Raw genomic sequence first — 57,671 nt, forward strand, 5'->3', positions numbered from 1 at the left:
CCGCGAAAACCCCCGCCGCGAGTGAGATTTGTGCGCCGACCAGCACTCGGCTAAAGATATCGCGCCCGAGAGAGTCCACGCCAAACCAGTGCATCATCGACGGACCATCGTTCAGTCGATCGTAATCGAAGTAGTTTTCCGCATCGAACGGCGTGATCCAGGGTGCCAGAATCGCCACTACGATCAGCAGCAGCACAAACAGTCCGGCGGTCATTGCCACCGGCTGACGACGAAATCGACGCCAGAACTCCAGCCACGGCGTGCGGATATGGTCCGGTTTTAACCCCGGCATAGCCTTTAAAATGGCCTGACGACGCCAGTTAAACAATCGCATGTTACTTGTACCTGATAGCCGGGTTAATGGCGGCGTAGAGCACATCCACCACTAAGTTGATAAGAATAAATTCCAGTGAAAATAGCAGCACCTCTGCCTGAATCACCGGATAGTCGCGCATGTCGACGGAATCGACCAGCAAACGACCCAGCCCCGGCCAGTTAAAGACCTTCTCCACCACAATCGAACCGCCAAGCAGGAAGCCAAACTGCAGGCCCATCATCGTGACAACCGGAATCATCGAATTGCGCAGGCCATGCTTGAGGATCACCCACTTTTCGCTCACGCCTTTGGCGCGCGCGGTGCGCATATAGTCTTCACTCAGCACATCGACGAACGAGGCGCGCGTAAAGCGCGCCATCACGGCGGCCACCGCTGCGCCTAAGGTGAGCGACGGCAGAATGTAGTGCTTCCACGTATCCGCTCCCACCGTCGGCAGCCAGCCCAGTTCGACGGAGAAGATCTGCATCAGCAGCATCCCCAGCGCAAACGCCGGGAAAGAGATCCCAGTGACGGCCAATGCCATGCCGAGCTTATCCGGCCAGCGGTTGCGCCAGACGGCGGCGATAATCCCTGCGGCAAGACCAAAAATCATCGCCCAGATCATACTGGCAAGAGTGAGCCAGAACGTCGGCATAAAGCGGCTGGCAATCTCCTCAGAAACCGGACGTCGCGACACCATTGAGATGCCGAAATCGCCCTGCAACACGTTGGTGATGTAGTGCCAGAACTGCACGTACAGCGGCCGATCGAGACCCAGCTGCTGGCGCACCATATCGATCACCGTCCCATCCGCCTCCGGCCCGGCGATGAGTCGCGCCGGATCGCCGGGCAGCATATGGACGAACAGAAACACCAGCACCGCCACAATCAGCAGCGTTGGGATCAGCCCCAGCAGGCGTTTAAAAACATAATTCAGCATGCCTTTCCCTCTCATCCCGCAGACTCTCGCCTGCGGGAATGAGTTCTGTTATTTCAAATCCGCGTCTTCAAAACTGAAGCCCGTATCCGGCATGATGTAGAACCCGGTCAGCGCCTTGTTGTGGGCGGAAACCAGTTTTTCCACCACCAGCGGCACCCACGGCGACTCTTTCCACAGAATATCCTGAGCATCCTTGTACAGACGCGCTTTCTCGTCGGTTTTGGTGGTTTTCAGGGCATCCGTCAGATCTTTATCCACCTGCGGATTGCTGTAGAACGCGGTGTTGAACTGCGTCGGCGGCCAGTTCTGCGAGGCAAACAGCGGCGAGAGCGCCCAGTCTGCTTCACCCGTTGATGCCGTCCAGCCGGTGTAGAACATGCGCACACCGCTCTCTTTCTGCCCTTTGCCTTCCACTTCCGCCGCACGCTGGCCCGCGTCCATCGCTGTCAGCTGCGCTTTGATGCCCACCTGCGCCAGCTGCTGCTGGGTGAACTGCAGCACTTTCTGCGCGGTGCTGTGATTATGAGATGACCACAGCGTGGTGCTAAAGCCGTTCGGGAAACCGGCCTCTTTCAGCAGCTCGCGCGCTTTCGCCGGATCGTAAGGCCAGGGTTTGTAGCTCTGGGCGTAGGCAATCGACGGCGGCACAATGCCCGTCGCCGGGGTCGCATAGCCCGCAAAAGCCACTTTCACCAGCGCCTGACGGTTAATGGCGTAGTTGATCGCCTCGCGCACTTTTGGATTATCAAACGGCTTTTGCGTCACGTTCATGCTGATGTAGCGCTGCATGATCGACGGGCTGGCCACCAGCTCCAGCTTGCTGTTTTTCTCAAGGATTGCCGCCTGCTCGTAAGGGATCGGGAAAGCAAACTGCGCTTCGCCGGTTTGCAGCATCGCCGCACGGGTGTTGTTGTCGACAACCGGACGCCAGGTAATAGAGTCCAGTTTCGGCAGGCCCTTGTGCCAGTACCCGGCGAATTTCTTCACCTTCACGAAATCGGTCTGATTCCAGGTCACCAGCTCGTACGGCCCGGTGCCGACCGGATGGAAACCAATCTCTTTACCGTATTTCTTCAGCGCTTCCGGGGAGATCATCGCCGTCGCCGGGTGCGCCAGAATATTGATAAACGCCGAGAACGGCTCTTTGAGGGTGATTTTCACCGTCGTCGAATCAACGGCCTCGGTGCTGGCGATGTTTTTGTAGAGGTTATAGCGCTTGAGACTGTTTTCTTTATTGCTGGCGCGATCGAGGTTCACCTTCACGGCTTCAGCGTTGAAATCAGTTCCATCCTGGAACTTCACGCCGCTGCGCAGTTTGATGGTGTAGACCAGCCCGTCATCGGAGACGGTATAGCTTTCGGCCAGCACGTTCTTTAGCTTCATCTCTTTATCAAGGCCAAACAGCCCCTGATAGAACGACTTCGCCACCGCCTGCGACAGCGTATCGTTGGCGTCATACGGGTCCAGCGTGGTGAAGTTGGACGCCACGGCGACCACCACATCTTTAGCCGCAAATGCAGGCGTTGCCGCCAGCGCGGCCGTCACGCTCGCGGCTAACAGCCATGAACGAGCAACAAATTTTGTCATTGTATTCTCCTGTTGTTCCCTGTCTGTCAAAAGCTATAAGCGTGAAAAGGCGTTGTGTTGATGCGGCGGCGCCACGAAATGTCCGGGGCCCACTTCGCGCAGAACCACACGCTCCGTCGCCTCGCCGCGTTTACGAATATTGCCCGGCATCTCATCCTGCAACAGCACGCGGTGGCCGTGCCGGTGCGCCGGATCGGCCACCGGAACGGCGGCCATCAGTTTGCGGGTGTACGGGTGCTGCGGGTTTTCAAACACCGCGCGACGCGGGCCAATCTCCACGATTTGTCCCATGTACATCACCGCCACGCGATGGCTGATGCGCTCTACCACCGCCATATCGTGTGAGATAAACAAAAAGGCGATGCCCAGCTCGCGCTGGAGATCGAGCAGTAAGTTGATGATTTGTGCACGGATGGAGACATCCAGCGCCGAGACGGATTCGTCGGCAATCACCACCTTCGGATTCAACGCCAGCGCGCGGGCAATGCAGATGCGCTGACGCTGTCCGCCGGAAAACTCGTGCGGGTAACGCCAGGCATGTTCCGGCTTTAATCCCACGCGTTCCAGAAGCCAGGCAACGCGCCGCTGCCCCTCTTCGCCTTTCAGCAGGCCATGCACCCGCAACGGCTCCATGATCGAGTAACCGACCGTCTGGCGCGGATCGAGGGAGGCATAGGGGTCCTGGAAGATAAACTGAATATCCCGGCGCAGGTGCTGTAGCTTGCTGGCAGGCAACGTGTCGATGCGCTCACCGTTAAAGGTAATGCTGCCCTCCTGGGAGTCGACCAGACGCAGCAGCGCCCGTCCGGTGGTGGATTTCCCGCAGCCCGATTCGCCCACCAGCGCCAGGGTTTCGCCCGGCCATAGGTCGAAACTGACGTTTTCCACCGCGTGCACTTCGCGCTTCACGCGGTTAAGCAGCCCGCCGCGCAGCGGGAAACGGGTCACCAGATCGCGCACCTGCAGAATCGGCTCGCCCGGTACCACCGTGTCTTGTTCGGTCTCTTCGCTTTGCGCCACGCCCGGCGAAAGCAGCGGGAAACGACGTGGCAAATCGCTGCCGTTCATCGCCCCGAGACGCGGAACCGCCGCCAGCAGCGCTTTGGTGTAAGGGTGTTCCGGCGCGTGGAAGATCTGCTCCACGCTGCCCGTTTCAACGGCCTCGCCCTGGTACATCACCAGCACCCGATCGGCGATATCCGCCACCACGCCCATATCGTGGGTGATAAAAATCACCCCCATCTCCATCTCCTGTTGCAGCACTTTGATGAGCTGCAGGATCTGCGCCTGAATGGTCACATCCAGCGCGGTCGTCGGTTCATCGGCGATCAGCACCGCCGGACGGCACGACAGCGCCATAGCGATCATCACCCGCTGGCGCATGCCGCCGGAGAGCTGATGCGGGTAGCGCCCGAGAATGGTTTGCGCTTCCGGAATACGCACCAGATCCAGCATGCGTTTGGCCTCTGCCAGCGCCTGCTCGCGGGATAATCCCTGGTGCAGGCGGATAGATTCGGCAATCTGCTCGCCCACCGGAAACACCGGATTCAGCGAGGTCATCGGCTCCTGGAAAATCATCGCCATGTCCGCGCCGCGCACGCTCTGCATTTGCGACTGGCTCAGCTCGGTGAGATCGATGACCTGCTGGTTGCGACGGCGTAAAAGCAGGCTGTCACAGTTGATCATCCCGCCGGCCTGCTCCAGCAAACGCATCAGCGACAGGGCCGTGACGGATTTACCGGAACCGGATTCACCGACAATCGCCAGCGTTTCGCCTCGCTTGAGAGAGAACGAAAGCTGTTTTACCGCCGGGACAAGCCGCCGCTCTTCCTGAAACGCGATGTTCAGGTTGTGGACGGCCAGAACTTCCCGGCTATCCAGATCGTTACTGTGCGGCACGCAGGCTCCCCTTATTCACGATAAATTCCCGTCGAGGGTGCATCGCCCGCATAACCCCAGGCGCGATACATCCCTTCACTGTTAAACGGCAACGCGACGTTGCCTTCACGATCCACGGCAATCAGCCCGCCGCTGCCGCCGAGCGCCGGGAGTTTTTCCATCACCACGCGCTCGCAGGCCTCGGCCAGACTTAAGTTTCCGTAATCCATCAAGGCGGCAATGTCATACGCCGCGAGCGTGCGGATAAACACTTCGCCCGTGCCGGTGCAGGACACGGCCACATTGGCGTTATTGGCGTAACATCCCGCGCCCGGCAGAGGGCTGTCCCCGACCCGGCCCGGTAATTTGTTGGTCATTCCGCCGGTAGAGGTGGCCGCCGCGAGATTGCCCGCTTTGTCCAGCGCCACCGCTCCGACGGTACCCATTTTGGTGCGCTCCTCGAGCGGTGCCGCGTGATCGAGCTGGGTGATCCCGGCGCTGCGGGCGTCCAGTAATTGCTGATAACGCTCGGGCGTCGAGAAGGTCTCAGCAGGCACCCGTTCCATGCCGTTTTCTGCGGCAAACTGCTCCGCGCCAGCTCCCGTCATCAGGACGTGCGGGCTTTGCTCCATCACCAGACGCGCCGCCAGAATCGGGTTACGCAGATGGCTGACACCCGCCACCGCACCGGCTTTCAGGCTATTGCCGTCCATCACGCAGGCGTCCAGTTCGTGGGTTTCGTCGCGAGTAAATACCGACCCAATGCCCGCGTTAAACAGCGGGCACTCTTCCAGCAAACGTACCGCCTCGGTGACGACATCAAGCGCGCTCTCGCCCGCCTCCAGCATCCGCTGGCCCGTTTCAACAATGGCAGAAAGCGCGTCAACGTAGCGTTTTTCCTGCTCCGGACTCAGCTTCGCACGGGTAATTGCCCCTGCGCCGCCGTGAATTGCGATCACCGCATTAACCATTTCCATCACCCATCAGCACAGAGGCGCCGCTTTTTCTATAAATATCATTATCGTTGTCAGATCTTCAGACGAATTTTGAATATAGAAAGACGCAAGGGTGATGTAAAGACTACACCCTCTGTGTCATACAGTTAGGGGCACTTTTCTGTCATAATGCCCGCTTTCGCTGTTATCCCGCAGGAGTAAACCATGGATTTTACCGCCGGACTGATGCCGCTTGAAACGGCACTCACGCAGATGCTCGCCCCCGTCACCCCGTTGAAAGAGCACGAAACGCTGCCTTTGCTGCGCGGCTTTGGGCGTGTGCTGGCGCGCGACGTTGTCTCTCCGCTCAATGTGCCGGGGTTTGATAACTCGGCGATGGACGGTTACGCGGTGCGCCTTGCGGATATTCAGGCGGGAAATGCCTTACCGGTCGCCGGAAAAGCCTTCGCCGGTCAGCCGTTCGCGGGTGAGTGGCCACAGGGGACCTGCATTCGCATCATGACCGGTGCGCCAGTGCCTGACGGGTGCGACGCGGTGGTGATGCAGGAAGAGACCGAACAGACCGACGCGGGCGTGCGTTTTACCGCCAGCGTTAAAGCGAATCAGAACATCCGCCGCGCCGGGGAAGATATCGCCCAGGGCGCAACGGTGTTCGCGGCCGGAACCAAACTGACAGTCGCAGAGCTGCCGGTGCTGGCCTCTCTCGGCATTGCGGAGATCGACGTGGTGCGCAAAGTGCGCGTCGCGCTTTTCTCGACGGGCGACGAACTGCAGCTGCCGGGCCAGCCTTTGCAGGCGGGCCAAATCTACGACACCAACCGTCTGGCCGTGCATCTTATGCTGGAACAGCTGGGCTGCGAGGTGATCAACCTCGGTATCATTCCGGACAATCCGCAAAAACTGCGCGCGGCCTTTATCGAAGCGGATAACGCAGCCGACGTGGTGATAAGCTCCGGCGGCGTCTCCGTCGGCGAAGCGGATTACACCAAAACCATTCTCGATGAGCTGGGCGAAATCAGCTTCTGGAAACTGGCGATCAAACCGGGCAAGCCGTTTGCCTTTGGCACGCTGGCTAACAGCTGGTTCTGCGGTCTGCCGGGCAATCCGGTCTCGGCGGCACTGACCTTTTATCAGCTGGTGCAGCCGCTGCTGGCGAAACTCTCCGGCGATAACGCCTCAGGCTTGCCTCTTCGCCAGCGCGTGCGAGCGGCGACGCGACTGAAAAAATCCCCGGGGCGTCTGGATTTCCAGCGCGGCATTCTGACGCGTAACGCCGACGGCGAGCTGGAAGTGAGCACCACCGGGCATCAGGGCTCGCATATCTTTAGCTCATTCAGCCAGGGTAACTGCTTCATCGTGCTGGAGCGTGAGCGCGGCAACGTCGAAGCCGGTGAATGGGTTGAGGTCGAAGCCTTTAACCATCTGTTCGGAGGCTAAAATGGCGGTGGAGCTGAACGATCAGGAGATGCTGCGCTATAACCGTCAGATCGTCCTGCGCGGGTTTGATTTCGACGGGCAGGAAGCGCTAAAAGCAGCAAACGTGCTGGTCGTCGGCCTGGGCGGGCTGGGCTGTGCCGCCGCGCAATATCTGGCGGCAGCGGGCGTTGGCAGGATGACGCTGCTGGATTTCGATACGGTATCGGTGTCGAACTTGCAGCGTCAGACTTTGCACAGCGATGCGACCGTTGGCGAGCCGAAAGTGATCTCGGCGCGCGATGCCCTGGCGCGGATCAACCCGAATGTTCACTTTACCCTCATTGATGCGATGCTGGACGATGCGGCACTGTCCGCCCACATCGCGCAGCACGATATTGTGCTTGATTGCACCGACAACGTGGCGGTGCGCAATCAGCTCAACGCGGGTTGTTTTGCCCATAAAACACCGCTGATCTCCGGGGCGGCGATCCGCATGGAAGGGCAGATCAGCGTCTTTACCTATGCGGATGGCGAGCCGTGCTATCGCTGTTTAAGCCGACTGTTTGGCGAGAACGCCCTCACCTGCGTGGAAGCGGGCGTCATGGCGCCGCTGGTGGGGGTGATCGGTTCATTGCAGGCGATGGAAGCGATTAAAGTGCTGACCCATTACGGCACACCTGCCGCCGGAAAAATCCTGATGTACGACGCGATGACCTGTCAGTTTCGTGAGATGAAATTGATGCGTAATCCAGGCTGCGAGGTGTGCGGGGGATAACGCTGACCGGGTGAGGCGACGCCAGCACCCGGTTTACTGGGTCAAATCGACGTGCGCCCAAATGCAGTCTGCCAGTCCTGCTCAAATTTCACCACCGCCGCATCCACCGCCGGAGAGCTAATAAACTGCTGCGCCACGTCCAGCGGCAGGGTGATAGATTCACACCCGGCCAGCAGGCAGTCCAGCGCCTGACGCGGTGTTTTGAAGCTGGCGGCCAGCACTTTAGCGTGCGGCGCGTGCAGCGTCAGCAGCTGCTGGAGTTCCACCACGGTCTGAATTCCGTCGCCGCCCTGAGCATCAAGGCGATTCACATAGGGTGCGACATAATCCGCGCCTGCTAACGCCGACAGCATCCCTTGCGCCGCGCCATACACCGCCGTCCCAAGCGTTGGGATCCCTTCCGCTTTCAGCATTTTGATTGCCGCCAGCCCTTCTGCCGTGACCGGCACTTTCACCACCAGATCGTTAATGATGGCGCGCAGTTTACGTGCGTCTTCCACCATGCCCTCTGCGGTCGTCGCCATCACCTGGGCAAACAGACGCCCTTTTCCGCCGAGCGCGTCATGCAGCTCCGGCAGGAGCACCTCCAGCGGCTTTTTACCTGCTGCGACGATGCTAGGGTTGGTCGTTACACCGGCTAACGGGAAAACGCGTGCCAGTTTCTTGACTGCGGCTACGTCAGATGTGTCGAGATAAAATTCCATGATGTCACCCTCAAAATTAACCTGCCGTAACACTACCACGTAAAAACCTTCCTCAGAGTTGACGCACATCAAAATAACTTTCATTCGAAAGTTATTTAATCTTCATACGCAACAAGAGGCGAAAATATGATCTTCAATATTCAGCGTTACTCCACCCACGACGGCCCAGGTATTCGTACCGTGGTGTTCCTGAAAGGCTGCTCCCTCGGCTGTCGCTGGTGTCAGAACCCGGAGAGCCGCTCCCGCACGCGGGATGTGCTGTTTGATGCCCGCCTGTGCCTCGAAGGCTGCGACCTGTGTCAGCAGGCTGCGCCAGGGATTATCGACCGTGCGCTGAACGGAGTGATCATCCATCGCGAAAAACTCAATGACGCCCATCTCGACGCCCTCACCGACTGCTGCCCGACCCAGGCGCTGACGGTCTGTGGGGAAGAGAAACAGGTGGCCGATATTGTGGCAACCGTCCTGCGCGATAAACCTTTTTACGATCGCAGCGGCGGGGGTATTACCCTCTCCGGCGGCGAACCCTTTATGAGCCCGGAGCTGGCCCATTCTCTGTTTAAAGCCAGCCACGATCAGGGCATTCACACGGCGGTCGAAACCTGTCTGCATGTGCCATGGCACTATATCGAACCGTCGTTACCCTATGTCGATCTGTTCCTCGCCGACCTTAAGCATGTCGATGGCGAGGTATTTAAACAGTGGACTGACGGCTCGGCAAAACGGGTGCTGGAGAATTTAAAACGCCTGGCTGCTGCCGGAAAACAGCTGACCATTCGCGTCCCGCTGATTCAGGGCTTTAACGCCGATGAAGCGTCGATTAAAGCCATCACCCGTTTTGCCGCCGACGAACTGAACGTCCGCGATATCCACTTTTTGCCGTACCACACCCTTGGCATGAACAAATATACCCTGCTCGGCCAACCCTATTCTGCCCCTGACAAACCGCTCGATAACCCTGAGTTACTGGAGTTTGCCCAACAGTTTGCGGCCCAGAATGGGTTAACTGCGACCCTACGAGGATAAAGATATGACACAGCTGAATCTGAACACCCTGACAGACCGCATTAAGGCGCACAAAACCGCTCTGGTGCATATCGTGAAACCGCCGGTCTGTACCGAGCGCGCGCAGCATTACACCGAAATGTACCAGCAGCACATGGACAAACCGATCCCGGTGCGTCGCGCGCTGGCGCTGGCGCATCATCTGGCAAAACGCACCATCTGGATCAAACACGACGAGCTGATTATCGGCAACCAGGCAAGCGAAGTGCGCGCCGCGCCAATCTTCCCGGAATACACCGTTTCGTGGATTGAAAAAGAGATCGACGATCTGGCCGACCGTCCGGGCGCTGGCTTTGCGGTGAGCGAAGAGAACAAGCGCGTGCTGCACGATGTCTGCCCATGGTGGCGCGGCCAGACGGTACAGGATCGCTGCTACGGTATGTTTACCGACGAGCAAAAAGGGCTGCTGGAAACCGGCATCATCAAAGCCGAAGGCAACATGACCTCCGGCGATGCGCACCTGGCGGTGAACTTCCCGCTGCTGCTGGAGAAAGGCCTCGACGGCATGCGCGCAAAAGTCGCGGAGCGCCGTACCCGCATCAACCTGACCGTGCTGGAGGATTTGCACGGCGATCAGTTCCTGAAAGCGATTGATATCGTACTGGAAGCCGTCACGCTGCACATTCAGCGCTTTGCCGATCTGGCGCGTGAGATGGCGAAAAATGAGATCCGCGAAAGCCGCCGCGACGAGCTGCTGGCAATGGCGGAAAACTGCGATGTCATTACCCACCAGCCGCCAAAAACCTTCTGGCAGGCGCTACAGCTGTGCTATTTCATCCAGTTGATCCTGCAAATTGAGTCCAACGGCCACTCGGTCTCCTTCGCGCGTATGGACCAGTATCTCTATCCGTACTACCGCCGCGACGTGGAGCTGAATCAGTCTCTCGACCGCGAACATGCGATTGAGCTGCTGCACAGCTGCTGGCTGAAGCTGCTGGAAGTGAACAAAATCCGTTCCGGCTCACACTCTAAAGCCTCGGCGGGTAGCCCGCTGTATCAGAACGTCACCATTGGCGGTCAGAAACTGGTGAACGGCGAGCCGATGGACGCGGTGAACCCCCTCTCCTACGCGATTATGGAATCCTGCGGTCGCCTGCGCTCCACCCAGCCAAACCTGAGCGTGCGTTATCACGCGGGCATGAGCAACGATTTCCTCGACGCCTGCGTGCAAGTGATCCGCTGCGGCTTCGGGATGCCCGCGTTTAACAACGACGAAATCGTCATCTCCGAGTTCATTAAACTCGGCGTGGAAAAAGAGGACGCCTACGATTACGCGGCAATCGGCTGCATCGAAACCGCCGTCGGCGGCAAGTGGGGCTATCGCTGTACCGGCATGAGTTTTATCAACTTCGCGCGCGTGATGCTGGCGGCGATGGAAGGTGGCCGCGACGCCACCAGCGGCAAGGTGTTCCTGCCGCAGGAGAAAGCGCTGTCTGCGGGCAATTTCGACAACTTCGACGAGGTGATGGCCGCCTGGGATAACCAGATCCGCTACTACACCCGCAAATCGATTGAAATTGAGTACGTGGTCGACACCATGCTGGAAGAGAACGTGCACGATATTCTCTGCTCGGCGCTGGTAGACGACTGCATCGAACGCGCGAAAAGCATCAAGCAAGGCGGCGCGAAATATGACTGGGTATCAGGTTTGCAGGTGGGTATCGCCAACCTCGGCAACAGCCTCGCCGCAGTGAAGAAACTGGTGTTCGAGCAGGGAGCGATTGGTCAGCAACAGCTGGCGAAGGCGCTGGCGGAGGACTACGAAGGGCTGACGCATGAGCAGCTGCGCCAGCGTTTGATCAACGGCGCGCCGAAATACGGTAACGACGATGACAGCGTGGATCTGCTGCTGGCCCGTGCGTATGAGACCTATATCGAAGAGCTGAAGCAGTATCACAATCCGCGCTACGGTCGTGGTCCGATTGGCGGGAATTACTACGCCGGTACGTCGTCCATCTCCGCGAACGTGCCGTTTGGCGCCGCAACCATGGCAACGCCGGATGGCCGTAAGGCGCATACTCCGCTGGCGGAAGGGGCCAGCCCGGCATCCGGTACCGACCACCTCGGGCCGACGGCGGTGATCGGTTCCGTCGGCAAACTGCCAACGGAGGCGATTCTGGGCGGCGTGCTGTTGAACCAGAAGCTGAACCCGGCGACGCTGGAGAACGATTCCGATCGTCAGAAGCTGATGATTCTGCTGCGGACCTTCTTCGAGGTGCATAAGGGGTGGCATATTCAGTACAACATCGTGTCACGCGAAACGCTGCTGGAAGCGAAGAAACACCCTGACCAGTACCGTGACCTGGTGGTGCGCGTCGCGGGCTATTCCGCCTTCTTCACCGCCCTGTCCCCGGATGCGCAGGACGACATTATTGCGCGTACCGAGCATACGCTGTAATTTCCACCCGCAACCCCTCTCCCTTTCGGGAGAGGCTGAGCACACCAACAACAGCAACCCTTGGGTTGCTGTTTTGCGTTTACTTTCATTCGAAATAAATTTGTGGTTCGGGTCACATTGTTATTAGAATGTTGCTGGTCGCAGTAATATTCTGGAGAGCAATGTATGACCGTAAAAGTTATCGTCACCGATATGGACGGAACTTTCCTTGATGATGCCAAGCAGTACGATCGTGACCGCTTTATGGCGCAATTTCAGCAGCTTCAGGCCCGTGACATCGAGTTCGTGGTCGCCAGCGGAAACCAGTATTACCAGCTCATCTCCTTCTTTCCGGAACTGAAAGAACAGATCTCCTTCGTGGCGGAAAACGGCGCGCTGGTCTTCGATCATGGCGAACAGATTTTCCACGGCGAACTGACGCGTCACGAATCGCAAATCGTGATTGGCGAATTACTGAAAGACAAACAGCTTAACTTCGTCGCCTGCGGGCTGGAGAGCGCCTACGTCAGCCAAAACGCGCCGGACGAGTTTGTCGCCCTGATGTCAAAACACTACCACCGCTTACAGCGCATTAGCGATTACCATGAGATCGACGACGTGCTGTTCAAGTTCTCCCTGAACCTGCCGGACAGCGACATCCCTGGTCTTATCGACAAACTGCACGTCTCGTTAGACGGCATCATGAAACCAGTCACCAGCGGCTTTGGCTTCGTCGATTTGATCATTCCCGGCCTGCATAAAGCGAACGGGATTAGCCGCCTGCTGAAACGCTGGTCGGTCTCTCCGCAGGAGTGTGTGGCCATTGGCGACAGCGGCAACGACGCGGAAATGCTGAAGCTGGTGAAATACTCCTTTGCCATGGGCAATGCGGCGGAAAGCATCAAAACGATCAGCACCTTCAGCACCGATGACAATAACCACCAGGGCGCGCTGAACGTTATTCAGGCCGTACTCGACAAAACCGCTCCGTTTTAACCTCTGATTCCTCCCCTGCCGGGGCAACGCTCCGGCACCTCACTGTTTTTTCATCCTGTGCTGCCCGTCAAGTTTTTAAACTTGCATTAACTTATTTTTAACTTAAAGTATCACTTGTAGATACTTTTACTTTCGAATGAAAGATAGCGAGGCAGTTATGACCTTCTCCAGTGAAATTTTGCCTGCGGACCACAAAGCCGCCATTCGCCAGTTAAAACGCGAATTACGTGCCCAGATCGGCGACGTTCAGGCCGTTTTTGACCGGCTCAGCGATAAGATTGCGACACGCGTGGCGGAAATTAACGCCATGAAGAATAACGGTGAAACCGTCTGGCCTGTGATTCCGTTCAAGGACGTAAAGAACGGAACGATTACCACGGCCCAACGTGAAGCGGTAAAACGCCGCGGCTGTGCGGTGATCAAAGGTCACTTCCCGCGCGAGCAGGCGCTGGCGTGGGATAACGCGATGCTCGACTATCTCGATCTCAACCAGTTTGACGACGTGTACAAAGGGCCGGGTGATAACTTCTTCGGCACCTTAACCGCGTCACGTCCGGAAATTTTCCCGATCTACTGGTCGCAGGCGCAGATGCAGGCGCGTCAGAGTGAAGAGATGGCGCAGGTACAGTCGTTCCTGAACCGTTTGTGGACTTTTGAGAGCAACGGCAAGCAGTGGTTTAACCCGGACGTCAACGTGATCTACCCGGATCGCATTCGCCGTCGCCCACCGGGAACCACCTCTAAAGGGCTGGGGGCGCATACGGATTCCGGTGCGCTGGAACGCTGGCTGCTGCCGGCCTATCAGCAGGTGTTTGCCCGCGTGTTTGACGGCAATGTCGATCAGTACGATCCGTGGAATGCGGCGCACCGCACCGAAGTGGAAGAGTACACCGTGGATAACACCACCAAATGCTCGGTGTTCCGTACGTTCCAGGGCTGGACTGCCCTGTCGGATATGATCCCGAATCAGGGTCTGCTGCACGTGGTGCCGATCCCGGAAGCGATGGCCTACATTCTGCTACGTCCACTGCTGGATGATGTGCCGGAAGACGAACTCTGCGGCGTCGCGCCGGGTCGCGTTCTGCCGATTTCCGAGAAGTGGCATCCGCTGCTCATCGACGCGTTAACCAGCATTCCGGCACTGGATGCGGGGGATTCCGTGTGGTGGCACTGCGATGTGATCCACTCGGTCGCACCGGTAGATAATCAGCAGGGCTGGGGTAACGTGATGTACATTCCTGCCGCGCCGATGTGCGAGAAAAACCTCGCCTATGCGAAGAAGGTGAAAGCGGCACTGGAAACCGGCGCTTCTCCGGGCGATTTCCCGCGCGAAGATTACGAAAAAAACTGGCAGGACCGCTTTACCCTGAACGATCTCAACATCCACGGTAAACGCGCCCTCGGCATGGCCTAAGCGTCGTACAGCCCTTCCCGCTCCACGGCGGTGCGTCTTTTCCCCTGACGTATCCGCCGTACCGACTCCCGCACCGCCAGCGTGCCGTTCAGTAATAAAGTTCCAACCGGCGCATCCGGGCGCATGAGCCTCTGCTGGAGCATATGCACCGCTTCGGTTCCCAGCTCGTCGCGCGGGACATGCACCGCCGTTAAGGGCACATCCTGAATCGCGGCCAGATTAAAACCGTCAATGCTCATCACCGACACATCCTGCGGGACGCGCAGGCCGTGCTTCTGTAGCGCGCGAATGGTGCCCTCCGCCATAAAATCTCCGCCGACCAAAAAAGCGGTGGGCAGCGCTTTTTCCGGCATCTGACTTAGCCACTCGCTCACCTGCTGCTCGGTCTCTTTGGCACTGAAACTCGGGACCACCAGCAGATCGCGTTTGTCATTGAATTTCAGATTATGCCCCTGCCATCCGTCGCGGATCCCCGCCAGGCGCAGCTCCATGGTGTAGCGCCGCAGGCACAGGACGTTCATCACTTCCCGGTGCCCCATCTCGAACAGGTACTCCGCCGCGCGCTCGCCAATAGCGCGATGATCGGGAGCCACGGCGGGCAACCGCATCCGCTGATCGCGGCAGTTAATCAGCATGCAGGGCTTGCCGATATCGACGGCCAGATCGTGAATATGCGGATCGTCGATACCGAGCAAGACCGCCGCCTGGGTATCCGCTTCATTCATACGCGCCAGGAAAAGCTGCGCGTCGCTGTCGTTCTCCTCCAGCGCGCAGTAGCGGAGCCTGACTTCATGTGATGCCAGCCCTTTGCTCACGCTCTGGATCACGCGGTAGTAAAAGATGTCGGACCGCTCGTCAAACGCGCGCTGCGGAGCAAAGACCACCAGACTGTTAAGCAGCAGTCGCCCGGCCGCCATGCCGTCCATCACCCCCAGCTCCCGCGCGCAGGCCAGCACTTTAGTGCGTGCTTTTTCGCTGGTATTGGACTTCCCCGCCAGCACGCGTGAAACGGTGCTAATAGAGAGCTGGGTACGGGCGGCAATTTCCGCGATTTTGAGTCTTTTATCCATTTTGTGATCTCGCTCCATTTGCCAAATGAAAAAATTTTCATAGCGTGAGATTGCGGTAACAGCAGGCTTAAAAGGCATCATGCCAAAATAAGCTGCGCAGTTATGAGAAAGCTTGCACAAAATCCGCTATTTCCCGCTCATTTTCTCCCTTAAGGTGAACTTGTCACACCACTTCCATACTAGTTGTATAGCAACTTGAAGTCATAAAACTGATAACGATCAAAGGCATAAAACCGGTGTGACACCCGATACGTTCATCCCCCTACCGTCCGTCTTGTGGAGAGAAAAATGAGTCAGGACATCAATACCCCTGTCGTGGCAAGCAAAGCCCGCCGCGTCATCAAGAATCTGCGCTGGTACGTGCTGGTGCTGTTTTTACTGGGCGTTACCGTTAACTACATCACCCGTAACTCGTTAGGCATCCTCGCGCCGGAGCTGAAAGAGAGCATGGGGATCACCACCGAGCAGTACTCGTGGATCGTAGGTGCTTTCCAGATTGCCTATACCCTCTTCCAGCCCCTGTGCGGCTGGCTGATCGACGTGATTGGCCTGAAGATTGGCTTTATGGTGTGCGCCGGGATTTGGGCGCTGATGTGTATTTTCCACGCCGGTGCCAGCAGCTGGCTGCATCTGGCAGTGCTGCGCTTCTTTATGGGTGCGTCCGAAGCGGCCGCGACACCGGCGAACGCCAAGACCATCGGCGAATGGTTCCCGAAATCAGAGCGTCCGGTGGCCGCCGGTTGGGCTGGCGTTGGCTTCTCCATCGGCGCGATGCTGGCTCCGCCTATCATCTACTTCGCCCATGCCTCTTTTGGCTGGCAGGGTGCGTTTATGTTTACCGGTGTACTGGCGCTGCTGTGGGTGATTCTGTGGTGGGCGTTCTACCATAACCCGGAACAGCACCCGAATCTGGGCAAGGACGAGCTGGCGTTTATCAAGCAGGATAACGAACCGCCTGCCGTGAAGATGCCGTTCCTGACGGCGCTGAAAACCGTCTCCAAAAACAAACGTTTTTACGGCATCGCCATTCCGGCGTTTATGGCGGAACCGGCCTGGGCCGTGCTGAGCTTCTGGGTACCGCTGTACCTGGCGAAAGAGCACGGTATGGATCTGAAACAGATTGCGATGTTCGCCTGGCTGCCGTTCCTGGCTGCCGATCTGGGCAGCGTGGCCAGCGGCTACCTCACCCGCCTGTATACCCGCTGGTTCGGCTGCACTCGCGTGAACTCGGTCGTTGCCAGCTCCGTCACCGGTGCCTTCCTGATGATCTCCCTGGCCGCCGTGGCGATCACTCGCGACCCGTACGTCACCATCGTGCTGATTTCGATTGGCGGTTTTGGCCACCAGATTATCTCCTGCATGTTAAGCGCCCTGGTGGTGGAGTCGTTCGACAAAGGCCAGATGGCCACCGTCAACGGCATGCGCGGCTCGGCGGCGTGGATCGCAAGCTTCTTGTTCTCTCTGTTAATTGGTGTCACCGCCGACAAAATCGGCTTCAACCCGCTCTTCATTGCCATGGGCTTCTTTGACCTGATTGGCGCATTTTTCCTGGTAGCATTTATTGCTGAACGTCGCGCCAAGCGCGCCTGATAGTGGATGTATTGCATATGAAAACCCTGAAAAACTGGACCCTTCTTGAACAGTCCGCGAACCATCTGGAACTGCTCGTCGATAATCAGCACCGTCTGTGTCTGTATGTGCTGGAAGAGAATCTGTTCCGCGTGCTGATCAAACGCAAAGGCGAGCTGTCGCTAGACAAAACCTGGAGTATCGCGCCCGCTCAGGACGTGCCGTGGGAGGGCCGCCAGCGCGACGATCTCAGCGGATTTAGCTGCCCGACGTGGACGCTCACGCAGCAAGACGACACGCTCGTCGTCGCGACGGAACAGCTGCGCGTCACCGTCCACCAGCCTCTGTGGCTGGAGTGGCACTACCGCAATGAGGACGGTGAATGGCTGGAGCTGGCGCACGACCGCCCGACCAGCGCGTACCTGCTGAATGCCCACGGCGACGGCGCGGCGCACTATCTGAGCCGCCGCAAGGACGAGCGTTTTTACGGCCTGGGTGAAAAAGCGGGTGATTTGCAGCGCAACGGCAAACGCTACGAGATGCGTAACCTCGACGCGATGGGCTATAACGCCGTCAGCACCGACCCGCTGTACAAGCATATTCCGTTCACTATCACCCGCCGCGACGACGTGAGCTACGGTCTGTTTTACGACAACCTGAGCAGCTGCTGGCTGGATCTGGGTAACGAAATCGACAACTACCACACGCCATATCGCCGCTGGCAGGCGGAAGCGGGCGATATCGATTACTACATCTTCACCGGTAAACGCGTGCTGGACGTCACCAAAGCCTTTGTCCGGCTGACCGGGAAAACGCTGTTCGGCCCGAAATGGAGCCTCGGCTACAGCGGTTCGACCATGCACTACACCGACGCACCGGACGCGCAAAACCAGCTGATGAACTTTATCCGCCTGTGTGAAGAGCATGCGATTCCGTGCGATTCGTTCCAGCTTTCATCCGGTTACACCTCCATCAACGGCAAGCGCTACGTCTTCAACTGGAACTATGACAAAGTGCCGCAGCCGAAGGTGATGAGCCAGGCGTTCCACGACGCGGGGCTGAAACTCGCGGCAAACATCAAACCGTGCCTGCTGCAGGACCACCCGCGCTATAACGAAGTGGCGGAGCGCGGGTTGTTTATCCGTGATTCAGAAACCGATGCACCGGAACGTTCAAGCTTCTGGGATGACGAGGGTTCTCACCTCGATTTCACCCATCCGCAGACCATCAAATGGTGGCAGGAAGGCGTGACCACGCAGCTGCTGGAGATGGGTATCGACTCCACCTGGAACGACAACAACGAGTTTGAAGTCTGGGACGGCGAGGCGCGCTGCCACGGTTTTGGCCAGGAGATTGCCATCAAGCATATTCGCCCGGTGATGCCGCTGCTGATGATGCGCGCCTCGATGGAAGCCCAGCAGCGCTTTGCGCCGGATAAACGTCCGTACCTGATCTCCCGCTCAGGCTGCGCCGGGATGCAGCGCTACGTCCAGACCTGGAGCGGCGATAACCGCACCAACTGGGACACCCTGCGCTATAACACTCGCATGGGGCTGGGGATGAGCCTCTCCGGGCTGTTCAACGTCGGCCACGATGTCGGCGGTTTCTCCGGCGATAAGCCGGACGCGGAGCTGTTTGTGCGCTGGGTTCAGAACGGCGTGATGCACCCGCGTTTCACCATTCACTCGTGGAATGACGATCACACGGTGAACGAGCCGTGGATGTATCCGGGCGTGACGCCTGCGATCCGCGGCGCAATTGAGCTGCGTTATCGTCTGCTGCCATATCTTTATACTCTGCTGTGGCAGGCCCATGCCGATGACGAGCCAATGCTGCGTCCGACTTTCCTCGATCACGAGCATGATGCCCAGACATTCGAAGAGTGTGACGATTTCCTGCTCGGGCGCGATCTGCTGGTTGCCAGCGTCGTTGAACAAGGCCAGCGCGAGCGCCGCCTCTGGCTGCCGGACAACGAAACGGGCTGGTACGATTTTTACACCCAAGAATGGTTCTCCGGCGGCCAGTGGATCGTCCGCGATGCGCCGCTGGAAAAACTGCCGCTGCTAGTACGCGCCGGCGCCGGTCTGCCGCTCAGCGAACGCATTACCCATGTGAGCGCCGGGAAAGATGATACCCGCGAGCTGAAACTGTTCCCGGTGAAAGGCGTGGGCACAACATCGGGCCAGCTGTTTGAGGACGATGGCGAGAGCTGGGGCTATCAGAAAGGAAATGCGCTGTGGCTGGAGTGGGAGATGGTGTGCGATGGCAACACAATCAATCTGAAGGTCGCGGCACGCGGCGATTATCGTCCGGCGTGGCACGCGCTGAAGGTGTCGTTGCCGGTGGGCGAGAAGCGTAAATTGTTGATTAATGGTGAAGCGTGCAGTGAGTGGGAACTCTAATCACTGATTGCCGGGTGGCTGTTGCACCTTAGCCGCCCTGCGTGTTCGGTGCGATGTAAAACCCCCATAAAAAACGGCAACCCGTGGGTTGCCGTTTTGCTGTTGCCTGATAGACCGGTTAGCCTTCGATGCCTTTGCTGCGCAGGTAATCTTCATAATTACCGGTGAAGTCCACGATGCGTTCCGGTGTGATTTCAATCACGCGGGTCGCCAGGGAGCTTACGAACTCACGGTCGTGGGAGACGAAGATCAGGGTGCCCTGATACATTTCCAGCGCCATGTTCAGGGATTCGATAGATTCCATGTCCAGGTGGTTAGTCGGTTCGTCCATTATCAGGATGTTGGGTTTTTCCATCATCAACTTACCGAACAGCATGCGCCCTTTTTCACCACCGGAGAGCACTTTGGCAGGCTTTTTGATGTCGTCCTGGCTGAAGAGCAGACGGCCCAGAATGCCGCGCACGGCCTGCTCGTCGTCGCCTTCCTGCTTCCACTGGCTCATCCAGTCAAAGACGGTCAGATCGTTTTCGAATTCAAATTCGTGGTCCTGCGCGTAGTAACCGAGCTGGGCGTTCTCAGACCACTTCACGGTACCGTTATCCGGCGCCAGTTCACCCACCAGGGTTTTCAGCAGGGTTGATTTACCCACACCGTTTGCGCCCAGTACCGCAATCTTCTCGCCCACTTCCAGCAGCAGATTGAAGTTTTTGAACAGCGGACCGTTATCAAAACCTTTCGCCAGCGCTTCCACTTCCAGCGCGTTACGGAACAGTTTCTTGTCCTGCTCGAAGCGAATGAACGGGTTCTGACGGCTGGAGGCTTTCACTTCGTCCAGCTTAATTTTATCAATCTGACGCGCACGAGACGTCGCCTGACGAGATTTAGAGGCGTTAGCACTGAAGCGGCTGACGAAGGATTGCAGGTCAGCAATTTGCGCTTTTTTCTTGGCGTTGTCAGACAGCAGACGCTCACGCGCCTGGGTGGCAGCCGTCATGTACTCGTCGTAGTTGCCCGGATAAACGCGCAGCTCGCCGTAGTCCAGATCGGCCATGTGGGTGCAGACCATGTTCAGGAAGTGACGGTCGTGCGAGATGATGATCATGGTGCTGTCGCGGTCGTTCAGCGTCTGCTCCAGCCAGCGGATGGTGTCGATGTCCAGGTTGTTCGTCGGTTCATCGAGCAGCAGAATGTCCGGGTTTGAGAACAGCGCCTGCGCCAGAAGCACACGCAGTTTCCAGCCCGGTGCGACTTCGCTCATCAGGCCGTAGTGTTGCTCAACCGGAATACCGACGCCGAGCAGCAGTTCACCGGCACGGGATTCGGCAGAGTAACCGTCCATTTCGCCGTAAAGCACTTCGAGATCGGCCACTTTATAGCCGTCTTCTTCGCTCATTTCAGCCAGACCGTAGATGCGGTCGCGCTCTTGCTTCACTTCCCACAGTTCCCCGTGTCCCATGATCACGGTGTCGAGCACAGTAAACTCTTCGAAGGCGAACTGGTCCTGACGCAACTTACCGATACGCTCGTTCGGATCGAGCGACACGTTGCCGAGCGTCGGCTCTAAATCGCCGCCGAGGATCTTCATGTAGGTGGATTTTCCGCTACCGTTGGCACCAATCAGGCCGTAACGGTTGCCGCCGCCAAATTTGACGGAAATGTTTTCGAACAGCGGCTTACTGCCAAACTGCATAGTAATATTGTTGCAAAGAAGCAAAATTGATACTCTCTTGTAAGTTACTGAGGTACTTATGAAACAAAACGGAAAAGCATACTCTTACATAAGGTTCTCATCAAAGAAGCAAGAACAAGGTGACTCCGTAAGACGTCAAACTGAGCTTGCAGAACAGTACGCACACGTGCATGGTTTGATTCTATCAGATAAGAACTTTCAAGACCTCGGAATCTCAGCATTCAAAGAGGGAAACAGGCCATCGCTGGGCGATATGCTCGAAGCAATTGAGAAAGGACAGATTGAACCAGGTTCAACCATCATCATTGAGTCGCTAGATCGTCTGAGCCGCAGAGGCATTGACGTGACTCAACAGATAATTAAGTCGATTCTGCAACACAACGTCTTTATCGCTTCACTGGTTGATGGTTTATTACTTAATCGTGAATCCGTCAATGACCTTGTGAGTGTCATCAGGATAGCTCTGGCTGCGGATCTTGCCCATAAAGAATCTGAAAAAAAATCGCAGCGCCTGCGTGAAACGAAAAGTCAGCAGCGACAACGAGCGCTAAGCGGTGAGGTTATCAACAAAATCCTGCCTTTCTGGTTGAAACGCAAAGAAGATAAATTTGTTTTTAGTGACAAAGTTGATACGGTCAGGAGAATCATTCAGTTACGCCTTGAAGGATTTGGAACAAACAAAATCGCTAAAGTGTTAAATGACGAAGGTCACAAACCATTACGTTCTGCTGGCTGGAATCATACAACAGTTCGAAAAACAATAAATTCGGTTGCACTATATGGTGCATATCAAACTTCAGAGACAACTAAAGATCGTAAAGTCATTCTGCTTGATATCATAGATGATTATTATCCTGCTGTTATCAGCAAAGAAGAATTCATGCTTTTACAGTCTGATCAGAAACAAAATAAACCTGGATATAAATCTGAACATAATGCCTTCGCCGGAATATTAAAGCACGAATGTGGCGGTTCACTTGTCAGAAAATTTCACGTTGCTTCCGGAAAAACATATCAATACCATGTTTGCGCTAATGCAAGAGATGGAAAATGTAACATAACCAAGAATTTTAAAAATATAGAAATAGCACTTTTCAGGATAATGAAAAAACTCAAGCTTGAGAAAAAAACCAGTTTTGACGGGGCATTACTGTTAGAGCAGGAGACAATAAAAAAGAAGATTCAGGAACTAAATGATATGCTTCTTACTGCGTCTAAGATCCCGACAAGTGTAATACAAACTATAAATAACCTTGAAGATAAACTACAGGAAGTTGAAGAAAAAATAAAACAACAGAACAGTATGATCATCTCAGAACGGGCGTTTGACTTGAAACTATTACAGGATATCAAAGATCCACAAGAACTGAATATGATGCTTAAACGAATCATCGAAAGTATCATTGTCTATAACATAGGCAAAAAGTGGAGAATAAAAGTTCAGTACAGAAACGAACACGTTCAAAGTTTCCTTTGGGATGGCGAAAACATTACTTTTATTACCGATACTAAAGAAATATTAGATCTTGTTAACTCTTGGGGCTAAACCGAGTATAAATCTTTAGCTCTTTCGCCATCAATCGCTCTGTATCTAGTCAGAGCGATTAAAGCTGACTCAGATACCATTCAATACCAAAAACCCGTAAAACTCGATACAGAGCGTTGTAGAGCAAGGGGCCAAAATTATACCGTATTCATTATGTCTACGAACTGTACGAATTGCACCGCTTCTTATCGAAACACCTCATATGGTTGCATGAAATCCCTTACAAAGTAGATGGTTATGTCTTCCACTCGCAGTATTCAAGACTAACCGCAGCCCCGCCCCCACATTAGCATCAAGCATATGAACCACTTGAAAACCCTTTAAATACAATATCCTTAGTATCGTTCCCCTCTCTTCCATCCATACCAATCGATCGTTTTTATAGATCAATTTTACGATATTGATAGATTTAACAGATCAATGTAAGATCATGATTCTTCGCTTGGTGTTTCTCGTAAACAAGACTCATGGAATGAATACTCTGTCCACGACGGAGTGCGAACGATAGAAGGTATCCAGAATGACTATCCTTATAAAAACCCTAAAAATCATGGCGTCAGGCGTTGCTGTCGCTTCAGGTTTAACCACCGCCTCCAGTTCCGTGAATTTCTTGCCAGAGGCAAAATCAGCAGCAAGGGTGCCAGTAGCGACAAAAACGCACTGATGTTTCTCGGGATGGTGGACAGGGATATAAATCTGAAGGGAATGCACTTTGCGATGACAAAGCAATCATCAATAGTTCAGCAGCCTTGATGCTTCTGGGTACATCAAACATTAACGTTAAACCTACTAAAGAGAAGTAGATCATGAAATTATCGGAAACAGCACGTTGGTCAATCTTCGGAGTGATAGCCGCAGCAGTATTAATATCCGCGTGGCTATCAAAAGATCCGAATAAGGCAATCAAGCAAGCAGCGGAACAAGCCGCAATACAAGCCGCAGAAGACAAGCAAGAAAAAATGCTTCAGGATCGTCGTGAAAGTGGATTCGTTGAAAAGGTCGACTACACAAACGCATTTGGTGATGTCACCACGCGTTCTGTAAGCGTGTTGGGACGCACAAAAGGGACTATGCTCACCATCAGACGCGAAGGAACCGGAAAGCTCGTAGACGTGTGTTTCAGTGCGATTACTAACGATAAAAAGCGTGAACTTTTCGCCCCATACTTTTCTACGACCGTTTATGCTAAATTCGATGGAGGAGAAACAAAGGAGTTTAGCGCAAGCAGAGGAAGCACCGAAGATTACCTGTGTATATCCTCTCCTCAGAAGTTTCTTTTTGAAATGAGCCACGCCAATCTAATGCGAGTCCAGTTAATCTTTCTGGATCACTATTCCAAAGTTCCAGAAGTCCATGAATGGAACCTGAAACAATATAATGAGATGATTAAAAGGTAAACAACCAAAGAACATTAAAGTTGTAATGTGTACGACTTTTCATGATTTGAATTAACACAGCGACGGGAACCATGCTTTATGCACATTACCAATAAACCAATATTTATTGATGTGAGCGTTAAAACTTCATATGACAGTCATAACAACTAATAGGCGTATACCTTTAGCGGATGATGAAAATATGCAATATAGTGAAACCAGTATAGTTTTAAGAAGTGAGTGGGAAGCTTCCATATCTGACCTTATGTTTAAAGGGAAATTTACAGTCGGACGATTTCACTTGACAAATTACTTCATCGTTCAATATATGAAGCTGTTACATGGGATCGAAATACCCGATTCTTGGGTCAGCAGCTGTTTCACTAACATATCAGATACCGATACCCGTAAAGTTATGTATATGGAATGCTGCGATATGTTATCAAAAAATATAATGAATGAGATCCGTAAATTAGTAAAGTCACCGTATGTCGGCGTGAAAATATACCGCAGTGGTAAATATGTAACCAAAATAGAATCCACGGAAGAATGAAATGAAATGATCTTAAATCAGTCGTAACCCTCGCTATAGTCTATGGCATCTATCACCTTTAACGATAAAGTGGCTGCATTGAATATTGGTGATTCAATTATACTCGTTGAGAAGAATGCGCGACCAGTACCACATCAGATAAAGTTGTCTGGAAATGGCGGGTCAAGATCACTCGCCAAGGCTGGCAGGAGCGCCAGTACCATTAAAAACAAGCATTTCATGCGCATTTATCTATTTTATTGCCATACTCTGTCACGCTTACTAGCCGTTTAACGATCTGATCGAGCCCCCCGTTTATAACTGACAGAATCATCGAATATCATTAAGGTGGAACACAAGAATTTTGCTTTGCTAATAGGATTAGTCTGATGTGGAGCCGAGTATTTCCGGCTCCATTAATTGACGCTCAAGCTGTTCTCTTAAGTATGTGGTCCAAGAAAGCGATCGCCGTTTAGGTGGATCATATGGGTTGGAGCATCTGCGACCCAAACCTCTGTTTCCCAGGATAATTCCATAAGATACTTTGCCATCACCTTCCGGTCAGGGAATGCAGTAACGTATACCAGCCCAGGTTTGGCATTCGCAAATAATTTTGCTAATTCGCCGTGACGCTTTCCATCGACAGGACCATGAGAAGTCACTGATTCTATTAATAATAACCAGTTTCGTTCTTGCCAATAAAGAACAACATCAGGCAGTTTGCCTTTTCGATCAACAGTTACCCCCAGCTCCGCAAGTCTATCTTTTCTGAAATGATCTTCTTTCGCACCAGTATCACCGATGTAAATAACTTCTGCATCAGGAGCAAAGCGAGGACCAAACTCAATGATGATATCCTTGATTAGCTGGCTATGCGCACCAGGACTCAGTTCCAGTTCAGTACCATCATTCAGCTGCAATGGAACCATTTTCATTTTTCTCGCCATCGCATACTGCTCAACTAAGGTTGATATGTTGCCCATATGTTCATCTAGTGCTTTCTCCCATTTGGCAGAACCATAGTTTAGCAACACAGTATGCAGCTCAGGTGCTATCTGATAGCAAGCCTTAGGGGAGTTAACAGGGCGATCAGGTTTATCTGGGTTGTATAAGGCTATTCCACCATCACAGAACTGATGAAGTGTTTGTCGTCGGAAGGTTTCGCGAGTGTTTGGAGCATATTCTTTGCCATATACATCTCTACACCAATCCATTATCGGTGTAACACCTATCATTGGGCGTTGAATCTTATCCCATTCGCCATCGGGATGAAGGTCAAGCAATGCAAGCAAGGTTAAAGCTGAACGCTCATTTATTTGAGCGCGAGGCATTCCAAGTTGACTCAATACATCAAGAGCTTGTTCGATTTTTTCCTGAGCTTTTAATGGATCTGTCATTTTTCCATCAGTCATAAGATCTAACTCCCTGTTAATGATTTCATCAATTTGGTTCTGGCTTAGAACCTCATCACCCAATTCACTTCCCATTTTTCGCAATACTTCTAATGGGGGATAATGAATCGATCTCAAGTCAGAAGCATTTACTTGTGTATGCCCGCCAAACTGGCGGTAGTATTTGTCCAGCAAAGTGCAATTCAGATAAACATATAGCCCGCGAGCAAGATCTGCATCCATACCAACTTTCTTAATATGAAAAACATTTGTTTTATTCTCAAAACCGATCATATCACCCGGAAGGGATGAATCATATAAAGTTGCGACGATTCGACGCTTTTCTTCCTTACTGCTAAATCTCTTAACAATCAGAAAGTTACCTTTATTCTTCCAAAGCCATGGACGCGATAATGCTGAAACTCTAATAGCATTCGGTTTTTTTCCATCAAGGGGCCAAATAACTTTTCCATTTAAATGCTGAGGAAAAAGAAGTGGTACTGACTCTGAATCAATACTTTCTCGGAGGTCTTCCCTGAGTCGGAAATTAACTACCGGTCCAGTACTGACCTGAATATTTAGATCTTCTAAAGTTGATGTGAACGGCGATAACCTTTCGATAATGTCCTGCTCCCTTGGACTTGCAGCAATATGTATGAACTTTTGCTTATCAGCTGGATTAACAATTTTTTCAATTGAAACCTTCCGTAAGGTCATATCAGTAGCTGTGATTTGCCCAGTCTCATCATCAAGTTGAAAATCGGAAGTTGGACTTGAAGTGATTGTTACTTGTCCTTGTGGAACGCCTTTAACACAATGAATAATAATATTTTCTTGAAGAACTTCATCTTCTGCAAAAGCAGTGTTACGTGTGTCAAAAATGTGGATGTGCTTGATGGCGGTTTCCGAAATCAATTGTTCGCGGAAAGGTTGATAGTACGGACCATTACAGAATGAGCGCGGGATAATCGCAACTAACTCCCCACCTTCCTTCAGCCGTTTTAGGGCTAATGCAACAAACCCTGAGTATAAATTGACCGTTTCTATACCCGCACTGCTTAGAGCAATTCTATGTTGACTTGACGAAAGGATTTTTTTATAGGGTGGATTCATAATTACGTGGCTGTAAGTCTCAATATCCTCACTGGATACAAGATTTTTTACCAACAGACTTGTATCAATAATGTAGTCCACTTTATTGATTTTATAAGATAAAAATCCTTTCCTGGCCTTACTGCAAGCATTCAGCGTTTTATCCAAGAATGGAAGCATTACATCTTCAATATCGAACGCATCAAGCTCTATGCTCTTAACCTTAGATGTCAGGGCTCTATCTATGAATGCGGCAGAGAGAGACCCCACCCCACAGCCAGGGTCAAGCAGTTTTACATCACCTTCTATTTCGTCAAACAGGCTCGCCATGAACAAACAAATCGGAGCCGGAGTCATGAACTGACCCAGCGCAGATTTAGTCTTTGGATTTAGTAACTTATTAGCTTCTTTTCTGTATTGTTCTGCCAGTTCCAACAAGCGCATCATCTTTCCACTTGGTAACAAAAGTTCAAACTGCATCCTACTTCAATGTCGTCTGGATCAACATTAAGTACAGAATGCTTCGCATGGAGACAATGTTACTACAAACACAGGTGGCACAAAGAGATTCTGTGATTAAAAGTGATTTGTCACGGGATCGCATAGACTGTTATCGAATGCAACAGACCACCTCATTTAAGTCTTGTCAAATAGTCCTATCTGTTACAGACGGCAGTTTACCCCGCCGTATTTTTACTTCATATCAACATCACAATGCCGTGAATCACTGCATTAGATTCATTTGTATGATAGTTAACTGTTCAGACCTCTATAGTCTCGATTGGGTATACCTGATTAAGACCATGATACAAAGTCTCAATAGGGTTAAATTAGACTCTATTGACAACAAAAGCACGCACTGTATCATATGGGTATACATTTAATATTCGAAAGAGAATTCATAATGAATGTCCGTATCTATTGCCGCGCATCAACAGAAGGCCAACATGCCGATCGTGCACTGATTAGCCTGCGCGAATTTGCGCAAAACAAGAACTGGCAGATTGCCGAAGAATACATTGAGAATGCCAGCGGTGCGAAGCTGGATCGCATAGAACTAATGCGCCTCCTTGAGGAAGCTCAACCGGGTGATCTGCTTCTCATAGAAGCGATTGACCGTCTCAGTCGTCTTAAACATGAAGAATGGGCAGAACTCAAAGCTACACTGAATAGTAAAGGGCTGGTTATTGTATCAATGGATTTACCAACCAGTTGGCAGATGGTTGAAATGTCAGGTAATGATCTTACCAGTGGCATTCTGCGTGCAGTCAATGCCATGCTGATCGATATCCTTGCGACAATGGCACGACAAGATTATGAGACCCGCCGTAAACGCCAGGCACAGGGGATCGAGCGAGCAAAAGCAGAAGGTCTGTACACAGGGAAAGAAAAGGATATGCAAGCCCGTAAAGTAGTATTCGAAATGTTGGCACAGAACGTTAAACCAGCCCACATAATGAAAGCTGCTGATATCAGTCGTGCAACCTTCTACCGGATCAAAAAGGAATTGGTAAGCTGATTCAGATAAAGTGTATCAGTTCGGACTCGCACTTACAGTTTCCGCAGATAGAGTACGAACGAGTTTTACTGTCCGCTCAGACATAGCCTTAATGTCAGAAATGACATTTTCTAAAATCACATCGCCATTGTGCAGTATGAAAAAAGCAAGAACAAACACTACGCTAACGATAAATCGTATTCGGGGAAACCCGCCCATGCCGAAGTTTTACCGAATAGCGCAGCAGGGAAGCGGCGCAGCCTCCCCTGGCGCTGAGGGACGGACCACTATATCTGGTAGTTCCACCCCCCCATTAAAGCACAGCATATAGTGTTTTGCGCCGCAGCGGGGCGATTCGGTAGAATCGGGTTTTCACCGAATAAGGAAAAATGAATGAATTAGGCGTTGAACAACCGTAAGTTATAGACGGCAAAGAATACGTTGATTAAAATCGGATTCCTCTGCTTTGTGGAATAACGAGGAATAATTATGCATCCAAATGATTTGAACAGGCGCATTGAAAAGTATCAGAAACAGGTCTGGAACGCTTACAACATAGGCCCAACCTATTACAAAGTGGTTTTAAAGAGCGTTTTGGAAGAAATAGTTCGTGATCGTGACGCTCGTATATACACGGAAGAAGAAGCCCAGAAAGTATGGCGCTCCGTTCTGCCTGGTATTGGAACAGAAGAATACGGAGGAATCTCTGAAAGCTTCGAGAAAAGCGGAAGCTACAGGATTTCATTTGATGCTGCTGATGAACTTGCTGAGATGCTGTCGGCTTTCAGAAGGGACAGATAAATGATTGCAGTCATCAGTCTCGGTGTATCTTTTTTCAGTCTTATAATTTCTGGTGCAACTTTTTTTGCCGCATACCGCAGTAATAAAAATGCGCTAGGTGAATCAGAGGAAAACACGTACTCGAAAATTCAGGATGCGCAAGATGCCCTGGCAGATTTTTCAATGGAAATAGCTCTTAAGGCTGAAGCCTGGCAACTAGCTAATCCGGGCCAGACGTACGCAATGAGTCTGGCAGAAAGTAAAATGGAAGATCATAAAATAGAGCGGGTTCTTAACGCCTACGATATTGCCTGCCAGCGTTTCATTGATAAGAAACTGGACAGAAAACGGTTTAAAAGAACATATGGTGAAAGGATAAAAAAAATCTGCAATAACGCTGATTTCCAGAGGATCAAGGACCGGACGACGCACAGTTATACAGCATTGAATCAAATCAACGACGAACTGAATAATCCCGAGAGAAATTAATTGCAGTTGCTTACTATATTCAACCGCAATTGCACAAAGCCGCCAAACATGCGCGGCTTTTTTTGTGAGGCCATTGGCAGCATTGGCGTTTTACAGATTACGAGCGAAGCGAGTTCCGTCAAGCGAAGCGAAGACGGATAGCCAAGCTGGTTAAAAAGCATACGGATATGTCTACTTTTCTCTATATATAAAATATAAAAATATAATAGTAGACATTAGACACTCACTACGTTCGTGTCCCTCGCTTCGCTCGGAATTTTGAAGAAATGTATGAATCTATAAGCAAAGCAACCATCGTTGAACTATCATGCAACTTACCGAAGCTAAAGTTAGTCAGGTTCAAATCATGCCTTAAAACGCTCTGAGCGAAGCTGTAATCGATTTTTATGATATAGGCAACGCCACTGCATGCCTCGAAAAGAAAAACGCTCTACGGGCTTCCTGTGCGATATTTACGAATTCAGTGCTTTACTACTTAATTTCGATGTTGAGTACATGCGTGTTCCCTTCCCTGTTTGCGCTTTACCGCGTTCTTTTGCCAGGTAAGAAAGCCAGAATACCGGACCTTCGAGTGATGAAGGATCGTCACGATGAATGACGTAGTGATCGGGATAGTCTTTAGTGGCTTTAGATAAGTTTACCAGCGTTGCTTTACCACCTGTCAGTTTCATCCAGATTTCCGTAATAATACCAGCGATCCCTCTGTCTGGCGTTCCAAACCATCTTACCGAACGATGTGGAAGTGCAATCCAGCAATGGTAATGGGGCTGTGAAGCCTTTTCCTGTTCGCAAACCCAACCGTAAGCAAAATCTATGATAGGTTCCGATAAACCGTTATTCCCAGACTCCAGGCGGTCACGTAATCGTTTGAACAGGTTGCGTATGTATTTGTTACCTGCTTCAACAGAAGTGAACTCAGGGAGGTGGAGATCAAAACGGGTCAGGAACACTCGACTGTAGAGCTTCAGGATTGCTTTCAGTTCGTTGATTGTTGAAATAAGTATGTCATGACGAACACCAGAGCCGATTCTTGTGTTAATCCGGTATGCATGACCATCATGAACAAAGGAGTTGCCATTAATTGTTTTGTAACGTCCGTGTTCATGGTAGACGGTACGAAAACTTGTTGTCGATAAAATCGACAATGGGAACTGCGCTTGAGATTGTTGCATCATTGTTAAATTAACCTTTTTGTACTCAGAAAGAGATCACACCTCCCAAATAGTTACTACCTAAAACCACGGTAAAATGAGGGCATTTGCGATAGCGCAAAGCCGCCTTGCATCTGACGTTGGGGATGTTTTGGAGGAGAGAAATACTACGGAACAAAGTTTACGAATGTGTTTATTCAACATTAAATCATAACAGCAAGAAAAAAAAATGCAATTTAAAATTTATCCGTGCTGACAGTGTGTCCGATTTGCGGGTTGACCTTATGATATTCTTGGGTTGAGTGGTTAAAACCACAAGGCCAGTATAAGGATATTGGCCCAAATGAAACCAAAATTTTAAACAACGAAGACTGACCAATGTACGCAAGCAGGATGAAAGAAACTTCTCTCCGTATCTCTTAATTCCCCCTTTGAAACTATATGGTGACGTTGCTGGTAACTAACACGGGGAGATTCCTGCGAAAAAGTGTGATAAACACGGCATTATGCCACAATTCCGAATTGAAATCCCGTGTTGCAACCAACCACTAAACTTTAACAAAATCGAAAAAAATGTGATTTCGTACACATCTGAATTCCATGCGCGAGGGAATGCACATATAATGCGCTCCCATCAATGATTCAGACTCATCAACTAATCGCCAGAGTGGCAAAGATACCTCGCATAACATGAATATGAAATTATCAACGCTTTTTGCGGCGGCGTTAGCCGTAGTAGGTTTTTGCAATACCGCTTCTGCGGTGACTTATCCGCTGCCGACAGACGGTAGCCGTCTGGTGGGTCAAAACCAGGTGGTTATTGTTCCGGAAGGCAACTCCCAGCCGCTGGAATATTACGCCGCTGAATACCAGCTGGGCCTGTCCAACATGCTCGAAGCAAACCCGGGCGTTGACCCGTATCTGCCGAAAGCCGGTACCGTGCTGAACATTCCTCAGCAGCTGATCCTGCCGGACACCGTCCACGAAGGTATCGTGATCAACAGCGCTGAAATGCGTCTGTATTACTACCCGAAAGGCACCAATACCGTGATCGTTCTGCCGATTGGTATCGGTCAGCTGGGCAAAGACACCCCGCTGAACTGGACCACTAAAGTAGAACGTAAGAAAGCAGGCCCAACCTGGACGCCAACCGCGAAGATGCACGCCGAGTACATCGCTGCCGGTGAGCCGCTGCCAGCCGTTGTTCCTGCCGGTCCGGACAACCCGATGGGTCTGTACGCGCTGTACATCGGTCGTCTGTATGCGATCCACGGCACCAACGCCAACTTCGGTATCGGCCTGCGCGTGAGCCACGGCTGTGTGCGTCTGCGTAACGACGATATCAAGTTCCTGTTCGAGAATGTGCCGGTTGGTACCCGCGTTCAGTTCATCAACGAACCGGTGAAAGCGACCTCTGAGCCAGATGGCAGCCGCTATATCGAAGTGCACAACCCGCTGTCTACCAGCGAAGATCAGATCAACAATAACGAGATCGTGCCGATTACCCTGAAGAGCAACGTGCAGGCTGTCACCAGCCAGGCCGACGTTGAAACCACCGTTGTGGATCAGGCGGTACAGAACCGTTCCGGTATGCCGGTACGTCTGAACTGATTGACTCAGCTTCAAACAAAAAAGCGGGCTGCTTAGCCCGCTTTTTTATTACCCGTTATTCACGATGACGATTCCACCGTGATCGTACCGGTAGTGGCAATGGGCGTATTCCAGCGGCGTGCCATCCTCCAGATAGATCACCTGCTCCACCTCCAGCACCGGGTCGGTTTGCTCGCAGATCAGATGCTGCATATCCAGCGCGTTCGGTTTTAACGCCCGCACCACCCGATATGACCCCATAATTTTCAGCCCCAGCGTCTCCTGCACGTACTGGAACACCGAGCTTTCAAGATGGGTTTTATTCAGCCCCGGCACCAGATTCAGCGGCATGACGGTGGAATCAAGCGACATCGGCTCACCGTTGAGGCTGCGCAGGCGAATAAAATCATAGATCGGCGTATCGGCGTTTATCATCAGGGACGACTGCTCTTTCTCGTTCGGAAAGCGCAGTTCGAAATGGACCACTTTACTGCTCACCGTGCCCAGATGTTCCCAGGTTTTAGTAGCGCCGAAATAGTCGCTGCCGGAGAGATCCCACTGGGAAAGCTGGAGGAAGTTTTTACGAATGAACGTCCCCTGCCCCTGTCGCGTATAGACCAGCCCTTCCACAATCAGCTGGCGTATCGCCTGCTGAATGGTCATCCGGCTGGTGCTGAACTCCGCCGCCAGCGCAAACTGGTCCGGCAGCGGTTCATTGGCGGCATACTGCTGGCTAATAATGCGTTTCTTAATTTCCCGCGCTATGGTGATGTACTTCGCCGCCATCGCCTTTTCCTTATAATTAATCCGCTATCGCACTGTTTTTCAATGCCACCCTCTCAGCAATCTTGAGGAAAGGCAGGTAGAAGAATACACCAAATACAATGATTGCCAACTGAACCACCACCGCCCGCCAGTCCCCCGCCGTCGCCAGCCAGGCGCTGAGTATAGGCGGCGTGGTCCAGGGGATCATCACCACACAGCGCGACATCAGGCCGAGCGTGGTACACAGCCAGGCAAAGTAAATCCCTATCGCCGGCAGCAGTACAAACGGAATCATCAGCGGCAGGTTAAAGACAATCGGCAGGCCGAAAATCACCGGTTCGTTGATGTTAAACAGCCCCGGAGCCACCGACAGCCGCGCCACCTGTTTGGCCGATTTTTGCCGTGAGAAGATAAAGATGGCGATCAGCAGCGAGATGGTGCTGCCCGTCCCGCCAATCATCCCGAACGTCGGGACAAAAATGTTATTGATGATATGCGGAATCGGCTGCCCGTTGGCGAAGGCCAGCATGTTCTCATTGGTGTTGATTAACAGGAACGGTTCCAGAATCACGCTGTTCACCACCGACTGGTGAATACCCAGCGTAAACAGGAAATTACCGAAGCTGTAGATAAAAATTGTGCCGGGCAAACTGGTATTAATGAGTCTGAGAGGCTGCTGGATAAAATGGGTGATCAGGTGAATCAGATCCGTATGCAGCACGTTCGCCAGCAGTGCCGCCAGAATGGCGAACAGGGAAAGCGTGATGATCGTCGGGATCAGCGCGGTAAAGGATTTGCTCACCGCAGGCGGGACGTTCTCGCCCAGCGAAATGTGCAACACTTTCAGGCGCGAAATCGCAATAAACACTTCCGTTGAAATCAGACCAATCAGCACCCCGGCAAATATGCCCGTCGAGCCGATATTGCTGAACGTCAGCACCTGGGTGACATTCACCGGCGCCTGACTGCCGACGGGCACCAGCTGGAGCTGCATCGGCATCATAATGATAAAACTGCTTACGGCGATAACCACTGCCGAAACCGGGTTGTCGAAATCTTTGTTGCGCGCCAGCGACCAGGCAATCATCGGGGCGAGTAACAGTGCCGCGATGTTCAGCGTGCCGTTAATAATCGCCTCACCCCACACCTTAAAGTGGGCGAGGGTTTCCCCTTCGAACACCCACGGAAACACCACGTTATTCACCAGCACCGCGAGACCGGCAAGGATAAAGATCGGCATTACCGTGGCGAAGGCGTCGCGCAAGGAACGTAAGTGCACCTGGTTTGCCAGGCGCGCGGAGAACTCAACAAATCTGTCGACAAACGACTGCATCGCAGGTGTAATTTTTGTATCAGACATAGCGGATATTCCCATCAATCAGTCACAAAAACCGGTCCGGCAGCGTAAGGCTTACAGCTCGCTTCCGTTGCTATGAATAGCCTGTTTTAACCACGCGTAGCTCTTTTTCGGCACGCGTTTCAGATCCTTGAGATCGTGGTTTTCGCGGTTGACGTACACCACGCCGTAGCGTTTACGCATGTCGCCCTGCGAGCTGAGAATGTCGATCAACCCCCAGCCGAGGTAACCTATCACCTGCGCGCCGTCTTCAAAGATCGCCGCTTTCATCGCCTCGAAATGCTTGCGGTGATAATCGATGCGGTAATCATCTTCTATCGGATTCACCCCGTCCCAGGACTCAATCACCCCGATGCCGTTTTCAATCGGGAAGACCGGCAGACGCCAGTCGTTATAATAGCGGGTGATAATGGTGCGAAAACCGAGCGGATCGATTTGCCAGTTCCATTCGGTGGCTTTCAGGAACGGATTGTTCTTCTCGCCGTGGGCCAGGTAGTAGTTCACCTGCGTGCCTTCCGGAATCGGGTCGCTGTCGAGGGTTTTACTTGCGTAGTAACTAAACGCCATATAGTCGTTTTTGGTTCGCGCCAGCAGGGCCAAATCGTCCTCACGATAGATATCCCCAAATCCTTGCTGTTCAACCACTGCCATCACCGCCGGGCTGTAGCCCTGACCGGCAAAGACGCGCAGCAGATTCTGGTTGAGGAATTCGTCGTACTGCTGAGCGCAGAAGATATCGCGCGGTTTGCAGGTGGCCGGATAGATCAACTGATGCGCCAGCATGCCGCCCATCAACTGCCCCGGTTTGGCCTGGTGCAGGTACTCCGTCAGCGCCATGTGCGCCACCATCGTATGATGCTGGATTTCGTAGAGTTCGCGCAGGGTTTGCTCGCCCTTCATGTAGCCTGAGACTCTGAACGCTTCCGGCATATGGAAAATGTTCTGCTCGTTAAAGGTCAGCCAGTACTTCACCCGGTCGCCGTAGCAGTCGATCATCTTTTTGCCGTAGCGCACAAACGCGTCCAGCACCCGGCGATCGTTAAACCCGTTGTACTCCTGCGCCAGGGCCAGCGGCATGTCGAAGTGGTACAGGCAGATCATCGGCTCTATGCCACGCGCGATGAGATCGTTGATAAAGCGATCGTAAAATGCGATGCCCTCTTCGTTGAAATCGCCGTCACCCTGCGGACAGACACGGCTCCAGGAGATCTGGAAGCGGTAGCAGTTCATGCCCAGATCCTGCATCAGGTCGAAATCTTCCTGGTAGCGATGATACGAATCGGTGGCGACTTTCCAGTCAGAGGCATTTTCCCCGGCTTCGCGGATGTCATACACCGACATCCCCTTTCCGCCCTCGTTCCATGCCCCCTCGGTCTGCATACTGGAAACCGAGTTACCCCATAAAAAGTTAGCTGGCAGTGATTGTTTCATGGTCTCTCCCTATATGACTAGTCATTTAAATTTCATGACTAGTCATATAGGCAAAGATGAAAAATCAAGCAAACGAAAGGATCGTTTTTTGTGAGCGGGATAGAAATAAAGAAGCCGGAGGGCCCTGCTGTTTATCTAAAACAGCACAGGGTTCTCTCGGATTCGATCATTGATAGAAAGTGATGAACGCTAACCCTTGCCCTAGTAATACGTGATTGTGACATTCACTTTTGCCGTAAAATCTCCGGAAAAGGTATTGTCATTTGCGTCGGTTATCTCGGGGGCTGTCTGTATGGCCGCCGCCTGGAAAAACGCCGTATTTTTCCCTTTCTGCCCCACTCCGATATTCTGCTTCACGCCCATTCGCACCACTTTCCCTTCACTGTTATAGAGACCCACTTCGAGGCCTTTCAGCTTTTGACCATTTTGATCGCTCACTGCCGAAATGGTCTCTCGTCCGCGCACAATGGTGTAGGGCTCATCAAAGGTAAACTCGACATTGTTGGTGTAACTGCTGCAGGTAAAATCCATGCCAAAACGGGTCAGCTTTCCTTCCCGCGGGAATGAACCGCTGCTGCTTTTGCGAAATTCCCCCAGGTCCACGGTCTGATGTTTGTTATCCAGCGAGCACGACGGCGCTGCCATATAGACGCCCGATCCGAGCGGTACGTCGACGCTTGAGGCGCCGCCCAGGCCGTCAATAGAGAACGTGAGGTGTGCCCCCGGCGGAATGACCGCTTCTGAGCGGTAATCCACCCAGCCCAGTTTAATCAGCTCCACGCGCATCGATTCGATGGCGAAATTGTATTTGTTATCAAACCGGTACAGGGTTTTTCCGGCGTTGTACTGGGCACCAAACTGCACCAGCGTCGAGTCCTCTTTCCCGTTAATAATCGGGTATTCCACCCCGAGGCGTTTCCCCAGGACCATACGGGCAGACGGATAGCTGTCCGGCGGGGTCTCTTCGCTCAGCGACACCGCCTTGATGTACATCTTCATTTTGATGCCGTTGTTGGTGGTCTGCGCCTCCCCGGTCCAGTCCAGCGCCTTATCATTCACCGTGCTGAAGCTGAGGGTGATGTTGCCGTCAAAATTCGCCGGGGCGTCCAGGTCCTGACCGTCCGAGGTACAGGACAGGCGCATGTTGGGCAGAAACTGCGCGTAGTCCAGCGACAGCACGACGGTGTAGTCGGGGGTGTTTTCATCCACCGCAATCGGGTTTTCCCGGGTAAAGGGGGCGAACGGCAGCGCCCCCCCGGTGTCAATATCACAGTGCAACGCCCCTGCCCAACTGAAGGCAGGCAGCAGACACAACAGCAGGCCACACCAGAGTTTCATAATCAGTGTCCGTCAGAATGTCAGGGACTGATGCTGAACCGGGGATTCCCCCCCGAAATCATTCATCAGCGAATAATTCAGCGTGCCCGCTTTACCGCTCACCCCCGCCGGCAGCGCGTAACGCATTTCGCCTTTGGCCGGCACCATGCTCCTTTTATCCGCCACCGGCTGCGCGCTGCCTCCAGTCGTGACCGACAGCTCAGAGAAGCTGGCGTAATACTGCGTCGGGTTTTTCACTACCAGCCAGGCTTTGCCGCCGTCGTGGCTCACCTGCCACTGCAGTTTACTGACCGTCTCAGCCGGTTTTTCGGACAGCGTCGTCGGGCGCAGGAAGATTTTCAGACGCGTGCGCACCGCCACCTGCAGCTGGTTGCCTTTCACTTTACTGACCGGCGGCACTTCCTGGATCCACAGCCAGTACACGGACTCCCGGTCCTGCGGAATGCGGCCCGGCAGGATAACCATACGCAGCTTCCCTTCACGCCCGGCACCGATTTTAAACAGCGGCGGCGTGAGGATGAGCGGCAGGTTTTTATCGCTGCCTTTCAGGTCTTCCACCCACGACTGAACCAGGTAGTCCTGGGTGGTGTCGTCGTTGAGTAGTTTGATGGAGGTTTCTTTATCACTTTCCAGGGCCACGACGCGGGTCAGCGCCGGGCGCACCGCCGCGGAGGCGGCATTCGTCAGTAACAGGAGGCTCATCAGAGCGGGAACGGCAAGTTTAGTGAGTTTCATGATGTTCTCTGCTTAGCGGCAAACCGCATTAATTTGCTGGTACCAGGGCTCAGAAGGGCCGCCGGCATCCGGTAATGTGAACTGGCACTGAGCGTGATTGCCCAGATCCACATGCAGCGTTGCGCTCCCGTCGGCCAGAATGCCGTTGAGGTACAACAGTCCGTTATCGGCCACCATGCCGACCTGCTCCTTCTCCTGCCACGCGCTGGCGCCAAACGGGGCGGGTTTGCCGTCCGGGAGTGATAACATCACGATCGCGCGGCGTCCTACTTTGGTCTGAAAACGGCGCACAACCACGGCGCCGTGGGTCGGAATGACGTTCTGCCCGGCATCAACCAGCTCGACGTTGTCGGCGGCGTGACGCGTGTCGAGCGACAGCGGGTTATCACGATAGGCCGACACCGACGGCACCACGGCACGGCCCCAGCGGTTGGTCGAGACCCCCGGCTGGCCTTCCACGCTGATGTCCCTGGCGCCCGGCGTTTCGATAATCGCGATGGTGTCCCCCAGCTGCTGCGAGAGCACGAGGCCGTCACCGTAGGCGACCACGCCGCCCGAGGCGCCTGCCGAGTACTGGCTGCTGCCCCGGCTGGTGCTGGCGCTGACGTTCATGTTGACCATGCTGTTGCGATACGCCATCGACGCGGCGGGCGAATACCCGCTGCTGTCGTGCTGGGCGGATAATGAATAGCTCAGGGCATTGTCCAGCTCCGTTCCGGACACCGTCGCCATCTGCGAGCCGCTGTCATGATTGCTGCTGTTGGTGCTCACGGACAGGGTGCGGCTGTTGCGGTCGCCCGCATCGAGCGGTATCGATAAGTTCAGCGAGAACTGGCGGTCATTATCACTATCGTCACCCGCGCCGGAATTTTTCTGATAGCTGTAGTTCAGACTGACGTTCACGAATTTAATCATGAAGCTGTAGCCCAGCGTCAGGGAGGTGTCGCGCGCATCCGAGTCGTAATAGCTGTCCTGTTGCAGGGTCAGATAGCCGTTACCGAAATCGCCCATCCCCTGGTTAAGGGTGGCCTGCACCTCGTTTTTGCGGTGACTGCGGGTGTTGCTGTCGCCCCAGCGCCAGCTGGCATAGTCCGGGAAATCCATAAAATCTTTGCTCTGGTAGCGAAAACCCATCACCTGCAACGAGGTATCGGTGCTGTCAAAACGCCGGGCGTACAACAGGCGCAGCGCGCGGCCGTTGTCGCTGATGTCTTCGTCACCAGTGTTGTCGCTGTCAGTTGCCGTCTGGTGACGCTCCAGCGCCCAGTCGAGCGACACGCTGCCCAGCACGCCGAGGTTGACCGCACTGCTCAGGGCCATGGACTGATACCCTTCCCCCGCCACAATCAAATCGCTCAGCGTGAACCGGTCCCAGCCGTACTGCAGGCTGCCCTGCGCCACGAGGGGCTGACAGGAAAGCCCGTCATCGCGGTAGCGCCCCGCGCTCAGGCTGTAGCGCCAGGTGCCGGGGCGCAGCATGTTCGGCAGCGCGGTGTACGGCACCGTGAACTGCTGCCTGCTGCCGTCGCTCTCCTCCACCGTGACGTCCAGGTCCGCACCAATCTGGCCGTTATTCAAATCTTTAATCGCGAAGCTGCCGGGGGCGACGGTTTCGCTGTAGATAATGTTGCCGCGCTGGCGGATAACGATGCGGGCGTTACTGCGCGCCACGCCGCGGATCACCGGCGAGTAGCTAAAGGTGTCCGACGGCAGCATCTGGGCGTTGGTCTCCAGCGTCACACCGCGCAGGGGTAAAATCCCCAGCACGTCGCTGGAGGTGCTGGCATACACGTCCCCGGCGGTAAAACGGGAAACCAGCGCCGCAATATCCCGCTCGGCATAGGCGCGGTCGTGGTTCTGCTCCCAGCCCAGGTCGGATTTGTTAAACGTATCAAAGCTGTAGAAACGCCAGCTCCCGAGATTCACGCCGGAGTTCAGGCTCAGGTAGGCATTGTCGCTGCTGCCCGAACCCGCATCGTCGCTGTGGTTGTCGGTGTGATACACGTAGCCGGAATAGCCCAGACGCAGGGCATTGACCCCGTTATCCCACAGCGACGGGTCGATCATCTCAGTCTGCCCGGCCACGCTGGTCGCCGCCTGCGGAGCGCTGATAACCAGCTGCTGCATCGACTCGTCGTAGCTGATCCGGGCGTCCGGCCATTTTTTGAGGAAGTCGTAGCAGGTTTCATTCCGCGCTTTCGCCAGTTCGTCGAGATGCGTGTCCAGCCCCGTCTGATGCAGCAGCGCCTGGGTCAGACAGGGCGTGGCACTCTCACCGGCTTTTGTGGCAATAAATTCAACTTTGGTTTTAAAAAGAATATGGCCATTAAGGACGATATCGGCGGTTTTCACCCCCGCGTCCACCTGATCCGGGTGATAAAATTGCTCAGGTATTTCCTGGGAATCTTTGCGCAGAAAGTCAGCGTCAAAGGCGCTGTCGTTTGCTGCTGCCTGAGAATAAGACGAAACTAAAGCAGACGCTAAAATGAAAGTCTTCATTATTAAATTGGAATGATATCTTTTCAAAAGAGGCCTGCTTTTTCATCACAAATAATTAACCAGGAAATAAAGTAAATAAAGAGAGATTAATTATACGTAATATCGACAAAGGTTTTTGCTTTGACATTACCGGGGGTAACTGCCGGCGTCGCCGTGTTAGCTTTATAAGCCACTTTGAATTTAAGCTCGGTGTCGCCCGCACTTAGTGCCTGGGAGTGAGAAGGTATACCGCCGTTAATATCAACCAGCGTGGCACCATCATTTTCTAAAATAGCAACACCCACGCCATCAGCAGGGCCGTTGGTTTCGGTGTTCTTCAATATTTCGTTATCGAGGGTATCGGGCGTGCCGCTGAAGGCCACACGGGCATTTTTCATGGTGGTGATATCACAATCCTGCAGATCGATAGTGAAATCCTTCATGCCTGCATAACCGCCTGCGCCATTAAAGGATTCAGGGCTTACGGTCGTCAGCGCCATCAGTGAAGATGTGGACGCCATACCGTTAAACCCCTTAAGAGTACAGGCCGATGCAGTCACTTTACCGGTGAAGGTGATGTCGCCATCCGCCGCAAAAGACGATAACGGCGCCACACATAGCAATGACACAAGATATGTATTTAACTTTTTCATAAAACCACACTTAATAAGTAAAAGGGATATTCAATTAAGATTAATTGAATGAGTGACAATAGTATCCCTGGCGACTAAAACCATGTAGTGAGATATACTAAAGGACTTATGAAGGAGTGCTAACGCTAATAATCGAGTCAGCACAAGCCAAGGATAACCCACTAAAAAAACTGAAGATTTTAAAATCCGTGACAGGAGTACCAAAGAAAATGACTGTAAATGCTAAACTGCATTTACACTTTTACACCATGTTTATAACAAATTTTCACATGAATACATCAACGACAGTTTACTGTTCGGTAATATACTCATTGTAACTATTCAGAAAAAAATGGGCATAACCTTTAATATGCGAACATCGCTTCAATACATTTTTTTAATTTTTTCTAACAAGCACTCTTTCTCGACAGGACGAAAGGGATCTTTTAGATAATTGATATAAAGACGATTATTTTGAATATTTAGCTTAAAGTTATAGCTTAATGTCTTTATGTTGAAGGCGAGATTTAACTTCAAATAGATATTTAATGGCACAACACAAATCAACTCACTCACTTCAACGATCGCCAGGAGGTCAAGATAGTTATGGCTGCTAAACAGTGCACAATGAACATAGCTAAATCTCGTTTGATTATCCACTCCAGACGGCGTCGTCTGAACAGCATGTTTCTCCTGACAGAACTCTTTATGGGTAATTGACTGAGAGAGTCTGGGATGAGTATTGCTGCAAACAATAACATAATCCTCTTTGAATAATCGCTTAGAACAAATATCCTCATGTTCAAGCGGAGAATAATCCAAAACGACATCCGCTTTATTATTAAGAAGAATATCTATTTTACTCTGCAGCGTTGAAGGAAGCGGTATATGTACCAAAGGGAATGATGCTGAATTCTGCATTGACAAAAAAGCAAGAGGCGTCACTATGGCAGCGATATGTGATTCACAGGCAAATACAAAACGGAGATTGCCAGCTTCCTCATTATTTAAGAAACTATCAGGTTGTGACGTGTTCATAAATGCCTGCATCTCACTATGTAACATAAGGGCGAAAGGAGTAGGCACCATCGTTTTCTTATCATGTATAAATAGCAGATCATTATATAAAACCCGAAGTTTTCTTATCGCAAAATGGACACTCGAGTAAGAGATATTCAACAAAGCGGCGGCATGGCTCAGATTTTGGGTTTTCATTACCACATCAAATATTTTAAGTCGTTCGGCTTCTACCTTTTCAGTTTTAAAAGAGAGCATAAAACATTCCTTGACTTACCTTCAATGGTTTATAGAGCGTTACTTCGTCCCTTTGGAACGTTCTTTTTTATTAAAAATAATCTTTCTGGAACCATGTTATTCAGTAGTGGGGGGACTCATTAAGTATTACCGTTGCTCTGGCAGCGAAAATATACTCGTGGGTTACCACCCATTGTTTCAAAATTTTCACCAGAATAGTGATAATTTTCTTGTGTTGCCTGAATAGAGATATCCTGTAAAAGTTTTCCCGCTGCATCTTTGCTGGACAAATCAATGGCGCCGTCTTCTGTAAGTTGAAATGGATTATTCAGGAAACATTGATAGCGGTATAGTCAGCAATACTTACAAATGCATTAAGCTTAACTTAAAACACGTAGATATTGATTTGCCAATATCACTCTTAACCCACTGATAAATATAAATACTTGTAACTACCCGTCAACGCCCGGCTGTTTTTTTGAACACCGTAAAAGAAGGTGGCCTCTTTTATTTTCTTAAACAGACAGTTACACTCAAAGCGTTCATGGTAAGCAAAAAACAATATTAGATTTATCGGTAAATAAAAGCGGGTCAACTAAAAACTTTTGAAATAAAACGGATTACTGTTTCGTTATCTAATCCTTAGGAATAGTGGGTTAAAGAAGTAGAAAAAATATCTTTTAACCGTTATTTTAGGGACTTTAACCATGGAATATTAAAAAAATCATCATTTAAAAGGTAAATTATTATTGACTACGTTCTAAGGACTACGATTTTAACCTTTTCTTGTTTATAAAAAACATCCAGGAAGCAAAAGGAGAAAATGGGTATATGAGTTTATGATGGCTCAGACGCTATCCCGGAGCCCGTTCCTGATGCCGACACGGAACTTGTTTCAGTTCCGGCCATGGAACTCACCCCTGTCCCGCGTCCGGCATCCATCGCCTTCGATGGAAACAGGCTATGGCGTAGAAAGGCGCCTTCTTTGTGGTTGGATACTGTCGTCAAGGTGGATAGCGCTAATGCAAATGTGAAAGTGTCTTTCTAAGGCCACGTGAGAAGAGAACCGGGCTGTCGCTATGCTATTCTCTATGTGAATATATCGCAGAGTGAAGTTACCGCTTTTGTTTATCAGTCAGGGAATTGAAAATGACAGAAAACTCGCTTATCGCAAATATCAGTAGGGTCAAAGGATTTGATTTAAATCTTCTTTTAATCTTTGAAGCCATTTATGTTCACAAGAGCGTTTCTAAGGCGGCAGAACTGCTGTGCGTTAGCCCATCGGCTGTCAGCCAGTCACTGACGAAGCTACGCAGTTTTTTCTCCGATCCCCTTTTTATCCGCGAAGGGAGAGGACTTGTGGCAACCACTATTGCAGAGAATTTGCACAATCAATTACGTGCAGGTTTCAGGCAACTGCTGGGTAGCCTTGATTACTTCAAAGATACCACCACCCGAAGCAAATTTGTGATCCACTCAACTCCCTATGCCGCGATGCGTATCTTGCCTGACGTCAGCGCAGAGGTACTTAAGGAAGGGCTTAATTGCGAAATAACCCATATTAGCGCTGACGCCCTTCTGGACACCATTGAAGATGCGTTGACCTACCGCAAAGCAGATATCGTATTTGATACAAAGCCTTATTATAATTTTTCTACTGTCGTAGAGCCGTATCTTGTTGAGCGGACTGTTCCTATTTGCCGAGTAGACCATCCAAGGCTAAATAAGACGCTGACATACGAGGAGATGGCGTTCGAAACCTCCAGTTTCCTGAATGCCGGTTCTGAAAACGTCAAACGCGCTCAGACAGGAATTATGGAGTTTTTAGGCGAACGCAACTTTTTCTTTAGCAGCAGTTCCATAATTGTTAACGCCGCCATCGTAGAAAAATCGGATGTGGTCAGCTTCGTACCCGCCTGGTTTGCTGAAAAATTTGCATCAAGCTTTAACATCAAAGTATTGGATTGTCATTTTAGCGTCGAACCTGTCACCATGTATATGACATACAATAAAACGTCATTAAAAAGTCCACATTTTCTGGAACTTTTAGAGGTCCTTAATAAGTTCAAAGAACTGTGAATAAAAGGGAATAGCCTGCACAATGGCTAAGGCTATTTCCTTTCTAATACCACAACCGTTATCCTGTTTAACATTCAATTTCTATCGCATCATTTCTATTTTCTTGAGAAGATCATTCTTATCTTTTTGTCTCGAAGGATCTTTTAAATAGTTGATGTATAAGCTTGTTTTTTTGACATTTAATTTAAATTTATAATTTAATGGCTTGATATCAAAAGAGGCGTGAAGCTTCAAATAAATATTTAATGGGATAACACAGATAATATCACTCACCTCCACCATTGCCAGCAGGTCAAGATAGTAATGGCTGGCAAAAAATACATTTTGAGTATCTATTAAGTTATCAATGCTTGAGGAACAACCTAGCGCCGCCTGTTTCTCATAGGAAAACTCTTTTAGCGAGATCGAATTCGAAAGTCTGGGATGATCGTTACGGCAAACAATCGCATAATCCTCCTTAAAGAGACGCTTGAAGAAAATATCTTCATGTTGAATAGGCTCATAGTCAAAAATCACATCAGCCTTATTGTTCAATAATAAATCAACCCTGGCCTCTGGCGAAACAGGAAGGGCCATATGCTCCAGGGGAAAGAGGATTGACTGCTCCATCAACAAATAGGTTACGGGGATCACTGTTGCAGCGATATGCGGCGCGCACGCAAAGATGAAACGATGTTTGTCTGTCTCAACATGAGCAGGCTGTATCTCCTGCTGGTTTTTCAATATCGCCAGGGACTCGGTATGCAATCGCTTTGCAAATTCTGTCGGCACGAGCAAACTCTTATCGCGAATAAAAAGCACATCGTTATATAAAAGTCTTAATTTTTTTATAGCCAGATAGACGCTAGAGTGCGAAACATTCAAAGCCAGAGCCGTCTGGCTCATGGTTTTCGTTTTCATCACTGTATCAAAAATACGTATGCGACCGATTTCTGCTTTACTTAATTTATGATGAATCATTAATAATCTTCCATAATCAATTAGCGTTCATTTGAGATTTCTAAATCCTTTATGCCTCTCGCTAAACGGGTCACATCCTGTAAAAAATTTTACGGTTCCAGGCGGACAGTTAACTCTTTCTATTACTCATCCTGATATCACTCTTTCTTAAACGTAACGGCCAACATCTCTCACACGCCCATACCCTTTGCATCCGTTAATATCATTTGCTGTCGTTAAATTTCCGCTGTGCTGATTCCCATGCCAGCATGAAAACTAAAAGGAAAGCGCAGGTACCAGAGGGCATGCAATTGAAATAGTTGCTCAATATCACATGCCGGGTATCAATTGCACTACCACAAAGGCCAGTTGAGGTTCAACGCCTGGCTATAGATGAATGTCAGGGTGAGTGGCAGTGGTATATCAAAGCTGGCGAGGCTGTTACGCCTCCTCTGTACGTGTAAGCACTTTTCAAAAGATTAATTATCATTGTTTATGATTATGAATATTTATTGATCCACGGTCAGAAAAAACCTTCTAAAATGGAAGTTTGCGGACTATACAAAAGATATCTCTTTACAAGAGTAAATTAATAACGCTTCCCTGTCTGCACTATCACTCTTAAGTTTTGCTTAATGACTATTTATTAGCCCTTTCATGTGGTAGGTGCTCCTGTATAAACGGCTTGTGCTTGATAACTTTACGCAGGAATCTTTCCAGAAGTTTATCGGCGGTCTTAATTATGTTCCTAAATTTAATCAGTGCTGGCAGGGGCTCTCTGCGCGCCGGACTATCCTCAGCTATTTCCTGGTGCTGGTATCACCGATAAGTGTTACAGCTTCAGCGCTCTGGCCATAAAGCGTCAAACACAGCTAAAAAAAAGCCCCCTGTGAAAACTATTCGCAGAGGGCTTTTACCGATTCAGTGCGCGCAGCCGTCACCGCACACGAAAAAGACTTTCCACTTGCCCGATATAAATCCTGTAATCAGACGCTTTTCCTTCTACGACAAAGCAAACACCCTGGTTGATATTGTCTGCCTGACGTTACTCGGCAATTAAGATTATCCTTTCAATTGATTCTGGCGATATTCACCCTGACGCTCCAGCATCCAGCCCGGATATTCTCGCGGCAGTGCACTGACGGCGTCGAGCTGCTTCAGTTCGTCATCACTCAGGCGAATATTCGTTGCGACAATGTTGTCATCCAGCTGATCCACGCGTTTGGCTCCGATGATAACGCTGCTCACCACTTTCTGATGCAGCAGCCACGCCAGCGCGATTTGCGCGACTGAAACGCCCTTGCTTTCGGCTATGGTGCGCATCACGTCCACGCAGTCGAACGCGCGCTCTTTTTCCACCGGTGGGAAATCGAACGCCAGACGACGTCCACCCGCCTCGCTCTGGCCGTCACGACCGTATTTGCCGCTCAGCAAACCACCCGCTAGCGGGCTCCAGACCATCAGACCGACGCCTTCGCTTTGCAGCATTGGCACCAGTTCACGTTCCAGATCGCGCCCGGCAATGGTGTAGTACGCCTGTAGCGAGGCAAAACGCGCCAGCCCGAGACGCTCGGAGATCCCCAGCGCTTTCGCAATCTGCCATGCCGCCCAGTTAGAGACACCGATGTAGCGCACATGGCCATGTTGCACCAGATTATCGAGAGCATAGAGCGTCTCTTCGATCGGCGTTGCCGGATCGAAACCGTGCAGTTGATAGAGATCGATATGATCGAGCTGCATGCGGCGCAGGCTCTCTTTAACGCTGCTGATGATGTGATAACGCGAACTGCCGCGTGAGTTGACGCCTGCGGTACCGGTTTCACCGAACACTTTGGTGGCGACAACGACGTTTTCACGCGGGATTTTGAGGTTTTTCAGCGCCTGGCCGGTAATCTCCTCCGAGCGCCCTTCTGAATAGACGTTCGCAGTGTCGATAAAGTTAATTCCGGCATCCAGCGCACGGCCAACCAGTTTTTCCGCATCGCTCTGCTGAAGCTGGCCGATTTTTCCCCACATGCCACCTTCCCCGCCGAAGGTCATGGTGCCAAGGCAAAGCTCAGAAACAAACAGACCGGTATTGCCCAGTTTTTGATAACGCATATGACGTTCCTCACAATGTTCGTTTGATGGGTGCCGGACAGTTATACCCCGCGCCTGCAAAACGCGAATGTGGCGTTCCTGTTTGTTTCTTGCCCAATCCTCTGAACGTTATCCGCGCGGGGCGTCGCCAAACACCGAATAGTCCGGCAAATTTACCTGCTGATACGGCTCCCAGCCTCCGCCGAGGGCCTTGTAGAGTGCCACCAGATCGAGAGCACTCTGCACCTGCGACTGCGCGCGCTGCTGCTGCGCCTGAGCCAGCTGGCGCTGAGCATCCAGCACGTCGATAAAGCTGGCGATCCCTTGACGATAGCTGTCGCTCGCCAGATCGAAGGCGTTTTGCAGCGCGTCGATGGTTTTGCCTAAGCCCGCTTCCCGCTGCTGGTCCGTGCGATAGCTCACCAGCGCGTTTTCCACATCGCCGAGCGCGGTGAGCACCGTCTGACGATAGTCGAGCACGGCGGCGCCCTGCTGCGCGCGCGCCACTTTGACGCTCGAAACTAACCGTCCGCCCTGGAAAATCGGGATCGATACCTGCGGACCGACGCTATAGAAATGGCTGCTCCAGTCGGTGAGCCAGTTGGTTTCACTGTTGCGCAGGCCAAACTGGCCGGAGAGCGACACGCTCGGGAACAGCTCAGCAACGGAGACACCAATTTGCGCCGTCGCGGCGTGAAGATTGGCCTCCGCCTCGCGCACGTCCGGGCGGCGACGGGCGAGCGTCGACGGAATACCTGTCGGCACAATGTCTGGCAATGCGGGCAGCGGCTGAACAGAACGCAGCTCGCTGTCCAGCGCACCCGGCGGTTTACCCAGCAGAATCGCCAGACCGTTCATCGCCTGACGCTCCTGGGCCTGATATTGCGGCAGTTGCGCTTCCAGATTGCCCAGCTGCGCGCGGGCGTTCTCCACGTCCATCTGCGGTGACAGACCGCCGCGCTGGCGGCTTTCGGTCAGATCGAGCGTTTGCTGTGCGCTCTCAATTTGCGTATTGAGCGTCGCCATCACGCTTTGCGCCCCGCGCAGTTGCAGCCAGGCCCGCGCCACTTCCGCTTCCAGTGAAACCAGGGCGTCGTTGCGCTGTTCGATAGCCGCACGCTGCTGGGCTTCGGCACCTTCCACCTGACGGCGCACTTTGCCCCACAGATCGAGTTCCCATTGGGCATCAAAACTTCCCTGATAGAGATTTATCGGCTGGGTGAGCGGCCCCAGCGCCCCTTTCAGATCGGGATCAACGTCATCCAGCTGATCGTAAACACCGTGCGATTTTAGCTCCCCCTCCAGCCCCAACTGCTGGCGGGTCGCCTGCAGATTACCGTTCACCGAGGGATAAAACGCCCCGCCTGCCTGGTTTATCTGTTCGCGGGCACCGGCGATGCGCAGGACGGTTTGCTGCAGCGAGAGGTTTCCGGCAATCGCCCGCTCAACCAGGCTATCGAGCTGCGCGGAGCCAAACGTTTTCCACCAGCGCGGGTTTACCGCGCTGCTCTGCGTTTGTGACTTCACGCTCGCATCGCCAGGATCGTTCCATGTCGTAGGCGTCTGCGGTGCGGGCGGCTGGTAATCAGGCCCTACGGCGCACCCCGCTAACAGCAGCATTAAAAACAGGGGGGATAAACGTCTGTACATCATCAATGTGCTCCTGCACTCCCCTCGCTTTTCACCGGCGAGAGCAACAAACAAAACGGGATCAGTATTAGCGCCACCGCGCTCAGGATCGTGAAAACGTCCACGTAGGCCAGGAAGCGCGACTGTTCAATCATGGTCTGGTACATGCGTCCGGTGGCGATATCCAGCGGATTGCCGACCTGAGTAGTAAAGTTCTGAATGGCCTGCGCCGACTCCCGCAGCGCCAGCTGGAACTGCTCATTAAAGGGCGACGCGTGATAGGCCAGATGCGCGCTATGCGTCTGCGCACGCTCCGTGATTGCGGCGGTGGAAAGCGAGATCCCAATCGAACCCGCGACGTTACGGAACATGGTAAACAGCGCGGCGGCGTCGGCGTTAAGCCGCCTCGGTATCGAAATAAACGCAATGGTAGTGAGCGGAACAAACAGGAACCCCAGCCCGAACGACTGGGCGCTACGAAACAGCACCAGGGTTTCGAAATCGATATCCGGCGTTAAGGTTCGCGACCAGAAGAACGACACCGCGAGACAGGCAAAACCAAAGGCGATGATCCAGCGCGTCTGCACGACGGGCATCAGTTTTAATACCAGCGGAATGGTCAGGACAATCAGTACCGCACCGGGCGAGAGCACCATCCCCGACCAGGTGGCGGTGTAACCCAAATCCTGCTGGGCAAGCTGCGGGATCACAACCGAACTGCCGTACAAAATCATCGCCATTCCGGCCATTAAGAGGCTGGCGACGGCAAAGTTTTTGTCCTTCATGCAGCGCAGATCGACCACCGGTTTTTTGGCATACAGGAGCCAGTAAATCGCGCCGATAATGCCAATAAGGGTCAGTACCGCAAAAGTGCGGATAAAGTTTGAATAGAACCAGTCGTCATCCTCGCCGCGGTCGAGCATCACCTGCAGGCAGCCGAGGCCCAGAGCGATAAGGCCAATCCCTGTCCAGTCGATGCTCAGTTTCTCTTCGGATTTACGCTCCCAGGGCGGATCTTCCAGCAGCTGATAAATCGCCAGTACCGTCACGATCCCAACGGGAATATTGATAAAAAAGACCCAGCGCCAGGAGTAGTTATCGGTGATCCAGCCGCCGAGCGTCGGCCCCAGCACCGGGGCGACGATGATCGCAATCGACGACAGGCCAAAGGCTTTGCCGCGATCCTCGGGTTTGAAGTAATCGAGCAGCACCGACTGCTGCGTTGGCTGAAGCCCGCCACCAAAAAAACCCTGCATGATGCGAAACAGAATGATTTGCCACAGCTCCGTCGCGATGCCGCACAGAAAGGAGCAGATGGTGAACATCACAATACAGATCAGGAAGAACTGCTTGCGCCCAAACACCCGGCTCAGAAACGCGGAGATGGGCAGCACAATACCGTTGGCAACCAGATAGCTGGTGAGCACCCAGGTCGACTCGTCGTAGCTTGCCGAGAGCGAGCCTGCCACGTGCGGCAGCGCCACGTTAACGATGGTGGTATCAAGGATCTCCATAAACACCGCGAGCGTGACCACAATTGCCACCGCCCAGGGATTACTGGCGGGCCGCCAGTTGTCGTGGCTGTGATCCGTCATTCCAGCGTGACCTTCGGCTCAACGGAGAGGCCCAGCGGCAGAGGCATGTTCGGGTCCAGCCCTTTGTCGATCACGATTTTGACCGGGACGCGCTGCACGATTTTCACAAAGTTGCCGGTAGCGTTTTCCGCCGGGAAGGCCGAGAAACGCGCACCGCTCCCCTGCTGAATACTGTCGATGTGCCCTTCCAGCTTCATGTCCGGCCAGGCATCCACGGTGATCGCCACTTTATTGCCCGGACGCATACGCTCAAGCTGCGACTCTTTGAAGTTCGCCACCACCCAGATATCCGGTGAGACCAGCGAAAAGAGCGCCGTTCCGGCCTGCACCAGGGTACCCGGCTGGACGTTACGTTTGGTGACAAACCCATCAAACGGGGCGCGCACTTCGGTGTAAGAGAGATTCAGCGTGGCGGTTTCGAGCTGAGCTTTCGCCTGATCGACCTGACGTTCACGCGCTTCGACGTTGGTTTCCTGCTGGCGGATCTGGAGCTGGACCTGCTCCGCCACTTCCAGCTGTGCCTGGGCGCTGGCCAGACCGGCCTGAGCGCTGCGCAGCTGGGCGTTTGCAGAATCAATGCTTTGTTGCGTGGTGGCGCGCGGATCGACACCGCGCTGACGGCGGTATTCAGCCTGCGCATTCGCCATATCCGCCTGCGCTTTCAGCACCTGCGCTTTCGCTTCGTCCCGCTGGGCCGGATATTGCACTTTTGAGAGCGCCAGCTGAGCCTGTGCCTGGTGCAACTGCGCCACGGCCAGCCCTAACTGCGCCTGCGCCTGATCGCGCTGAGCGGTGGTGTCACGCGGATCGATAACGACCAGCAGATCGCCCTTTTTCACCCGCTGATTATCACGCACGCGCAGTTCGGTAACGTAGCCCGCCGCTTTCGGAGCAATAGTCACCACGTCTGCATCCGTAAACGCATCGTCGGTGGTCTCTTCATTTCGGGTCAGAAGCCACCACACCAGCGCCACGATAACCATGATGACCACCACTATCCCAAGGATAATGAGAGGCTTTTTACCCGGGCGTTTGCGCTCGCTTTTTTCGTTTTGATCTGCGCTTTCGTTTTGTTCCGCGTTTTCGTTTGTCTCTGCCATATGCCAACAACGTTCCTGTCAGTGAACGGCATCACAGTTATGCCGTTCACTAAAGTTAGGACGTTGCTATACATTTGCCAGGAAAAACTGACAATTAGCGCACTATATGAGAAGGAATAATCCGAAACCGACCGCGGCCGCCCACACCAGCATTGGCAGGGACCAGAGGTGGAATCGCCACCAGATCCGGCGGTTATTTGCCATACGCAGAGCAATCAGATTGGCGAGCGATCCCGGCAGCAGGCCGAAACCGCCGACGTTAACAGCCCAAGCCAGCAGCACCGTTGGCGGCACGTAGTTGATGAGCAGAATGGTCGAGGGAACATTACTGATAAATTGCGACAACCCGATGGCCGTCAGCCACAGGCCGAGCGGCGAGAGTCCGCTCACGCTGTGCAACGCGCCCTGTAATATCGGCAGCTGGATCAGCAGATGCACATCGATAAACATCGCCATAAAGACCAGCAGCAGCGTCCAGTCGACGCTGATCAGCACCCGCCGCGCCAGCAGCAGGAAGCCGCCCGCCACCAGCAGTGCGCCCCAGAGGGCATATTTAAGTTCGAGGGCCGTCAGGAAAATGATGTACAGAGCGAGGCAGCCCCACACCAGCCGCGCATTCCACGGGGAGGCCTGGGTGCCACTGTGATAGCGAAGCGGTTTCGCCGGAAAGGCAAACCAGCAGACCACCAGCAGAGAGAGCATCATCACCAGCGCGAGAGGCGCCATTTGCCAGGTGAAGGCCGCAAAGGACAATCCGGAACGTCCCCACAGCAAAATGTTCTGCGGATTGCCAATCGGCGTCAGCAACGATCCGGCGTTAACCGCCAGCGCTTCAAAGATGATCAGCCGGTTAACCGGGATCTCGCACAGCTTGCGTAACGTCAGGGTCAGCGGCACGACGATAAACAGCGCCACATCGTTAGTCAGGAACGTCGACAGCAGCGCCGCCGCGAGCACCATAAACAGCGACAGTTTGCGCTCGGTGGCAAAGCGGCGCACCATTTTGCCACCGATGACGTCAAAGTAGCCGCTCTGCTCCACCCCTTTGGTCAACATCATCAGCCCGCTCAGGGTAATAATGGTGTGCCAGTCGATAGCCGCCGGCCAGGACGCAGGCGCAAAGGGAACGAAAAAGCTCAGCCCAAGGCCAATCAATAACAGAAGATGGAAAAAGCGATCGCGGGCGAGTGCCCGCAGTCCAGGAATGCTCATTCAGCAGGGGACCCAAATTTACGCGTGAACTCGCGGAATTTCTCCAGCGTTTCTTCGCTGACGTGGTGTTCAATCCCTTCCGAATCGCGGCGGGCAGTATCTTCGCTCACGCCGAGCACCAGTAAAAAGTTTTCAACGATCTGATGGCGCTCCCGGCTCTCCTGAGCCAGTTTCTCCCCTTCTGGCGTCAGAAACACGCCGCGCCACGGGATCATTTCGATCAGCCCAACCGAGGCCAGACGTTTTAGCATTTTGGCAACCGTAGGCTGTGACACCCCAAGCCTCGCAGCCATGTCCACCTGACGCGCTTCACCGACCTCACGAAAGAGATCGGAAATCAGCTCGACGTAGTCATCAATCAGCTCGCGACGGTGCGCCTCACGCACCTGACGAAATCCTTCAACATGCTCTTCAACATTCACCAGTTGCGTCTTTTTTTTTGTAATGGGCTTACCTGCGCGACGGTTCATTGTCCTTCCTCAGTGGGTGACGCCCCTGGCGTCATATATCTTGAGCGCACAGTGTAAACGATCCCTCTACAAGCACAAAAAATTAACGAATTAGCCATAGCTATACAATATAGCCTGTGCTATATCTGTATGTAATGCAGTCACCCTTCACGGATCGAAGGGATCAGAAATCAGGAGGCCACATGAACGAATTCAAGAGGTGTATGAAAGTGTTTAGCCACTCTCCCTTTAAAGTACGCTTGATGCTGTTGAACATGCTGTGCGATATGTTTAACGGTAAATCAGAGCAAAACGATAAACCGTCCCACTAAGCGGCGTCGCGGTACGCCGCTTCATTTTTCCGTCATACTTCCCGCGCAAACTGCCCTGTTAGCCCTCAATTCCCGATCTTTTTTACGGATTTGTAATCCCTCTCGCAAAACATCTTCTTAGCAACTGTTGACCTGAATGCCGACTGGCTCTATCTTCTTGCAGCCCTGCACCATTTGCGGCTCGCTGAAGCGGACCCTCATTCCCTCTCCACGCACTGTCAGGCAGGCTTTGACCCTCGACGCCAGGGTGAGCACATGGCGTTTTCATGATAGTGACCTATGAATTTAACCCTGAAAGAAACATTTATTACCCGCAGTCGGGCCTTAAGCCCGTGGACGGGATTCTACTTTCTGCAATCGCTGCTCATTAACTTTGCGCTAGGCTATCCCTTTAGCCTGCTCTACGCCGTCGCTTTTACCTGTCTGCTCCATTTGATGTGGCGCAGCGCGCCACGTGCGCAAAAAGTGGTGGTCGGGATCTGCTCGGTCGTCGCGGCGATGTACTACCCGTTTGGTCAGGCGTACGGTGCCCCTAACTTCAACACCCTGCTGGCGCTGCACTCCACCAATATGGAAGAGTCCACGGAGATCCTGACGATCTTCCCGTGGTACAGCTACGTCATCGGTCTGTTTATTTTTGCTCTTGGGGTGATTGCCGTTCGTCGCAAATCGCAGGAGAAAAAGCCGTGGAGCATGATTGAAAACCTGTGCCTGGTTATCGGCGTGGCGACCTTTTTTGTCGCGCCGGTGCAAAACCTGGCGTGGGGTGGCGTGTTCAAGCTAAAAGACACCGGCTATCCGGTTTTCCGCTTCGTCAAAGATATTGTGGTGAACAATAAAGAAGTGCTCGATGAGCAGACGCGTATGGCGGAGCTGTCGAACATGAAAGACACCTGGAACGTGCTAGCGGTCAAACCGAAATATCACACCTACGTGGTGGTGATTGGCGAGAGCGCGCGCCGCGATGCGCTGGGCGCATTCGGCGGGCACTGGGATAACACACCGTTTGCCAGCTCAGTAAACGGCACGCTGTTTACCGATTATGTCGCGGCAAGCGGCTCGACGCAGAAATCGCTCGGCTTGACGCTCAGCCGTGTGGTCGATGGCAAACCGCAGTATCAGGATAACTTCGTGACTCTGGCCAACCGCGCCGGTTTCCAGACCTGGTGGTTCTCCAATCAGGGGCAGATCGGTGAATACGACACGGCCATCGCCAGCATTGCCAAACGTGCGGACGAAGCGCAGTTCCTGAAGAGCGGAGATTTTGAGGCCGATAAGAATACCAAAGACGAAGCCTTACTGAAGATGACGTCGCAGGTCTTCGCCAGCCAGCGCACCCAGCCACAGCTGATCGTTCTGCATCTGATGGGCTCGCATCCGCAGGCGTGCGATCGTACTCAGGGGAAATACGCGGAATTCGTGCAGTCGAAAGAGACGTCGTGCTATCTCTACACCATGACGCAAACCGACGACCTGCTGAGTAAACTCTATACCCAGCTGCGCAACACAGGCGACAGTTTCTCGATGGTCTACTTCTCAGATCACGGTCTGGCGTTTAAAGAGCGCGGCAAAGAGGTGCAGTACCTGGCCCATGACGATAAGTTCCAGCAGAACTTCCAGGTGCCGTTTATGGTGCTCTCCAGCGATGACAAAACTCATCGCATCATCAAAGCACGCCGTTCAGCCAATGATTTCCTGAAATTCTTCTCACAATGGACGGGGATTTCGGCAAAAGAGATCGCCAACAGCTATTCGTTCATTTCAAACAAGAAAGCGCCGCCGGTGTATATTACCAACTTCAAGTTACAGAAAGTGGAGTATACCCATCTGGGCACGGATGTTTTTGAGGTGAAAAGCAGGTAAGCTGACGTCGGTCTGGCACCCTCTTCCACTGGGAGAGGGCAAAAAAAAATCCGCCACATTGGGCGGATTTTTTACTGGCTCACCGAAGTGATTAGAAGCGGTAACCCACGCCTGCGATCCAGGTGCCAACGTCAACGTTGCGGATACGGCTCTGCTCATAGGAGAAGTCCAGAGCAACGTTTTCGATTGGGTTGAACTGCATACCTGCGCCGTAGGAGAAACCGTAGTCGCTGGTAGAAGCAGTGCGGTTCAGACTTTCGTTTTCAGTCTGCTGGAATTTACCGTAGCCAACACCTACAACACCGTAGATGCTTGCCCAGTCATTCAGGCGGAAAGCAGGACCAGCGGTAACACCGTAGTACTGAGCTTTGTTATAAGCGCCATCTTCAGAACGATCTTTCTCGGTGTAAGTGAAAGAACCGATCACGCCCAGCGGATTGTTGTCCTGCTCGTAGCGGTACTTCAGGTTGAAGCCGTTAGCTTTGTTTACTACGCCCTGCATATCGCTCTGAGCGTAACCACCGGTAACAGTGGAAGTAGCAGCTACAGCGGTACCTGCGGAAACAGCCAGAACAGCGGCCAGTGCTGAAAGACATGCAATTTTTTTCATAACCACCTCAAATGTGCTTCAAGTAAATCCGTAAGTTTTAAATATATCAAAAAATCTTGTGAAACTCTTTGTGATTCGTGTTGTCTAACCGATCCTTTGATGTAACAGAACATTTCAAAGGTCAGCTATCTTGTTCAAAAAACACTGAATTTCCACATTTATACGCTGATTTTGCGCGTCAACGCCATTACATTCATCCAGATTAATCCTAATCTGTTAGCTTATTAATCCATCAATAGTGGCTCATTCTACGGATTTCGCGGCATTTTTTTTCAACAAAGTCTCAACCGCTGCCTGATTATTTCAATTACACTGCGACCTTTACTCCCTTTGACACAAATTGACAGGAGAAAGGATGCCTGGGATGTCTCGCAAGGCGCCAGTCTGGTTGCCCATCGTTGTAATACTCATCGCTATGCTGTCCATTCAGAGTGGTGCATCACTGGCAAAATCCCTTTTCCCACTGGTGGGCGCCCCTGGCGTCACGGCGCTGCGTATTGCGCTGGGTACCTTAATTCTGGTGGTGATCTTTAAACCCTGGCGGCTGAGATTTAAAAAAGAGCAACGCCTGCCGCTGCTCTTTTACGGGCTGTCCCTCGGCGGAATGAACTATCTGTTCTATTTGTCGATCCAGACCGTACCGCTGGGCATCGCGGTAGCGCTGGAGTTCACCGGCCCGCTGGCCGTGGCGCTCTTCTCTTCCCGTCGCCCCGTCGATTTTGTCTGGGTGGTGCTGGCCGTGCTGGGCCTGTGGTTCCTGCTGCCGCTGGGACAGAACATCTCTCATGTGGATTTAACCGGTGCCGCACTGGCACTCGGTGCGGGAGCCTGCTGGGCGGTCTATATCCTCACCGGGCAGCGTGCGGGTGAAGAGCATGGCCCTGCCACCGTCGCGCTCGGCTCGCTCATCGCTGCGATCATTTTTGTGCCGATTGGGATGGCGCAAGCAACGGAATCCATCTGGCAGTGGTCCATTCTGCCGATAGGTCTTGCGGTCGCCGTTCTCTCCACCGCGTTGCCCTACTCGCTCGAAATGATTGCCCTGACGCGCCTGCCAACCCGCATTTTCGGCACGCTGATGAGCATGGAACCGGCGCTCGCCGCCCTGTCGGGGATGGTTTTCCTGGGAGAAAGCCTGACCTTCACTCAGACGCTGGCGCTGTGCTCAATTATTGCCGCGTCAATGGGATCGAC

The 57,671-nt window shown here is 52.6% G+C and carries 44 protein-coding genes (2 of these 44 running past the window's edge); 18 read left to right on the forward strand and 26 right to left on the reverse strand.

What is annotated here, in order from left to right; all coding sequences use genetic code 11:
- The 5 genes in view from gsiD to iaaA are tightly spaced (at most 48 nt apart) and all read right to left on the reverse strand, a layout consistent with a single transcriptional unit that may run on beyond the window.
- On the reverse strand, positions 1–334 hold the start of the coding sequence (gsiD, locus tag OVA10_RS17530) for a glutathione ABC transporter permease GsiD (RefSeq protein ID WP_095281372.1). It extends 578 nt beyond the left edge of the window; the window shows 334 of its 912 coding nt (coding positions 1–334); the start codon lies at positions 332–334; its stop codon lies beyond the left edge, outside the window.
- Position 335: 1 nt separating this feature from the next.
- Positions 336–1,256 (reverse strand): glutathione ABC transporter permease GsiC, encoded by a 921-nt coding sequence (gsiC, locus tag OVA10_RS17535; RefSeq protein WP_123429190.1) that lies wholly within the window; start codon positions 1,254–1,256, stop codon positions 336–338.
- 48 nt (positions 1,257–1,304) lie between these two features.
- Positions 1,305–2,843: a glutathione ABC transporter substrate-binding protein GsiB gene (gsiB, locus tag OVA10_RS17540; RefSeq protein ID WP_268196517.1), complete on the reverse strand. Its 1,539-nt coding sequence runs from the start codon at positions 2,841–2,843 to the stop codon at positions 1,305–1,307.
- A gap of 33 nt (positions 2,844–2,876) precedes the next feature.
- On the reverse strand, positions 2,877–4,742 hold the full coding sequence (gsiA, locus tag OVA10_RS17545) for a glutathione ABC transporter ATP-binding protein GsiA (RefSeq protein ID WP_100777068.1): 1,866 nt from the start codon (positions 4,740–4,742) through the stop codon (positions 2,877–2,879).
- A gap of 11 nt (positions 4,743–4,753) precedes the next feature.
- Positions 4,754–5,692 carry a beta-aspartyl-peptidase gene (gene iaaA / locus OVA10_RS17550; RefSeq protein ID WP_268196908.1) on the reverse strand — a complete coding sequence of 313 codons (939 nt, stop codon included), beginning with the start codon at positions 5,690–5,692 and terminating at the stop codon, positions 4,754–4,756.
- Positions 5,693–5,881: 189 nt separating this feature from the next.
- Between iaaA and moeA the strand changes: the two genes are divergently transcribed.
- Positions 5,882–7,114, forward strand: a complete 1,233-nt coding sequence (moeA, locus tag OVA10_RS17555) for a molybdopterin molybdotransferase MoeA (protein ID WP_123429193.1) — start codon at positions 5,882–5,884, stop codon at positions 7,112–7,114.
- Position 7,115: 1 nt separating this feature from the next.
- On the forward strand, positions 7,116–7,868 hold the full coding sequence (moeB, locus tag OVA10_RS17560; protein WP_248859881.1) for a molybdopterin-synthase adenylyltransferase MoeB: 753 nt from the start codon (positions 7,116–7,118) through the stop codon (positions 7,866–7,868).
- Between the two features lie 41 nt (positions 7,869–7,909).
- Here moeB and fsa read toward each other — a convergent pair whose 3' ends face one another.
- Positions 7,910–8,572: a fructose-6-phosphate aldolase gene (fsa, locus tag OVA10_RS17565; RefSeq protein ID WP_102105258.1), complete on the reverse strand. Its 663-nt coding sequence runs from the start codon at positions 8,570–8,572 to the stop codon at positions 7,910–7,912.
- A gap of 126 nt (positions 8,573–8,698) precedes the next feature.
- Between fsa and OVA10_RS17570 the strand changes: the two genes are divergently transcribed.
- The 4 genes from OVA10_RS17570 to OVA10_RS17585 all read left to right on the forward strand — a co-directional run bounded on the left by OVA10_RS17570 (position 8,699) and on the right by OVA10_RS17585 (position 14,424).
- On the forward strand, positions 8,699–9,598 hold the full coding sequence (locus tag OVA10_RS17570) for a glycyl-radical enzyme activating protein (RefSeq protein ID WP_268196518.1): 900 nt from the start codon (positions 8,699–8,701) through the stop codon (positions 9,596–9,598).
- Positions 9,599–9,602: 4 nt separating this feature from the next.
- Positions 9,603–12,035, forward strand: a complete 2,433-nt coding sequence (locus OVA10_RS17575; RefSeq protein WP_268196519.1) for a formate C-acetyltransferase/glycerol dehydratase family glycyl radical enzyme — start codon at positions 9,603–9,605, stop codon at positions 12,033–12,035.
- A gap of 165 nt (positions 12,036–12,200) precedes the next feature.
- Positions 12,201–13,010, forward strand: coding sequence for a Cof-type HAD-IIB family hydrolase (locus tag OVA10_RS17580; protein ID WP_268196520.1), 810 nt, complete (start codon positions 12,201–12,203; stop codon positions 13,008–13,010).
- Between the two features lie 157 nt (positions 13,011–13,167).
- Entirely contained in the window at positions 13,168–14,424 is a 1,257-nt protein-coding gene (locus OVA10_RS17585; RefSeq protein ID WP_268196521.1) for a DUF1479 domain-containing protein, read from the forward strand.
- Here the strand turns inward: OVA10_RS17585 and OVA10_RS17590 are convergent.
- Positions 14,421–15,494, reverse strand: a complete 1,074-nt coding sequence (locus tag OVA10_RS17590; protein ID WP_268196522.1) for a LacI family DNA-binding transcriptional regulator — start codon at positions 15,492–15,494, stop codon at positions 14,421–14,423. The two genes, OVA10_RS17585 and OVA10_RS17590, sit on opposite strands and share 4 nt — an antisense overlap.
- A 288-nt stretch (positions 15,495–15,782) precedes the next feature.
- On the opposite strand from OVA10_RS17590, the gene OVA10_RS17595 reads away from it, so the two are divergent.
- Positions 15,783–17,084, forward strand: a complete 1,302-nt coding sequence (locus OVA10_RS17595) for an MFS transporter (RefSeq protein WP_100777076.1) — start codon at positions 15,783–15,785, stop codon at positions 17,082–17,084.
- Between the two features lie 17 nt (positions 17,085–17,101).
- Positions 17,102–19,465 (forward strand): glycoside hydrolase family 31 protein, encoded by a 2,364-nt coding sequence (locus OVA10_RS17600; protein WP_268196523.1) that lies wholly within the window; start codon positions 17,102–17,104, stop codon positions 19,463–19,465.
- A gap of 118 nt (positions 19,466–19,583) precedes the next feature.
- Here OVA10_RS17600 and OVA10_RS17605 read toward each other — a convergent pair whose 3' ends face one another.
- Positions 19,584–21,179: an ABC-F family ATPase gene (locus OVA10_RS17605; RefSeq protein ID WP_268196524.1), complete on the reverse strand. Its 1,596-nt coding sequence runs from the start codon at positions 21,177–21,179 to the stop codon at positions 19,584–19,586.
- A 34-nt stretch (positions 21,180–21,213) separates the two neighbouring features.
- Here OVA10_RS17605 and OVA10_RS17610 point away from each other — a divergent pair, with 34 nt between their 5' ends.
- Both OVA10_RS17610 and OVA10_RS17615 read left to right on the forward strand, forming a co-directional pair.
- On the forward strand, positions 21,214–22,701 hold the full coding sequence (locus OVA10_RS17610) for a recombinase family protein (protein ID WP_268196525.1): 1,488 nt from the start codon (positions 21,214–21,216) through the stop codon (positions 22,699–22,701).
- An 806-nt stretch (positions 22,702–23,507) separates the two neighbouring features.
- Entirely contained in the window at positions 23,508–24,098 is a 591-nt protein-coding gene (locus OVA10_RS17615; protein WP_180253481.1) for a hypothetical protein, read from the forward strand.
- Between the two features lie 951 nt (positions 24,099–25,049).
- Here the strand turns inward: OVA10_RS17615 and OVA10_RS17620 are convergent.
- On the reverse strand, positions 25,050–27,572 hold the full coding sequence (locus OVA10_RS17620) for a BsuBI/PstI family type II restriction endonuclease (RefSeq protein ID WP_268196526.1): 2,523 nt from the start codon (positions 27,570–27,572) through the stop codon (positions 25,050–25,052).
- 424 nt (positions 27,573–27,996) lie between these two features.
- Between OVA10_RS17620 and OVA10_RS17625 the strand changes: the two genes are divergently transcribed.
- The 3 genes from OVA10_RS17625 (at position 27,997) to OVA10_RS17635 (ending at position 29,859) form a co-directional block, all read left to right on the forward strand.
- Entirely contained in the window at positions 27,997–28,611 is a 615-nt protein-coding gene (locus OVA10_RS17625) for a recombinase family protein (protein ID WP_268196527.1), read from the forward strand.
- A 468-nt stretch (positions 28,612–29,079) separates the two neighbouring features.
- Positions 29,080–29,391, forward strand: coding sequence for a hypothetical protein (locus OVA10_RS17630; RefSeq protein WP_268196528.1), 312 nt, complete (start codon positions 29,080–29,082; stop codon positions 29,389–29,391).
- Positions 29,392–29,859, forward strand: a complete 468-nt coding sequence (locus OVA10_RS17635; RefSeq protein ID WP_268196529.1) for a hypothetical protein — start codon at positions 29,392–29,394, stop codon at positions 29,857–29,859.
- A gap of 452 nt (positions 29,860–30,311) precedes the next feature.
- Here the strand turns inward: OVA10_RS17635 and OVA10_RS17640 are convergent, their stop codons facing one another.
- Positions 30,312–31,034 (reverse strand): YagK/YfjJ domain-containing protein, encoded by a 723-nt coding sequence (locus tag OVA10_RS17640; RefSeq protein ID WP_268196530.1) that lies wholly within the window; start codon positions 31,032–31,034, stop codon positions 30,312–30,314.
- Between the two features lie 666 nt (positions 31,035–31,700).
- Here OVA10_RS17640 and ldtB point away from each other — a divergent pair.
- Positions 31,701–32,621, forward strand: a complete 921-nt coding sequence (ldtB, locus tag OVA10_RS17645) for a L,D-transpeptidase (RefSeq protein WP_100777079.1) — start codon at positions 31,701–31,703, stop codon at positions 32,619–32,621.
- A gap of 48 nt (positions 32,622–32,669) precedes the next feature.
- Here the strand turns inward: ldtB and OVA10_RS17650 are convergent, their stop codons facing one another.
- From OVA10_RS17650 to OVA10_RS17685, 8 genes are all read right to left on the reverse strand, one after another.
- On the reverse strand, positions 32,670–33,386 hold the full coding sequence (locus OVA10_RS17650; protein ID WP_268196531.1) for a GntR family transcriptional regulator: 717 nt from the start codon (positions 33,384–33,386) through the stop codon (positions 32,670–32,672).
- 16 nt (positions 33,387–33,402) lie between these two features.
- Positions 33,403–34,725, reverse strand: a complete 1,323-nt coding sequence (locus OVA10_RS17655) for a PTS sugar transporter subunit IIC (protein WP_268196532.1) — start codon at positions 34,723–34,725, stop codon at positions 33,403–33,405.
- 51 nt (positions 34,726–34,776) lie between these two features.
- Positions 34,777–36,153, reverse strand: a complete 1,377-nt coding sequence (locus OVA10_RS17660) for a glycoside hydrolase family 1 protein (RefSeq protein WP_268196533.1) — start codon at positions 36,151–36,153, stop codon at positions 34,777–34,779.
- A gap of 201 nt (positions 36,154–36,354) precedes the next feature.
- A complete protein-coding gene (locus tag OVA10_RS17665) occupies positions 36,355–37,491 on the reverse strand; it encodes a fimbrial protein (protein WP_268196534.1) in 1,137 nt (378 codons plus the stop codon).
- 12 nt (positions 37,492–37,503) lie between these two features.
- Positions 37,504–38,226 carry a fimbrial biogenesis chaperone gene (locus tag OVA10_RS17670; protein ID WP_252152570.1) on the reverse strand — a complete coding sequence of 241 codons (723 nt, stop codon included), beginning with the start codon at positions 38,224–38,226 and terminating at the stop codon, positions 37,504–37,506.
- A gap of 12 nt (positions 38,227–38,238) precedes the next feature.
- Complete coding sequence (locus OVA10_RS17675; RefSeq protein WP_268196535.1) at positions 38,239–40,725, reverse strand: fimbria/pilus outer membrane usher protein; 2,487 nt, start codon at positions 40,723–40,725, stop codon at positions 38,239–38,241.
- Between the two features lie 86 nt (positions 40,726–40,811).
- Entirely contained in the window at positions 40,812–41,357 is a 546-nt protein-coding gene (locus tag OVA10_RS17680; protein ID WP_248859872.1) for a fimbrial protein, read from the reverse strand.
- 363 nt (positions 41,358–41,720) lie between these two features.
- Positions 41,721–42,611 (reverse strand): LysR family transcriptional regulator, encoded by an 891-nt coding sequence (locus OVA10_RS17685; RefSeq protein WP_248859871.1) that lies wholly within the window; start codon positions 42,609–42,611, stop codon positions 41,721–41,723.
- Positions 42,612–43,739: 1,128 nt separating this feature from the next.
- On the opposite strand from OVA10_RS17685, the gene OVA10_RS17690 reads away from it, so the two are divergent.
- On the forward strand, positions 43,740–44,669 hold the full coding sequence (locus tag OVA10_RS17690) for a LysR family transcriptional regulator (RefSeq protein WP_268196536.1): 930 nt from the start codon (positions 43,740–43,742) through the stop codon (positions 44,667–44,669).
- An 81-nt stretch (positions 44,670–44,750) separates the two neighbouring features.
- On the opposite strand, the gene OVA10_RS17695 is transcribed toward OVA10_RS17690, so the two are convergent.
- The 7 genes from OVA10_RS17695 to mntR all read right to left on the reverse strand — a co-directional run bounded on the left by OVA10_RS17695 (position 44,751) and on the right by mntR (position 53,693).
- Positions 44,751–45,629, reverse strand: a complete 879-nt coding sequence (locus OVA10_RS17695; RefSeq protein WP_268196537.1) for a LysR family transcriptional regulator — start codon at positions 45,627–45,629, stop codon at positions 44,751–44,753.
- Positions 45,630–46,670: 1,041 nt separating this feature from the next.
- Positions 46,671–47,708 carry an aldo/keto reductase gene (locus OVA10_RS17700; RefSeq protein WP_268196538.1) on the reverse strand — a complete coding sequence of 346 codons (1,038 nt, stop codon included), beginning with the start codon at positions 47,706–47,708 and terminating at the stop codon, positions 46,671–46,673.
- A gap of 108 nt (positions 47,709–47,816) precedes the next feature.
- Positions 47,817–49,340 (reverse strand): efflux transporter outer membrane subunit, encoded by a 1,524-nt coding sequence (locus OVA10_RS17705; RefSeq protein ID WP_100777095.1) that lies wholly within the window; start codon positions 49,338–49,340, stop codon positions 47,817–47,819.
- A complete protein-coding gene (locus OVA10_RS17710) occupies positions 49,340–50,911 on the reverse strand; it encodes a DHA2 family efflux MFS transporter permease subunit (RefSeq protein WP_107703988.1) in 1,572 nt (523 codons plus the stop codon). The genes OVA10_RS17705 and OVA10_RS17710 overlap by 1 nt, the downstream gene beginning before the upstream one ends.
- On the reverse strand, positions 50,908–52,011 hold the full coding sequence (locus tag OVA10_RS17715; RefSeq protein ID WP_100777097.1) for an HlyD family secretion protein: 1,104 nt from the start codon (positions 52,009–52,011) through the stop codon (positions 50,908–50,910). The genes OVA10_RS17710 and OVA10_RS17715 overlap by 4 nt, the downstream gene beginning before the upstream one ends.
- Before the next feature lie 102 nt (positions 52,012–52,113).
- Positions 52,114–53,223: an anion transporter gene (locus OVA10_RS17720; RefSeq protein WP_268196539.1), complete on the reverse strand. Its 1,110-nt coding sequence runs from the start codon at positions 53,221–53,223 to the stop codon at positions 52,114–52,116.
- Positions 53,220–53,693, reverse strand: a complete 474-nt coding sequence (mntR, locus tag OVA10_RS17725) for a manganese-binding transcriptional regulator MntR (RefSeq protein ID WP_102105205.1) — start codon at positions 53,691–53,693, stop codon at positions 53,220–53,222. The genes OVA10_RS17720 and mntR overlap by 4 nt, the downstream gene beginning before the upstream one ends.
- 182 nt (positions 53,694–53,875) lie before the next feature.
- Here mntR and mntS point away from each other — a divergent pair, with 182 nt between their 5' ends.
- A complete protein-coding gene (gene mntS / locus OVA10_RS17730) occupies positions 53,876–54,004 on the forward strand; it encodes a manganase accumulation protein MntS (RefSeq protein ID WP_107703991.1) in 129 nt (42 codons plus the stop codon).
- 279 nt (positions 54,005–54,283) lie between these two features.
- Positions 54,284–55,867 (forward strand): phosphoethanolamine transferase, encoded by a 1,584-nt coding sequence (locus OVA10_RS17735; protein ID WP_268196540.1) that lies wholly within the window; start codon positions 54,284–54,286, stop codon positions 55,865–55,867.
- A 91-nt stretch (positions 55,868–55,958) separates the two neighbouring features.
- Here OVA10_RS17735 and ompX read toward each other — a convergent pair whose 3' ends face one another.
- On the reverse strand, positions 55,959–56,477 hold the full coding sequence (gene ompX, locus OVA10_RS17740; protein WP_100777103.1) for an outer membrane protein OmpX: 519 nt from the start codon (positions 56,475–56,477) through the stop codon (positions 55,959–55,961).
- A gap of 355 nt (positions 56,478–56,832) precedes the next feature.
- Here ompX and rhtA point away from each other — a divergent pair, with 355 nt between their 5' ends.
- A protein-coding gene (rhtA, locus tag OVA10_RS17745; protein ID WP_100777104.1) for a threonine/homoserine exporter RhtA crosses the window boundary here: on the forward strand, positions 56,833–57,671 show its 5' portion. It continues 49 nt past the right edge of the window; only the first 839 of its 888 coding nucleotides appear in the window; it begins with the start codon at positions 56,833–56,835; its stop codon lies beyond the right edge, outside the window.

Source organism: Lelliottia sp. SL45 (genome assembly GCF_026672535.1).
Classification (GTDB): domain Bacteria; phylum Pseudomonadota; class Gammaproteobacteria; order Enterobacterales; family Enterobacteriaceae; genus Enterobacter; species Enterobacter nimipressuralis.

Excerpts from the sequence above, each read along its gene's own strand:
- gsiC (WP_123429190.1), bottom strand. The coding sequence starts at position 1,256 with ATGCTGAATTATGTTTTTAAACGCCTGCTGGGGCTGATCCCAACGCTG.
- gsiB (WP_268196517.1), bottom strand. The coding sequence starts at position 2,843 with ATGACAAAATTTGTTGCTCGTTCATGGCTGTTAGCCGCGAGCGTGACG.
- iaaA (WP_268196908.1), bottom strand. The coding sequence starts at position 5,692 with ATGGTTAATGCGGTGATCGCAATTCACGGCGGCGCAGGGGCAATTACC.
- moeA (WP_123429193.1), top strand. The coding sequence starts at position 5,882 with ATGGATTTTACCGCCGGACTGATGCCGCTTGAAACGGCACTCACGCAG.
- moeB (WP_248859881.1), top strand. The coding sequence starts at position 7,116 with ATGGCGGTGGAGCTGAACGATCAGGAGATGCTGCGCTATAACCGTCAG.
- fsa (WP_102105258.1), bottom strand. The coding sequence starts at position 8,572 with ATGGAATTTTATCTCGACACATCTGACGTAGCCGCAGTCAAGAAACTG.
- OVA10_RS17570 (WP_268196518.1), top strand. The coding sequence starts at position 8,699 with ATGATCTTCAATATTCAGCGTTACTCCACCCACGACGGCCCAGGTATT.
- OVA10_RS17575 (WP_268196519.1), top strand. The coding sequence starts at position 9,603 with ATGACACAGCTGAATCTGAACACCCTGACAGACCGCATTAAGGCGCAC.
- OVA10_RS17580 (WP_268196520.1), top strand. The coding sequence starts at position 12,201 with ATGACCGTAAAAGTTATCGTCACCGATATGGACGGAACTTTCCTTGAT.
- OVA10_RS17585 (WP_268196521.1), top strand. The coding sequence starts at position 13,168 with ATGACCTTCTCCAGTGAAATTTTGCCTGCGGACCACAAAGCCGCCATT.
- OVA10_RS17590 (WP_268196522.1), bottom strand. The coding sequence starts at position 15,494 with ATGGATAAAAGACTCAAAATCGCGGAAATTGCCGCCCGTACCCAGCTC.
- OVA10_RS17595 (WP_100777076.1), top strand. The coding sequence starts at position 15,783 with ATGAGTCAGGACATCAATACCCCTGTCGTGGCAAGCAAAGCCCGCCGC.
- OVA10_RS17600 (WP_268196523.1), top strand. The coding sequence starts at position 17,102 with ATGAAAACCCTGAAAAACTGGACCCTTCTTGAACAGTCCGCGAACCAT.
- OVA10_RS17610 (WP_268196525.1), top strand. The coding sequence starts at position 21,214 with ATGAAACAAAACGGAAAAGCATACTCTTACATAAGGTTCTCATCAAAG.
- OVA10_RS17615 (WP_180253481.1), top strand. The coding sequence starts at position 23,508 with ATGAAATTATCGGAAACAGCACGTTGGTCAATCTTCGGAGTGATAGCC.
- OVA10_RS17620 (WP_268196526.1), bottom strand. The coding sequence starts at position 27,572 with ATGCAGTTTGAACTTTTGTTACCAAGTGGAAAGATGATGCGCTTGTTG.
- OVA10_RS17625 (WP_268196527.1), top strand. The coding sequence starts at position 27,997 with ATGAATGTCCGTATCTATTGCCGCGCATCAACAGAAGGCCAACATGCC.
- OVA10_RS17630 (WP_268196528.1), top strand. The coding sequence starts at position 29,080 with ATGCATCCAAATGATTTGAACAGGCGCATTGAAAAGTATCAGAAACAG.
- OVA10_RS17635 (WP_268196529.1), top strand. The coding sequence starts at position 29,392 with ATGATTGCAGTCATCAGTCTCGGTGTATCTTTTTTCAGTCTTATAATT.
- OVA10_RS17640 (WP_268196530.1), bottom strand. The coding sequence starts at position 31,034 with ATGATGCAACAATCTCAAGCGCAGTTCCCATTGTCGATTTTATCGACA.
- ldtB (WP_100777079.1), top strand. The coding sequence starts at position 31,701 with ATGAATATGAAATTATCAACGCTTTTTGCGGCGGCGTTAGCCGTAGTA.
- OVA10_RS17650 (WP_268196531.1), bottom strand. The coding sequence starts at position 33,386 with ATGGCGGCGAAGTACATCACCATAGCGCGGGAAATTAAGAAACGCATT.
- OVA10_RS17655 (WP_268196532.1), bottom strand. The coding sequence starts at position 34,725 with ATGTCTGATACAAAAATTACACCTGCGATGCAGTCGTTTGTCGACAGA.
- OVA10_RS17660 (WP_268196533.1), bottom strand. The coding sequence starts at position 36,153 with ATGAAACAATCACTGCCAGCTAACTTTTTATGGGGTAACTCGGTTTCC.
- OVA10_RS17665 (WP_268196534.1), bottom strand. The coding sequence starts at position 37,491 with ATGAAACTCTGGTGTGGCCTGCTGTTGTGTCTGCTGCCTGCCTTCAGT.
- OVA10_RS17670 (WP_252152570.1), bottom strand. The coding sequence starts at position 38,226 with ATGAAACTCACTAAACTTGCCGTTCCCGCTCTGATGAGCCTCCTGTTA.
- OVA10_RS17675 (WP_268196535.1), bottom strand. The coding sequence starts at position 40,725 with ATGAAGACTTTCATTTTAGCGTCTGCTTTAGTTTCGTCTTATTCTCAG.
- OVA10_RS17680 (WP_248859872.1), bottom strand. The coding sequence starts at position 41,357 with ATGAAAAAGTTAAATACATATCTTGTGTCATTGCTATGTGTGGCGCCG.
- OVA10_RS17685 (WP_248859871.1), bottom strand. The coding sequence starts at position 42,611 with ATGCTCTCTTTTAAAACTGAAAAGGTAGAAGCCGAACGACTTAAAATA.
- OVA10_RS17690 (WP_268196536.1), top strand. The coding sequence starts at position 43,740 with ATGACAGAAAACTCGCTTATCGCAAATATCAGTAGGGTCAAAGGATTT.
- OVA10_RS17695 (WP_268196537.1), bottom strand. The coding sequence starts at position 45,629 with ATGATTCATCATAAATTAAGTAAAGCAGAAATCGGTCGCATACGTATT.
- OVA10_RS17700 (WP_268196538.1), bottom strand. The coding sequence starts at position 47,708 with ATGCGTTATCAAAAACTGGGCAATACCGGTCTGTTTGTTTCTGAGCTT.
- OVA10_RS17705 (WP_100777095.1), bottom strand. The coding sequence starts at position 49,340 with ATGATGTACAGACGTTTATCCCCCCTGTTTTTAATGCTGCTGTTAGCG.
- OVA10_RS17710 (WP_107703988.1), bottom strand. The coding sequence starts at position 50,911 with ATGACGGATCACAGCCACGACAACTGGCGGCCCGCCAGTAATCCCTGG.
- OVA10_RS17715 (WP_100777097.1), bottom strand. The coding sequence starts at position 52,011 with ATGGCAGAGACAAACGAAAACGCGGAACAAAACGAAAGCGCAGATCAA.
- OVA10_RS17720 (WP_268196539.1), bottom strand. The coding sequence starts at position 53,223 with ATGAGCATTCCTGGACTGCGGGCACTCGCCCGCGATCGCTTTTTCCAT.
- mntR (WP_102105205.1), bottom strand. The coding sequence starts at position 53,693 with ATGAACCGTCGCGCAGGTAAGCCCATTACAAAAAAAAAGACGCAACTG.
- mntS (WP_107703991.1), top strand. The coding sequence starts at position 53,876 with ATGAACGAATTCAAGAGGTGTATGAAAGTGTTTAGCCACTCTCCCTTT.
- OVA10_RS17735 (WP_268196540.1), top strand. The coding sequence starts at position 54,284 with ATGAATTTAACCCTGAAAGAAACATTTATTACCCGCAGTCGGGCCTTA.
- ompX (WP_100777103.1), bottom strand. The coding sequence starts at position 56,477 with ATGAAAAAAATTGCATGTCTTTCAGCACTGGCCGCTGTTCTGGCTGTT.